Raw genomic sequence first — 51706 nt, forward strand, 5'->3', positions numbered from 1 at the left:
GTCTACGTTTCGCGATCCGTGAAGGTGGCCGTACAGTAGGTGCTGGTGTTGTTGCTAAGATCTTCGACTAATTCATAACGAATTAAACGAAATCTTGCACTGTTCTTCTTTTTGAAGAAAGCGCATCGAAAAGGGAAGCTTAGGCTTCCCTTTTTCATTTCTAGATTACATTTAGTTATAAGTGTTGAAATAAAAGACGTCACTTTTTCGATTTAAAAACAGAGTTTTACCGGCTTTGTTTCTTAACGCTTTTACTCACCCCTCTTAACCCTTTGATCTTTTCCTGCAGCGGTAAAATCGTTATAACCAAATATTCTGAGCGGACACCATAATGCGACTGGTAACAAGAACTATTCTTGTTTATATTGTTTGTCACAGATTAGTTTTATAGGTTTTTTGAGTATGTACGTTTGTCTTTGCCATGGTGTCTCCGACAAAAAAATTAGGAAGTTGGCGATAGATGAAGGCGTAACAGATATTAAAGGAATCAAAAAGTGCACGGCATTGGGCAGCCAATGTGGTAAGTGCATCAGACAGGCCAAGGAAATTTTAGCGGAAACTAGTTACACGGAATTTAAACAAGCCAGCTAATTGCTGTAAGTATGCAGTAATTATTTGCCTTACATTTTGACACCTTCTCATTTGCTTCTACATTTAAATGAAGCCAAAGAGGAGGGTTTTGTCATGAAAGGCGATCCAATCATCATTCAACATCTCAATAAAGTGCTCGGTAACGAGCTCGTCGCTATTAATCAGTATTTTCTTCACGCCCGAATGTATAAAGACTGGGGCTTAAAGCACCTAGCAGACAAGGAATATCACGAATCTATCGATGAGATGAAGCATGCCGATCATCTAATTGAGCGTATTTTGTTCCTTGAAGGCCTACCGAACCTACAAGATTTAGGTAAGTTGATGATTGGTGAAGATACCAAGGAAATGCTCGAGTGTGACTTAAAGCTTGAAATGGCGGCTATTCCAGATTTAAAAGATGCGATTGCCTACGCTGAAGACATTCGAGATTATGTGTCTCGAGATCTCTTCCAAGATATTCTTGAAGATGAAGAAGAACATGTTGATTGGCTAGAGACGCAACTTGGCTTGATTGAAATGTCTGGTATTGAGAATTATCTCCAAGCGCAATACGTGGACGAAGAGTAACGATACTTTCTAAGTTTGCATACTCCAATAATAGTAAGAAGAAAGAGCACCTGACTCGAAAATCGGGTGCTTAACCCCGTTATCTGGTCTAATCTCTTTTATTATCGGCTTTTTAAGGATATTGCTCGCAATCTTGCCTATGAAGTTTGATTTCTATCCGATAGAATTTATGCCCCCTTACCTAAAAATAAAAAAGAGAAACGTCCATGTCTGAAGACAACCACCAAGCAGCCACTCCAGAAGAAGAACATCGCCAAAAAGCATTGGATTACCATGCTTATCCAACTCCAGGAAAGATTGCTGTCGAACTGACAAAGCCTGCGGAAACGGCGGGTGATCTTGCCCTTGCATATAGCCCTGGTGTTGCAGAGCCAGTGCGTGAAATCGCACAAAACCCGGATAACGTGTACAAGTACACTGCAAAAGGGAACATGGTTGCTGTTATTTCTAACGGTACCGCTATTCTAGGTCTAGGTAACCTAGGTCCACTTGCATCTAAGCCAGTGATGGAAGGTAAAGCGTTACTGTTTAAGCGTTTTGCAGGTCTTGACTCTATTGATATTGAAGTTAAGCACCGCACGATCGATGAATTTGTTGATACTGTTGCGAGCATTGCAGACACTTTTGGCGGTATCAACCTTGAAGATATTAAAGCACCAGACTGTTTTGAGATTGAAAAGCGTCTGATTGAACGTTGTGATGTACCAGTATTCCACGATGATCAACATGGTACTGCTATTGTAACGGCAGCGGGTATGCTGAATGCAATCGAACTTCAAGGTAAGAAACTTGAAGATTCAACAATTGTTTGTCTTGGCGCTGGCGCTGCCGCTGTAGCGTGTATGGAGCTTCTGATCAAATGCGGCGCAATGCGCGAAAAAATCTACATGCTAGATCGCAAAGGTGTGATTCACACTCGTCGTGATGATCTTAATGAATATAAGCAGCTATTTGCGAACAATACAGATAAGCGCACACTAGAAGACGTGATTGAAGGTGCAGATCTGTTCCTAGGTGTATCTGGTCCAAACCTATTGCCAGCGGAAGCGTTGAAGTTGATGGCAGATAAGCCAATCGTATTCGCATGTTCTAACCCGGATCCTGAAATCAAGCCGGAACTTGCTCACGCAGTTCGTGATGACTTGATCATGGGTACTGGCCGTAGTGATTATCCTAACCAAGTTAACAACGTATTGTGTTTCCCATTCATTTTCCGCGGTGCTCTTGATGTGCGTGCAAGTGAAATCAATGATGAAATGAAACTTGCAGCCGTTGAGGCGATTCGTGAGCTAGCAAAAGAGCCTGTACCTGAAGCCGTATTGAAGGCTGCAGGTGTTGATAAGCTAGAGTTTGGTGCGGACTATATTATTCCAAAACCAATGGATTCACGTTTGCTACCACGTGTTGCAAAAGCGGTTGCTCAGGCGGCGGTTAATTCAGGTGTAGCTCGTATCGAGATGCCTGAAAACTACATGGCAGAGTAATATATCTTTCAGATGTGATACACAAAAATGGGACGCTATTGCGTCCCATTTTTTATGTCATTCATTTGGCTCGAGGCAAGAGTTATTACCTGAAACCTCTTATCAGGCTTTTTTATTCTTCGTCGAATGACTCAAATTCGATGCCCATTTCCGTCATCAGCGCTTTTACTTCTGTTGGAATATCATCAGGACGGTCTTTACGAAGGTCTTCATCTGTCGGAAGTGGCTGACCTGTGTACGCGTGCAAAAATGCCTCGCATAGCAATTCACTATTGGTTGCATGGCGTAAGTTATTGATCTGACGGCGAGTACGCTCATCAGTTAGCACCTTTAAAACTTTTAGCGGGATAGAGACGGTAATTTTTTTTACTTGTTCGCTTTTTTTGCCGTGCTCTGCATATGGGCTAATGTATTCGCCATTCCAGTCAGCCATTGCACACCTTCATTTATGTAATCGGTTAAAAATAATTTAGGTGCTGATTTTAGCTGCATTTACCGCCATAAGCAAAGACATATAGACGTCTAGAAGTGTTGACGTCTCATTTTTTGACGAGTAAAGTGAACATAACAGCAAAGGAAGCGTGTTGATCACTTTATGTTACTCATTAGATATAGCGCATTCCTATTTAGAAGTCATTACCCGTGAAAGGATACACCCATGAGCACTCGCAAACCTGCGACCATTGCAGTACGCACTGGTATTGAATCAGACAGCCAATATCATGCTGTCGTTCCACCTATTTATCTTTCCACTAACTATGGTTTTCCTGCTTTTGGTGAAGTGCCCAAGTATGATTACACACGATCTGGTAATCCAAACCGCGGACTGTTGGAAAGTGCGCTATCTGAACTCGAGTCTGGAAAAGGAGCGGTTGTTACTAACTGCGGTACGTCGGCATTAAATTTATGGGTTTCCGCTTTTCTCGGCCCAGATGATCTCATTATTGCTCCTCACGATTGTTATGGTGGTACCTATCGTCTTTTTAATACCCGAGCTAACAAAGGCGATTTTAAGGTTCAGTTTGTCGATCAATCAGACGAACAGGCTTTAGATGCTGCATTGGCACAAAAACCAAAACTCATTTTGCTAGAAACTCCGTCAAACCCTCTGGTTCGCGTAGTGGATATTGCAGCTACTTGTGAAAAAGCGAAACAAATCGGCGCGTTAGTTGCGGTGGACAATACCTTTTTGACACCCGTGTACCAAAAACCTTTAGAGCTAGGTGCGGATTTTGTTATCCACTCCACAACAAAGTACATCAACGGTCATTCGGACGTAATTGGTGGGGTAATCATCACCAACACAGAAGCGCATGCAGAAGAGCTTGCATGGTGGGGTAATTGTATTGGTGCAACGGGCACACCTTTCGATAGTTACATGACACTGCGAGGTATTCGTACGCTTGCTGCTCGTATGAGAGTACATGAAGAGAGCTCACAGCAGGTACTAGCTTACCTACAGAAACAAGCGTTAGTTAAAACTATCTATCATCCAAGCCTGCCGGAACATCCAGGTCACGACATTGCTAAAAAGCAGCAAACGGGCTTTGGCTCTATGTTGAGTTTTGAGTTTGCTGGTTCGTTTGAGCAGTTAAAGGTGTTTGTGAAAGAGCTCCAACTGTTTTCATTAGCAGAGTCATTAGGTGGTGTAGAAAGTTTGATTTGCCACCCAGCATCCATGACGCACCGTGCAATGGGTGAGGAGGCGCTGGCGGAGGCTGGGGTCTCTCATCAACTATTGCGTTTGTCTGTCGGTTTGGAAGATGCACAAGACCTCATCACAGATTTAGAACAAGCGTTCGCTAAAGCTACCCAGTAATAGGAGACGATAACAATGACTGTACAACGTCAGCTGCATAAGTTTGGTGGCAGTAGCTTAGCAAACCCAGAATGCTACTTACGCGTTGTGGGTATTCTCAAGGAGTATTCGACAGAAAATGATCTGGTGGTCGTCTCTGCTGCAGGAAAAACCACTAACCGCTTGATTGAGTTTTTGGAAGGGTTAAATAAAGATGGCCGAATTGCGCATGAAGCGCTTCAAAGCTTAAGACAGTTTCAAACTGAGCTAATAGAAAGCTTGTTGGAGAGTGAAGCAAAAGAAGAGCTGTTAGCTTTATTACATGATGAGTTCAGTACTCTCTCGGAGCTGACTGCACCACTCACTAATGCGCAAAAAGCCGCGGTACTGGGGCACGGAGAAGTATGGTCTGCTCGCCTATTGGCCGCGTTATTATCTCAACGTTCTATCCCTGCGGTTGCACAAGATGCACGAGCGTTTTTACGTGCAGAAGCGGGAACTCAACCAGAGGTTGATCGCGCTCGTTCATACCCTTTAATTAAAGAGATCCTCGCGCAGCATAACCATAAACGTGTGGTAATTACTGGCTTTATGGCTCAGAACGAGGCAGGAGAAACCATTCTACTTGGTCGTAACGGCTCTGACTATTCTGCAACGGTCATAGGCGCGCTTGCTGAAGTCAGTACTGTCACTATTTGGAGTGATGTTGCTGGTGTCTATAGTGCCGATCCACGTTTGGTGTCTGACGCTTGTTTATTACCGTTACTTCGATTGGATGAAGCCAGTGAACTTGCTCGCTTAGCTGCCCCAGTGCTACACAGTCGTACGCTTCAGCCTGTGGCGCAAAGTACCATGGACCTTAATCTCAAGTGTAGCTATCTGCCAGAGTCGGGTTCTACTCGTATTGAGCGTGTATTGGCATCTGGTCGTGGCGCTAAAATTATTACTTCACTGGATGATGTTTTATTGGTGCAGTTGTCTTTCATGCATGGGCACGACTTCGAAAAAACACAGAGTGATGTATTACAAGCGTTGCAGCGCGCACAATTAGAGCCACTGGCATTTGAAGCTCAATCCGATCAGTACACGCTACGCTTGGCTTACACCGCAGAAATCGCCGGTGGTGCATTGAAATACTTGCAAGAGCTTGCGGTGGAGGCAGAAATTAAGCTAAAAGAAGGTTACTCGCTCTTAGCTGCGGTAGGTGCAGGCGTTACGAAAAACGCCAATCATTGCTTTGGCTTTTATCAGAAGCTAAAGCACTCTCCGGTAGAATTTATCTCTGAAACAGACTCAGGACTGAGCCTAGTCGCTGTTTTGCGCCGTACTGATACCGAGGCGTTGGTTCAAACGATTCATAGCCAGTTGTTCCAAGCGCAAAAACGCGTGGCAGTGGCTTTATGTGGCAAGGGTAATATTGGTTCTAGTTGGTTAAATTTATTTGCGACGCAAAAAAGTGAGCTCGAAAAACGTCATGGTATGAGCTTTGATCTTGTCGCGGTTGTGGATAGCCAAACCTATTGGTTCGATGAGCAAGGTATTGAGGCGGCGAGTGTAGCTGAACGATTTGATGATGAAAGCATAGCAAACAATGGGGATTGGCTGGCACGTTTGGGAGCGCTTAAAAGCTACGATGAAGCCGTCGTGCTTGATGTTACCGCGAGTAAAGAGTTGGCTCAGCGCTACGTAGAAATCGCACAGCAAGGCATTCATTTGATTTCCGCTAACAAAGTTGCCGGTTCCGCAGATAGCCAGTACTACCATCAGGTTCAAGATGCATTCGCTAAAATTGGTCGTCATTGGCTATACAACGCAACGGTGGGTGCTGGGTTACCGATAAACCATACCGTGCGAGATCTTCGTGAAAGTGGGGATGAAATCGTCGCTCTATCGGGTATTTTCTCGGGGACGCTATCATGGCTGTTCCAACAGTTTGATGGTTCTGTGCCATTTAATGATTTAGTCGATCTTGCTTGGCAGCAAGGTTTAACCGAACCTGATCCTCGTTCTGATTTAGATGGCTCCGATGTAATGCGCAAGTTAGTCATCTTGGCTCGAGAGTCGGGCCTAGATATAGAACCAGACAGCGTTAAAGTTGAGTCTTTGGTGCCAGAAGAATTAAGAGAACTGAGCTTAGATGATTTCTTCGATAATGGAGCGTTGTTGAGTGAAATACTTCAAGAGCGTCTGACAAAAGCACAGAGAAACGATCAAGTGCTTCGCTATGTGGCGCGTTTAGAAAAAAATGGTAAAGCAACGGTGGGAGTCGAAGCGTTATCTCGTGAGCACGCGCTCGCCAACTTATTGCCATGCGATAACATTTTTGCCATAGAGAGCAAGTGGTACAAAGATAACCCTCTGGTCATTCGAGGACCAGGCGCAGGCAGAGAAGTGACAGCCGGCGCTATTCAATCCGACCTCAACCGATTGGCTGGTTTATTTTAAAGTTGCGATTGACCTAAAAACCCCTGGAATTAATCCAGGGTTTTTTATTCCCCTATCAGTGCCATACTGAAGTCATAACCCGTGCAAAATGGTGAGATGATGCTCAAGTAGAAACTTGAACTATCTTCATTATTAACTTGAGAAAAATTCATAATTACAAGGTTGACATTAAATCGTATTCAATACATTCTGTAGACATATAGACGTCTAAACGTCGATTTTAAGGATTTGTTTTCGTGGCGGAGTGCCGCAGGGAGAGTAAGATGGGATATACGCACGCAGGCCATATCGACGCCTTGAACCAGAATATTGCTGAGTTATCAGATAACATCAATGTATCGTTTGAGTTTTTTCCGCCAAGCAGCGCTAAGATGGAAGAAACACTTTGGAATTCAGTGCACCGTCTTAAAACGCTTCAACCTAAATTTGTTTCTGTGACTTACGGTGCGAACTCCGGCGAGCGTGACAGAACACACTCCATCATTAAAGAAATTAAAGCAACAACCGGATTGGTTGCCGCTCCCCATCTCACTTGTATTGATGCGACTCGTGAAGAGCTGATTAATATTGCCGATGACTATTGGAACAATGGTATTGAAAATATCGTCGCTCTGCGTGGTGATATTCCTCCAGGTGGCGGTGCGCCTGATATGTATGCCTCGGATTTGGTTGAGCTGCTGAAATCACGCCACGATTTCGATATCTCCGTTGCTGCATTCCCTGAGGTTCACCCTGAAGCTAAAAGCGCACAGTCTGACTTATTGAACCTAAAACGTAAGGTAGATGCAGGTGCAAACCGTGCTATTACTCAGTTCTTTTTTGACGTTGAGTCTTACCTGCGATTCCGTGACCGTTGTGTCGCAGCAGGAATTGACGTAGAGATTGTGCCAGGAATTTTGCCTGTATCGAACTTTAAGCAAGCTTCTCGCTTTGCGGCACAGAACAATGTGAAAGTACCAGGATGGATGAGCAAACAATTCGATGGCTTGGATGATGATCCGGTGACTCGCCAGCTTGTAGGAGCTAGCCAAGCTATTGATATGGTGCGTGTACTGAGTCGTGAAGGGGTTAAGGATTTTCACTTCTACACACTAAACCGTGCAGAGATGACTTACGCGTTATGCCATACGTTGGGTGTTCGTCCTCGCGCAGTAGTCGGTGCGTAAACCTAGTTTCAAAAAGATAAAAGGCTTGCCAAGTGGCAAGCCTTTTTCGTTTTATCAAAGCAAAAGGAGTTTAACCAATCACTTCAAGTTCAGTTAGAACTTCTTCTGCCCAAGTGATCCAAGTTTCACGTAACAGTAGGTTACGGCGAAGCGTTAGACGTTCTAGGCGAGCTTGTTTATCTAAAGTTGACGGCGTTGCGTAGTAAGCCGCTTCAATTTCTTTGTAGTGAGAAACCAGTTTGCGAGACTCTTCAACTAGCTCGGCGAGTTGGTCACGGAATGGAGCCGCTGGTTGAACGGCACATGCCATCAATTTCGCTGAAAACTCATCACGAACTGTTGGGTGTGCAGTTGGTTGATCAAACCACTCTCCTAAAGCGCTGCGACCAGCGTCTGTAATGGAGTAAACCTTGCGGTCTGGTTTGCCTTCTTGGGGTTCTAATACGCAAGTAACCAGTTCTTTCTCAGCCATTTTGTTGAGTTCACGGTACACCTGTTGGTGGCTTGCTTTCCAGAAGTAACCGATGCTAGCAGAGAATTCTTTAGTGATATCGTAACCGGTTGCGTCGCGAGTGCTAAGAACAGTTAAGATTACGTGTGGTAATGACATGTCTTCAATCCAAATGGTCAATAAACTTGTAAACAAGCTACTTATACTTTCAGCTGCGCTCTTACTGGCACTTGAGTTTTTTAATGTATAAGTAGCACCAACAATGTTGGTCCTGTCACCTTAAAGCCGTTTATCACCTAGAGAGATGGGGAGTCCCATCAAGGCTGGAGCAGGTATGATTGGATTTATGAGCTCTCAGCAGGCAAGTAGTATATAAATAATAAGCATGAAGTGGAATAGTAGGACAAAATTACCCTAAAAAACTAACATAATAATCAATAGTGTTAACTTGTGGTTTTTTATTCTTTTGTTTTGGTATTTTTTGGGTCTCTAGTGGTATATTTAACTGCCTTTGTTTTGGTGCGATTATCCTGTGATAAAAAAAAGCTGAGCATTTGCCCAGCTTTCTATTAAAAATGAAACGATTAGCCTGTGTTGCGCATACCTGCAGCAATACCAGCAATCGTCACCATCAACGCTTCTTCCAAGTTTGCAGAAGCTTCTTCGGTTTGACGCGTGCGGTATAGCAGCTCTGCTTGTAGCATATTCAATGGCTCAACGTAGATATTGCGTAAGCGAATAGACTCGAGTCCCCAAGGGTCATGCTGCATCAAGTTTTCATTGTTCTCTACATTCAGTACCGCTTTGATGTCTTCTTGAAGCTGAGCACGAAGCTTTTCACCGAGTGGACGGAGCGACTCATCCACCAATCGCTCATCGTAGTAGCGAGAGATATCAATATTACACTTCGAGTACACCATTTCCAGCATGCCGAGACGAGTTGAGAAAAATGGCCATTCGCGGCACATCTCTTCGAGCAATGCTTGGTGGCCTTTATCGATCGAGTATTGAATCGCTTCACCTGCGCCTAGCCATGCAGGAAGTACCAAACGGTTTTGACTCCATGAGAAGATCCACGGGATTGCACGTAAGCTTTCTACTCCGCCCTTAGGGTTGCGTTTTGCAGGACGAGAACCAAGTGGCAACTTGCCGAGTTCGAGTTCTGGTGTTGCTTGGCGGAAGTAAGGCACGAAATCTGGCTCGCCACGAACCACATTTCGGTAAGACTCACAGCTTACTTCTGATAGCACTTCCATCAAGTCGCGCCATTCTTGTTTTGGCTCTGGTGGCGGTAACAAGTTGGCTTCCAGAATCGCACTTGCATATAGGTTAAAGCTGTTTACTGCGACATCTGGGAGTCCCAGTTTAAAGCGGATCATCTCGCCTTGCTCTGTTACACGTAAACCGCCTTTCAAGCTTTTTGGTGGTTGCGACAAAAGCGCAGCATGCGCAGGTGCGCCACCGCGACCGACTGTGCCCCCACGACCATGGAATAAAGTTAGCTCAACGCCTTCTTCTTCAGCCACTTTAACTAACGATTCCATCGCATGATACTGAGCCCAACCTGCAGACATAACACCTGCATCTTTCGCTGAGTCAGAGTAACCAATCATGACCATCTGGTGGTTTTGGATAAAACCACGGTAAAGGTCAATCCCCATAAGCTGCTTGATGACCGATTCTGCGTTGTTCAAATCGTCTAGCGTTTCGAACAGAGGACACACATCCATGCGGTAAGGGCAACCAGCTTCTTGTAGCAGTAGATGAACGGCTAGTACGTCAGAGGCGGTACGTGCCATTGAAATAACGTAAGCGCCAAACGCTTCACGCGGTTGTGCTGCAACAATCTTACAGGTATCCAAAACCTCTTTGACGGGTTCAGACGGTTCCCAATCACGAGGGAGAAGCGGACGTTTAGATGCCAGCTCGTTAGTTAGAAAAGCAATCTTATCTTGCTCGCTCCATTGTTCGTAATCACCAATACCTAAGTAGCGAGTTAGTTCAGACAAGACGTCTGAGTGACGCGTGCTCTCTTGGCGGATATCAAGACGTACAAGATGGATACCAAATGCTTTTACGCGGCGTAGTGTATCCAGTAATGAGCCGTTGGCTATTACACCCATGCCACATTCGTTTAGTGACTGGTAGCAGGCATACAGCGGTTCCCAAAGTTGCTCGACTTTTTGCAGTGGTGCTTTAACAGCCAGCTTTTGACCGTGGATCTTAGCATCGAGAATATCTTTGGTTTCATTGAGCAGAGTGCGTAATTGCTTCAGGATCGCACGGTATGGTTCGTGCTGATCTTCGCCAGCAAGCTCACGGACTTGATCGTTTGAAACTGTCATAGACAGCTCGCTGATCAATTCGTTGATGTCATTGAGATAAAGATCGGCGGCTTTCCAACGAGACAAAAGTAAGACTTCACGCGTAACGTTGTGAGTAACAAACGGGTTACCGTCACGGTCACCGCCCATCCAAGAGGAGAAGTGCACTGGGCGAGCATCAATGGGTAAACCTTCTCCAAGGTAAGATTTTAGACGGTCATTCATCTCACGTAGGAAATCCGGTACTGCTTCCCATAGCGAGTTTTCAACGACCGCAAAGCCCCACTTTGCTTCATCCAACGGAGTAGGGCGTTGTTGTCGAATCACGTCTGAATGCCAGCCTTGGGCAATCAGTTGCTCTAGGCGGCGTTCGGTTTTTCTGCGCTCTTTAGAAGAAAGATCGCTTAGCTCCAACTTTGATAAGCACTCATTTATCTTGACCAGTTTGTTGATCATCGTACGGCGCGTAATTTCTGTTGGGTGAGCCGTCAATACCAATTCAATATTTAGATCACGAACCGCTTGCGCAGTGTCCAGTTTGCTCACATCGTTTTGTACCAGTTTAGAAAACAGCGAGTTAATCGCGTCTGGTTCGCAAATGTGCTCTTCACAATGGCGTGAAATCGTGTGGTATTGCTCAGCGATATTGGTGAGGTTTAGAAATTGGTTAAACGCGCGAGTAACGGGCGTTAGCTGCTCATCAGGTAGATGTTTGATTTCTTCGATCAAGCTGTCCCTGTCTGCTTGATTCCCTGCTTGAGCTGATTTGGATAATTTACGAATGGTTTCCACTTTCTCGAAGATTTCTTCGCCATGGGCATCGCGAATGGTGTTACCCAATAAGTGGCCTAACATGCGCACATTACTTTTGAGTGCGGCGTATTTCTCGTTCATTGTCGTCCTGCCTCGTAAAAAAACTACATCCATTGTCCTTGTTAAGACTCCAATCTAGCGAAAAGCACCAGTTATAGTCAAATAAAGCAGACTAAGTTTGCAATTATTCCGCTGTCTCCTGATTTAGAGCAAATTTACGGCAGCCATAGAGTAAGAAGTGAAAATTAATTACAAAATAACAAGTTAAATAAGTGTTAAGACTAGCGCTAAATTGTGAAGATAAAAAGATGCAGCTCAATCGAGCTGCACAGACTTTCGAGCTTAAACGCGTATTAACAGCAGTACTTGACCATCGCCTTTGAAAGCACATCAATTGTGGGGTCGATAAAGTCGAAGGATAGAAACTCATCCGGTTGATGGGCTTGGTCGATTGACCCAGGGCCGAGCACCAAGGTTGGACACAACTGCTGTAGAAATGGTGCTTCAGTACAGTAGTTCACGGTTTCTGAACTGGTTTGGCAGATCTCTTCAACACCACCAATAAATGGGTGGTCATGTTCGCATTCGTAACCCGGAATAGGCTCATGCAATGGAATAATCTCCAGTCTCCCTGGCCATTTCGCTTCGACTTCTTTTAATGCTCCGCGCAACATGTTCTCTAAACCATCAAGGCTAATGCCGGGAAGAGGACGCACGTCGTAATGCAGCTCACAGCAACCACAAATACGGTTAGCGCTGTCACCACCATGAATGTGTCCAAGATTTAGGGTAGGGCTTGGAATGGCAAAACCCGGATGGTGATATTCTTTAATCAATTTGTCACGCAGTTGCATCATGGCGAACATGACTTCATGCATGATCTCAATAGCGTTAACGCCAAGCGCTGGGTCCGATGAGTGACCGGACTTGCCTGTTACGCGAATGGCATTTGCCACATGCCCTTTATGACCTCGAATTGGTACAAGGCTGGTGGGTTCACCAATGATACAGTAATCCGGCTTAAATGGGGCGTTTGCTGTGAAATGTCGCGCGCCCAACATGGTGGTCTCTTCGTCACAAGTGGCTAATACGTAGAGTGGTTTGCTCTGCTTGCTCCAATCGACTTTCTTCACTGCTTCATAAATAAAGGCGAAAAAGCCTTTCATGTCTGCTGTGCCTAAACCGTAGAAGCGGTTGTCTTTTTCCGTCAGTTTATGCGGATCGAAATTCCATCGCCCTTGATCGAATGGCACGGTATCACTATGGCCAGCAAGTAAAAGGCCACCTTCACCCTCACCCATACGTGCGATCATATTGTGCTTGCCTGGCTCGACTTCGATCACTTCAACGCTAAAACTCAGATCTTTAAACCAAGATGCGAGTTTTTCGATGACTTTTGCATTGCCCTGATCCCAGCTCGGATCCGTGGAGCTGATAGAAGAGGTGCTGATGAGTCCTTCATAGACCTCTAGAAAAGTTGGTAATTGCATGGATTCTTCAAATCTCCTGTTGACAGACAGACCATAAAAATGTAAAACACATATTAAATCATATTTAATGAATAAAAAATCAAAATAAAGCAAAAATTAAATATGAATAGTCATTTGAGCCTTTAAGTATATGGATGTCACACAATGCTAAAAACCACGATTATTGGAGCCAGCGGTTACACCGGCGCAGAGTTAGCGTTAATGGTTAATAAACACCCACAACTCACGCTATCAGGTTTATACGTTTCCGCCAACAGTGTTGATGCGGGAAAGAGCATCGCGCAGCTGCACGGTAAGCTAGCGGGCATCATTGATATGCCAGTTTTACCACTAACGGATCCACTGCAAATCGCTCAAGAATCGGACGTGGTGTTTTTGGCAACGGCTCACGAAGTCAGCCATGATTTAGCCCCAACTTTCTTGGAGACAGGCTGTCAGGTATTCGATTTATCGGGTGCATTCCGTGTGAAAAGTGAAGGCTTTTACGACACTTTTTATGGCTTCGAACATCAACATAACAACTGGCTAGATAAAGCAGCATACGGCTTAGCAGAGTGGAACCAAGAATCAATAAAAACCACTCCTTTGATTGCAGTAGCAGGTTGCTACCCAACCGCTTCACAGCTTGCAATCAAACCTTTATTAGAACATGCGTTGCTCGATACCAACCAATGGCCAGTGATCAACGCAACCAGTGGTGTATCTGGTGCCGGGCGTAAAGCCTCCATGGTTAACAGCTTCTGTGAAGTGAGCTTGCAACCTTATGGTGTATTTAACCATCGTCACCAGCCAGAGATTGCTCAGCACTTGGGTTGCGATGTGATTTTTACTCCGCACCTCGGCAACTTTAAACGCGGCATTCTTGCCACGATCACCATGAAGCTTGCGCAAGGTGTGACAGAAGCACAAGTGGCACAGGCGTTTGAACAAGCTTATCAAGGCAAGCCTGCGGTGCGTCTTAAAGGCGACGGTATTCCACGTATTCAGGATGTCGAAAATACCCCTTTCTGTGATATCGGCTGGAAGGTACAAGGCGAACACATCATTGTGATTTCAGCTATCGACAACCTACTTAAAGGTGCATCGAGTCAAGCGATGCAATGTCTCAATATTCATTACGGTTACCCAGAACTGACAGCGTTGCTGTAGTCGTTGAAAGAGGGAAATGCGATGACGCAAACCAATCAAGCTCCTTTAGTCATTAAGCTAGGTGGTGCAGCTCTATCATGCACTCAAACCTTAAGCCAACTTTTTGGTGCCATTGCGGCTTACCAAAAATCGGCACAGCGACAAATCGCCATCGTTCATGGCGGTGGCTACCTAGTTGATGAGTTGATGGCAAAGCTTCAGCTTGAAACCGTAAAGAAAAACGGTTTACGCGTAACACCTTACGATCAAATTCCTGTGATTGCAGGCGCGCTTGCAGGCACTGCGAATAAGTTACTTCAAGGTCAAGCGATTGCGGACGGTCTTAACGCTGTGGGCCTTAGCCTTGCGGATGGTGGTTTGTGTCTTGTTGAAGAACTTGACCCAGAACTCGGCGCGGTAGGCAAAGCATCACCGGGTGACTCAGCACTATTACAAGCGGTGCTAAACACAGGTGCACTGCCGATCATCAGTTCAATTGGTTTAACCAAAGATGGCCAGATGATGAATGTGAATGCTGATCAAGCAGCAGTCGCGGTTGCGGGCGCATTAGATGCGGAGTTAGTCCTGTTATCAGACGTGAGTGGTGTATTAGATGGAAAAGGCCATTTGATCAAAACCCTGTCAGAGCAGCAAGCTAACTCGTTGATCGATGGACATGTGATCACCGATGGCATGATCGTCAAAGTTAAAGCCGCTTTGGAGGCCGCCAATGATCTTGGCCGTCCAATTGAAGTCGCGACCTGGCGTTACCCAGAAAAATTAGCACAGTTATTCGCTGGTGAAAGTATTGGTACTCAATTCTTGCCTCAATAAGCATCAGCAAAAGAATTCAATATTAGGAAGTCGTAGTTGGCACTGACCGCCGAGCGCAGCGCCAGTTAAGTTTGGAGAAAAAACATGAGCAAAGTGAACGTAAATAAAGTGGTAGTCGCATACTCAGGCGGTCTAGATACTTCAGTAATCATCCCGTGGCTAAAAGAGAACTACGACTGTGAAGTAGTGGCTTTCGTTGCCGATGTTGGTCAAGGTGCCGAAGAGCTAGAAGGCATTGAAGCGAAAGCAAAAGCCTCTGGTGCTTCTGAGTGCTACATCGCTGACTTGAAAGAAGAAATGGTCGCAGACTACATTTACCCAACGCTAAAAACCGGCGCGTACTACGAAGGTAAGTACCTGCTAGGTACATCAATGGCGCGTCCAATCATTGCCAAAGCGCAGGTTGAAGTGGCACGTAAAGTGGGCGCGGACGCTCTGTGTCATGGCTGTACAGGTAAAGGTAACGACCAAGTACGTTTTGAAGGCGCATTCGCAGCACTAGCACCGGACTTACAAGTGATTGCACCTTGGCGTGAGTGGGACCTAGTGAGCCGTGAAGAGTGTTTGGATTACCTAGCTGAGCGTAATATTCCTTGCTCTGCGTCTCTTACTAAGATCTATTCACGTGATGCAAACGCATGGCACATTTCGACGGAAGGCGGCGTTTTAGAAGATACGTGGAACGCACCAAACGAAGACTGCTGGGTGTGGACTGTCGACCCAGAGCAAGCGCCAAATGAAGCGGAATACGTCACGCTGAAAGTAGAAAAAGGTGAAGTGGTCGAAGTTGATGGTGAAGTGATGACACCATACAACGCACTGGTTTACCTAAACGAGAAGGGCGCTAAGCACGGTGTTGGCCGTATCGATATCGTGGAAAACCGTCTTGTTGGGATGAAGTCTCGTGGTTGTTATGAAACACCGGGAGGCACCATCATGATGGAAGCGCTGCGTGCTGTAGAGCAGCTTGTGCTAGACAAATCATCATTCGAATTCCGTGAGGAGCTAGGTCTAAAAGCGTCTCACCTTGTATACGATGGCCGTTGGTTTACGCCACTATGTAAATCGATCCTTGCCGCTTCAGAAGAGCTAGCGCAAGACGTTAACGGTGAAGTGGTTGTTAAGCTCTACAAAGGTCAAGCGACAGTGACGCAAAAACGTTCTGACAACAGCTTGTATTCAGAAGAGTTCGCGACTTTTGGTGAAGATGAAGTTTACGACCAAAGCCATGCAGGTGGGTTCATCCGTCTTTACTCGCTATCAAGCCGTATTCGTGCATTGAACAGCCAGAAGAAATAATCCATTAACATCCATCTTGGATTGAATAAAGACCCGCCATTTATAGGCGGGTCTTTTGGTTTCTAAAAGCGAGTATCTAAAGTTTGTTTGAATATATATGTAAAAATATTGAATTTATACTTTATTTTTTATCGAAATTGCCGTAACGTTGACCCATAAGAAAAAGTGAGCAAATGACCATCAAATTGGTTACTACTCATTCGAGAACGTTAGAGTAAGCAATAGTCATCAGGAGAGACGCAATGGCATTATGGGGCGGAAGATTTACCCAAGCGGCAGACACCAGATTTAAAGAGTTCAATGATTCGTTGCGTTTTGACTACCGATTGGCTGAGCAAGACATCGTAGGTTCAATCGCATGGTCTAAAGCTCTGCTTTCTGTTGATGTGCTATCGGCAGAAGAACAGCAGAAACTGGAACTTGCTTTAAATGAGCTGAAGTTAGAAGTGATGGAAGACCCTCACCAAATTCTTCGCTCTGATGCAGAAGATATCCACTCTTGGGTTGAACAGCAGCTAATCAGTAAAGTGGGAGATTTAGGTAAAAAACTCCACACTGGGCGTTCTCGGAATGACCAAGTCGCCACAGACTTGAAACTTTGGTGTCGTCAGCAAGGTCAGCAATTATTGATTGCTTTAGATCGCCTACAAGCACAAATGGTCCATGTTGCTAAACAGCACCAAGGCACCGTATTGCCAGGCTATACTCATCTTCAGCGTGCTCAACCTGTAACCTTTGCTCACTGGTGCTTGGCTTATGTTGAAATGTTCGAGCGTGACTACTCTCGTCTGAATGATGCCTTACAGCGTCTCGACACTTGTCCACTTGGCTCGGGTGCGTTAGCGGGAACGGCTTATCCGATTGATCGCGAACAATTAGCACATAATCTCGGTTTCCACCGTGCTACGCGTAATTCACTCGATTCGGTTTCAGATCGTGATCATGTGATGGAACTGATGTCGGTGGCGTCGATTTCTATGCTTCACCTTTCTCGTCTTGCAGAAGATATGATCTTCTACAATTCAGGCGAGTCAAACTTCATTGAGTTAGCGGATACGGTGACATCTGGTTCGTCATTAATGCCACAGAAGAAAAACCCAGATGCACTTGAGTTGATCCGTGGTAAGACAGGGCGTGTCTATGGCGCATTATCGAGCATGATGATGACAGTTAAAGCCTTGCCATTGGCGTACAACAAAGACATGCAGGAAGATAAAGAAGGGTTGTTTGACGCTTTAGATACATGGAACGACTGCATGGAAATGGCAGCTCTGTGTTTTGACGGTATTAAAGTGAATGGCGAGCGCACACTAGAAGCGGCGAAACAAGGTTACGCAAACTCGACTGAGTTGGCTGATTACCTAGTGGCGAAAGGCATCCCATTCCGTGAAGCTCACCACATCGTCGGTGTCGCGGTCGTTGGTGCTATTGCTAAAGGCTGTGCGCTGGAAGAATTGTCTCTGCAAGAGCTAAAAGCCTTCTCTGAGGTGATTGAAGATGATGTGTATGACATTCTGACTATCGATTCGTGTTTGGAAAAGCGTTGTGCTTTGGGGGGTGTTTCGCCTCACCAGGTCGCTTACGCGGTAGAACAAGCGGATAAGCGCCTGAGCCAGCGTGACAGCTCGGCGGTGAAAGTGCGTCCTGCACGTTTGACGGACATTGAAACGCTGGAAGGTATGGTTGCTTACTGGGCGAACCTTGGTGAGAATCTTCCGCGCTCTCGTAATGAGCTCGTGAGAGATATTGGCTCTTTCGCGGTGGCTGAGCATCATGGTGAAGTGACGGGTTGCGCTTCTCTATATGTGTATGACTCAGGGTTGGCTGAAATACGCTCTCTTGGTATCGAAGCGGGCTGGCAAGGCCAAGGGCAGGGCAGTGCGATTGTGAACTATTTGGTTGAGAAAGCGCGCCAGATGGCGATCAAGAAAGTCTTTGTTCTAACGCGAACGCCTGAGTTCTTTATGAAGCAAAGCTTTTTACCGACATCGAAGTCATTACTGCCGGAGAAAGTTCTGAAAGATTGCGATCAGTGCCCACGTCAACATGCATGTGATGAGGTAGCGCTTGAGATCAATTTAATGGAGCAAGTGATCCAAAAAACGCATGTGGCATGAACTGAAGTTGTGGAGTGATTTTATTAGCATTCAATGACATAGTCATTTTCCTGTTTACTTACATCAGTATTCGCTAAAAAAATCGAAAAAATTTGGAACCTTTGAGAGGAAGCCCGGTCTATTAAAGTACCACTGCTTTTTCTTAGAAGAATCTAAGAGAGCCCCAGAACTGACATTGGTTTTGGGGCTTTTTTCTATCTGTCACTTTTCTCTTTTTTATTGGCCTTTTTTTGTCCCTTTCGACGTTGCCAAGGCAAGATGACAAAACGCATCCATAAGTGTAGAAACAACAAAACGTTGAAAGCGAAGCCGGCAAAGATCAAAGCGATCGACTCGATGCTTTGTGGATCATCTTTGAGCGTAAACCACCACACAATCCAACACAGTACAGAAAGTACCGTCAATTGATCCAAGCATCGTTGGCAACGTCCAAGTTTTTTCCAAAACCAATGTTCCTCGCAGCGGCGACAAGTCATAGTGTTTTCCAAACCATTAGTGTTGCTTCAGATTATATATCTAACTAAATGGTGGAAAGCGTTTCTTACACGGGCTTAGAGCGCCATGACACAACCAAAAATGGAAAGTTAGCTTTGTAAAAGCTTTGTGGCACGTAATTGATGTATGGTGTGCTGTCAGTCTTTAACAGGAAATATAATGATGTCGACAGAGTTGAAACTTGCGCTGAGTATCGCTGGTGGGTTCTTTATGATCGGTGTTGTCGCGATTTGTATGGTCAGCCGCTATGCAATGATGGCAGCGTAAGAGAGATTTCATTGCACCGAAGTAGTAAAGCAAAGCCTCGTTGATGACGAGGCTTTGCTTTATATTTAGATAGAAGCCTGAAAGCGTTAGCAGCCAGGGCCGCAGTCAAGACAATGTTTCACCATTTCTGGCCCTAAGTGTAGTTTTGCATTCAAATCACGTAGAGCGGTGCGGACGCCTTCTTCAATCACTGGGTGATAGAAGGGCATATCTAACATCTCAGAAATCGTCATCCTATTTTGGTGCGCCCATGCTAAAAGGTGAGCAAGATGCTCTGCATTCGGGCCCATCATTTCTGCACCTAAAAAACGTCCAGTGCCTTGCTCTCCGTAGACATGCAGAATGCCTTTATTACGAAGCATGACGCGCGAACGTCCTTGATTTTCAAACGAGACTTCACCGGTTGCGAAACATCCACATGTGCCTAGACGTGTTTCTAGTTGTTTATATGTTTCGCCAACCATAGCAATTTGAGGGTCGGAGAACACGGCTGAAATTGGTGAGCGACGCAGACCCGCACGAATATCTGGGAAACGGCCTGCGTTGTCTCCAGCAATACGGCCTTGGTCAGCGGCTTCGTGCAGCAGTGGAATTTGGTTACTTGCATCACCTGCGATGAAGATGCTCTCTACCGAAGTTTGCAATGTGTAGTGATCCGCCGTTGGTACGCCACGTTCATCGAGAGCCACATTGGTGTTCTCGATCGCCAGCTTATCGACGTTTGGACGACGACCCGTTGCGGCCAATACGTAATCGACAACGAAAGTTTCTAATTCACCATCATGGTTGATGAATTGGATTTCGACCTTGTCTTCGCCGTCATTGTCTGGCGAAGCAATGCGTTTCATGCTTTCGACTTTTACATCTGCATCTAGGTAGAACTCTTCCTTAAAGGCTTTATCTGCATACGCCATCACCTCTGGGTCTGTCAGTGGGCCCACTTGTCCTCCAAGGCCAAAGAGCTTCACGTTTACTCCTAGGCGGTGTAAAGCCTGACCCAATTCAAGGCCGATGACTCCTGGGCCAAATACTGCAACGGACTCTGGTAAGTCATCCCAGTCAAATACATCATCGTTAATCACTAGGCGATCACCCAGTTCATTCCAAGCTGCCGGATATGCTGGACGAGATCCTGTCGCAATAACAATGCGCTGTGCGGTGACCTGAGTATGATCATCTATGATGAGAGTGTGGTCATCGGCAAACTTCGCGTAGCCCGATGGTTTGTCTTCAGCGGGAATATCATCGACACTTTCAAGCACAAAGCCAACAAAACGATCGCGTTCGCGCTTTACACGATCCATAACTTCTCGTCCGTTAATTCGTACTTCACCTTGCGGGTGTATCCCAAATCCAGGTGCTTTTTCGATTTGATGAACACTTTCTGCTGCCGCAATTAACAGCTTAGACGGCATGCATCCGACACGAGCACAGGTTGTTCCGTAGGGACCGCCCTCAATCATTACCACGCTGTTGGTATGAGCTTTTGCTGCTCGATAAGCACCAAGACCAGCCGTCCCGCCACCAATAATCGCTACGTCGACATTAACTTGTTTCATCGTGAACTCTCGCTTTTGTTTTAAGCCAAGCTAGCTACATTGAGCTTGGAGAGTAAATTGGATAGTTGAATCTGGATAAGTAGTCACCTTATTGGCAGATGACTACTTATCTAGACTAGTAGAAGAAGTGGTTTAGGGTTGGCCTCCGAGCCAAAAGGCACCGGAGACCGAGGGTGTAGGCTATGGACAGCTTAGCCTAGATACGCTTCTAGCTCTTCGCTACCGCCGATGTGCTTGCCACCGATAAAGACTTGTGGAACAGTCGTGCGACCAGATATAGCTCGTAGACTAACTGTTGTTGCGTCTTTACCCAGAATCACTTCTTCATATTGAAGACCGTGGTCAATCAGATTTTGTTTCGCTTTCATACAGAAAGGGCAGCCTGGTTTAGTGAACACCGTGATGGATTCTTGCGTTTTGTAGTCAGGCGCTATGTAGTTCAGCATCGTATCTGCGTCTGACACCTTGAATGGGTCGCCTGGTTCGTTTGGCTCAATGAACATTTTTTCCACTACGCCATCTTTTACTAGCATGCTGTAACGCCATGAACGTTTGCCAAAGCCGATGTCGTTTTTATCCACTAACATACCCATGCCATCGGTGAATTCACCATTACCATCCGGGATGAAGGTAATGTTTTCTGCTTCTTGGTCTTGTTTCCATGCATTCATCACGAACGTATCATTGACCGAGACACAAATAATCTCATCCACTCCGTGCTCTTTAAATACAGGGAACAATTCGTTGTAACGAGGTAGATGGCTTGATGAACATGTTGGAGTAAATGCACCCGGTAAGCTAAATACGATAACGGTCTTACCTTTAAATAGCTCATCGGTCGTTACATTCACCCAAGAGTCACCTTGACGAACTGGAAAAGTAACTTGAGGGACTTGTTGACCTTCTTTAGATACAAACATAATGATTTCCTTTAACTATTTTAAATTATGCGTATAGAGCTTAGCGTTTTTCGTCGCTCTGTTTCGTTTTGTTGAGCCCATTATTGTAAAAATCCTTTGATAGCTCTAATCGTTTGGTGTTATGGTTTTGATAGGTATTAGCTATTGTTAAAGAAGCGAAGCGTGAATTATGAATATTCGAGATTTTGAGTACTTAGTTGCACTTGCGGAACATAAGCACTTTCGCAAAGCGGCAGAGGCATGTTTTGTTAGCCAGCCAACATTGAGTGGGCAAATTCGTAAACTAGAGGATGAACTCGGGACCACGCTTTTAGAGCGAAGCAGCCGACGTGTTTTGTTTACCGATTCAGGGTTACAGCTGGTGGAGCAGGCTAAACGCATCTTAAGTGAAGTGAAAACCTTCAGAGATATGGCAAGCGGTCAAAGCGGAGCCATGACTGGACCGATGCATATTGGTTTCATCCCGACGGTTGGGCCTTATCTACTACCCAAAATTCTGCCGCAGATAAAAGAAGCATTTCCTGAGCTGGAGCTATTTCTTCACGAAGCTCAAACACATCAATTAGTGCGTCAATTGGAAGAAGGCAAACTAGATTGCTTAGTTTTAGCTTCGGTTGATGAAACTGCGCCATTTAAAGAGATCGAAGTGTATCAAGAGCCATTAAGTGTCGCAGTGCCATGTGACCATGAGTGGGCCTCTCTCGACCATGTTGATATGTTGGAGCTGAATGGTAAAACCGTTTTAGCGTTGGGAGACGGCCACTGTCTGCGAGATCAAGCGTTAGGTTTTTGTTTTGCCGCTGGTGCAAAAGACGATGAGCGTTTTAAAGCCACCAGCTTGGAGACGTTACGCAACATGGTTGCTGCCGGTGCGGGGATTACGTTATTGCCTCAGCTTTCTATCCCTAATGAGAAGCAAAAAGATGGCGTATGCTACGTACCAGCTGTTAACCCAACCCCCTCGCGTAATATCGTTCTCGTATACCGTCCGGGCTCACCATTACGAGCTAGGTTTGAAGCTTTAGCAGCGAAGATTAAAGAGGTTTTGGCTTCTTATCCATCATTGAATGCTGCAGCATAAAAAGCAGAAATAAAAAAGGGAGAGCTTGATGCTCTCCCTTGTGCTTTTGTTATTTAGAACAGTTCTTCTGCGCCAGAGCCTGAAGAATAAATACTATCTTCTAAACGGTCGCCAGCGTATTCGGTAGGCTCCGTGCCTTTTTCAAAGTATTCGAACATTGATGTGCTATCTACTTTGTGCGTTAGCATACCGCTGTTGCGATCAATACGAACTCGAATAATATCCTCTGGAATATTTTTACCTTGCTCCGGCGTCCCTTCTAGCGCAACACGCATGAAGTCAATCCAAGCAGGCTCTGCGGTTTTCGCACCCGACTCGGCACCAGAAATTTGGCCTTGCCCTAGGTTGCTGTTAACGGTGGTGCGGCCAAGTGCACGTGAGTGATCATCAAAGCCAACCCAAGCTATGGCAACGACACCAGGTCCATAGCCATTGTACCAAGCATCCTTGGAATCATTCGTTGTACCCGTTTTACCCCCGATATCACGACGACCAAGTTTTTGCGCGCGCCAGCCTGTACCATTCCAACCTGTGCCTTCACGCCAGTTACCGCCACCCCAAATGTTGCTGTACATCATCTCACGCATTAAGAATGCATTCTGTTCAGAGATAACTTGTGGTGCATATTGAGGTTCATCATTTTCAAGGGCATTGTCTGTTGCAAGGCCATCAATTGCGACGTCTTGTTCGCCAAATTCATCAGCGTAGCGATTTTCTGGCTGCTCGCTCATTTGCGGACAATCCTTATGACAAACACTCTTTGGATTGGCTTTAAACAGTACTTCACCGAATGCATCTTCCACGCGTTCTACATAGAATGGTTCAACGTAATAACCACCGTTCGCAAACACAGAGTAACCTTGTGCCACTTTCATTGGTGTTAAGCTGCCAGCTCCGAGTGCGATGGTCTCTGAACGCGGTACTTGGTTAATATCAAAACCGAAACGAGTAAGGTACTGACGTGTCTCCTCGAGGCCAACTTCACGGAGTGTACGCACTGCCATGACGTTTTTTGATTGAGCTAAGCCGAGGCGAAGACGCGTTGGGCCACCATAAGTTGGTGGTGAGTTTTTTGGTCGCCAAGCTGAACCAGAACCTGCATCCCACTTGTTAATTGGCGCATCGTTAATCAAAGTCGCTAGAGTCAGCCCTTTGTCAATTGCTGCCGAGTAGATGAAAGGCTTGATACTTGAACCAACCTGACGCACTGACATGGTTGCACGGTTAAACTTGCTGTGAACAAAGTTGAAACCACCAACCAGCGACAATATCGCGCCATTTTCTGGGTTCATCGCAACAAACGCGGTGTTTGCTGTCGGCACTTGGCTCAGTTTCCAGCTCAGTGTTGTGTTGTCATCTTCATCGGTTTCACTTACTTCGCGAACCCAAACTTGTTGACCTGTCGCTAGCACATCATGCGCTGACTTTGGTGTTGAGCCTTGGCGGTTATCAGTAATGTACTTACGCGCCCAGTGCATTCCAGTCCAAGGGATGGTTTGCTCTTCATGGTTCTTAACCCATACTTGTGCCGTCTTCTCATCGACTTTCGTCACAACCGCAGGGTAAAGGTCACCATAAGTTGGCTGTTTCTTCAGGTGCTTTTCTATTTGCTCATTGTCCCAGGTCGCTTCCCCTTCTTTCCAAAGCACACTTTCTGCACCACGGTAGCCATGACGTTCATCGTATGACAAGAGGTTATTTACCGCAGACGTATTTGCAGCATCTTGCAGTTTAGAATCCACAGTCATGTAGATATTCAAGCCAGAGGTATAAGCTTCCTCTTCACCGTATTCTTTTACTGCCCATGCACGAGCCAACTCTGCTACGTAAGGTGCGGAAAGCTCAATCTCAGCGCTATGATAACGCGCCACAATAGGCTCATTGCGTGCTTCGTCATACTGCTCTTGTGTAATGTATTTCTCATCAAGCATTCGCATTAATACAACGTTACGGCGTTTTGTTGCGCGCTCAAGAGAGTAAATTGGGTTCATGGTTGATGGCGCTTTTGGCATACCAGCGAGTGTTGCAATCTCACTTAACGTCAATTCATCAAGGCTCTTGCCAAAATACACTTGAGCGGCAGCACCAAAGCCATATGAGCGGTAACCAAGGAAGATTTTATTGACATAAAGCTCCATGATTTCTTGCTTACTTAAAAGCTGCTCAATATGGATAGCAATAAAAATCTCTTTAATCTTACGCATGATCTTCTTCTCATTAGATAAGAAGAAGTTACGAGCTAGCTGTTGCGTAATCGTACTTGCACCCTGTTTAGCCGAGCCTGAAACCGCAACAACAACCGCTGCACGAGTGATGCCGATAGGGTCGATACCAGGATGCTCATAGAAACGACTATCTTCGGTTGCGATGAGCGCGTGAATTAAGTCTTGAGGAATTTCGTCATAAGTAACAGGAATACGACGCTTTTCACCGAACTGTGCGATCAGCTTCCCGTCTTGACTAAACACCTTCATAGGTGTTTGTAATTCAACGTCTTTTAGAGTTGCAACATCTGGCAATTCAGGCTTCACGTACTGATAGAAGCCAAATATTGTGGTGACTCCAAGAATTATGCAAATCAATGTTAAAAATAATAAACGCTTTATGAACTTCACCGGAGAATCCCTGATTGGTTGAGGCTGTGTAACGGCAAACCCTTGTACTCTTAGGTCAAAAATTTAGCACATAAGAGATATTAACTCTTATTTGGATGCTAATAACAACCTTTGCACGAAGAAATTTCGGAGCGAGAGTAAGAGATGGATAAGCTAATCGTTACCGGCATCGATATAGGCCATAACAGCCTCAAAGCCGTAGTACTTAAACCCACAGGCAACAATTACGCTCTGTTGGGTTACAAAGAAATATTACTAAAGGAAGGTATTGTCGCTGAAAATAACACCATAAATCATCAAGAAATTGTAAAGACCCTCAAGCAGATAAAAAAAGAACTGCCTTTTGGCGCTAAAAAAGTTGCGATTTCAGTTCCTGATAACTCGGTAATTAGCAAGAAACTGCAAATAGAACAAAATCTTGAAGAGAGTGAAGTTGAGTTTGCAGTGATACAAGCCTTTTCTCATCAATCGCCATTCCCTGTCGAAGAGCTGAGTTTAGACTTCGTTCGTCTTCTCGCGGAGGGCGGGCAGAGTGGCAGTGATAGCTATCAAGTGTTTGCGACAAGAAAAGATGTGGTAGAAGGCCGAGTCGATGCATTACAAAAGTCCGGACTAAAACCTGTTTTAGTGGACGTGCATTCGCAAAGCCTTGGTCATATCTGGAAGCTCACCGCCGATCGCTTTCCTGACAAAAACAAATACTGCTTACTCGATATTGGCACCTTATCGAGCTCCTTCACCATGTTTACCGAACAAGGTGAACTGTTTCACAAAGAGTTTGCTTACGGCACACGCGGAGCAAACAGCGCTTCTCCAGTCGATTTTCTGTCCGATGATGCTCAGGAGAAAACAGAGCTGTTTAACCGTCAAATCGTAGAGCGAGTAAAGCGCCAGATGCAGCTCTATACCTCAATCAATGGCTCACAAAACATCAAGGGTATCTGGTTATCAGGGGAAGGGGCCTCCACTCCCATGCTCGCAGAGGAGTTGTCTCAACAATTGTCGTTAGAGTGTGAATTGCTAAATCCGCTAGGGCTATTTGAGATGAAGGTGTCTAAGCGTAAGCGTCGCGCTGTGGATTGGCAGCATTTCTCAACAGCAGCCGGACTGGCCGTTCGTGGCATTCATTGGCTAGGAGGTGCCCGTGCTTTATCGCATTAATTTACTTCCTTGGCGAGAGAATCAAAGAGAAGAGCACCGACGTCGTTTCATCAGTTTGGTCGCATTAGGCATGTTGGTCGCTGTTGGCATCCAGTGGGGTATTGGAAAGTTTTTTGAGTACCAACAAGATCAACAACAGGAGCGGCTCGATTACCTCACTCACTACATTGCCGAACTCGACCAGCGTATTGAAGCAATGAAAATTGCAGAGCAAGAGCACAGCAAAATCCTCGAACGTCTAAAGGTCGTTGAAGGTTTACAAAACGGACGAAACAAAACGACCGAGTTCATGAACTTAATGCCTGCCGTTATCCCTGAAGGTGTATATGTCGACAAGATCAAAATGAATGATCTGGAAATTGAGATCTCTGGGATCTCAGATAGCACTCCAAAACTTGCCACGATGCTGGACAACATGGAGCGCTCGGCCAAGTTGAACGACGTAGAAATGCATTCCATCGTTCACGGCAAAGCCCGTTTTGGGAAAGAGTTTCAAACATTCAAAGTGTCTTTCATGTTCAAAGTAACGGAGAAGAAATTGGAGGCTCAACGTGGTTGATTGGCAGGATCTCGAAATAGATGAAATGGCCGAGTGGCCATTGTTGCCCCAGATTGTAGTAATCGCGCTTCTGATCATGGCGATTCAAGGCTTAGGTTATTGGTTTTACCTTAAACCGAAAGAAGAACAGTTGAATCACTTGATCCAGCAGGAGCAGACACTCAAGGTGGCATTGAAGATCAAAGCGAACAAAGTGGCAGCGTTGCCTCAGCTTCAATCTCAATTGGATGAACTTACCACTCGTTACGAGTTATTACTGCAACAACTGCCTGCGCAAAAAGAGCTGGCTACAATGCTCGCTTCAGTGAATGAGCTTGGCATCGACAATAAGCTGACTTTCACCCGAATCGACTGGGGCGAAAAACAATCAGAGCACTTCCTTTATCGTCTTCCTTTAAACATAGAGTTAACGGGCGACTTTCATGACATCGGCCATTTTTCTCAGGCGATAGCGACGCTACCTCGAATCATCACGTTTAAAGATGTGACTTGGCAACGTGTCAGCCAAGAGAGTGAAACCCTGCACTTTCGGGTGCGCGCTAACACCTATCAGTTTAAGCCGGAGGAGACGAAAAATGACAAGTAAGTCTTTGTTGCTGGTACTGATGGGTTCTCTATTGATGGGTTGCCAGGCGAATGATGAATCATTGACGGATTTTATTCGAGGAGTGGAAACACAGGCGCGTCGAGAGGTCGAGAAGCTTAAGCCCGCAGACAAATATGTTGCAGTCACGTACGCACCGGAAGTACAGCGTGCACCCTTTGAATTACCCAAAGAAGCCACTATCGCGACTCAGCCAGTTGCAAGAAAAGATTGTTGGCAACCGCCCTCAAGAAGGCGAACTGGTAAATTAGAAAAATTCCCATTAAGCCAATTACGTTTGAAAGGTGTCATGGGCATGGATAACACGGTTTCTGGCCTTGTTCAGGCTCCCAATGGCACCGTCTATAAAGTTAAGCCGGGTCAATACCTCGGACGCAATAATGGCAAAGTGACCCATGTCAGCCACTCCTACTTGTTGATTAATGAAACGTTGCCCGACGGCTTAGGATGTTGGCAAAAACGTAAAGTTAAGTTGGCTTTGAGATAGCCCCATTTATTTTTGATATTGAGTAATGAAAATGAGACAAGGATTAACACGTACACCAAGGATACTTACTGGGCTCTTCTCCTTATGGTTGTTTGTATTTTTAGCCCCTTTAGCGGCAGCTGAAGAAGTTTCGTCCAATGCCCTAAAAAGTATCGACTTTCGAACTAATAAAGATAAAGACGCCGTGATTGTCGTCGAATTGGCGTCACCGGCCGCGATTGTAGATATCAAGCGTGTACAGGAAGGGTTAAGTATCGATTTGCTTAACACTTCAGTAAAAGACGAGCAATTGTATCTCCTAGACGTGAAAGACTTTTCGACTGTGGTTGAGAGCGTAGAAGTGTTTCGCTATACCTCAACTACGCGCTTGGTTGCGCACATCAATGAAGAATACATGCATGATTACCGTTTAACGGGGCGTTTTTTGGAAATCAAAGTAGCGAAGATCAAACCCAATGAGAAAGCCCCAGATAAAAGCATTTTAGAAAGAGAAGGTAAGCTTATTTCGATTAACTTCCAAGATATTCCTGTGCGAAACGTCTTGCAGCTTATTGCTGATTACAACCAATTCAATTTGGTTGTCTCCGACTCTGTAGAAGGCAACCTCACGCTTCGTCTTGATGGTGTCCCTTGGCAGCAAGTGCTGGATATTATTTTGCAAGTTAAGGGGTTAGATAAGCGTGTTGATGGCAACGTGATTTTAGTTGCTCCGACTGATGAGTTGGACTTGCGTGAGAAGCAGCAGTTAGAAAAACAAAAATTGACGGAAGAAATGGGAGAGCTTTCATCTGAAATCATCAAAGTTAATTTTGCTAAAGCATCAGATATTGCGGAGATGATCAATGGAGAAGGAAATATCAGCATGCTGTCAGAGCGCGGCAGTATGACCATTGATGAGCGAACTAACTCGTTATTGATTAGAGAGTTACCTGAAAACATCGAGGTGATTCGAGAAATTATTGAGTCTTTGGATATTCCAGTTAAACAGGTTCAAATTGAGGCGCGTATTGTGACCATCAATGAAGGTAACATGGATGAGTTAGGGATTCGTTGGGGTTTTACGTCTATTAATGGCAGTAATACAGTGGGCGGTTCTATTGAGAACAACCTTGCCACGATCGGTCTCTATAATGGAGAAGGGGGCGACGACGGTGGTGACGGTGATGGAGTGGGGATCGATGACTTCCTTAATGTAAACTTAGCTGCAACCAGTCCGAATGCGACCAGCATTGCTTTTCAGGTCGCAAAGTTAGGTTCAGACACCTTGTTGGATCTTGAGCTTTCTGCTCTGCAACAAGAGTCTAAAGCTGAGATTATCTCGAGCCCACGTTTGATCACTACCAATAAGAAACCAGCCTATATCGAACAAGGTACAGAGATTCCTTACCTAGAGTCATCATCAAGTGGTGCAACGACGGTGACGTTCAAAAAGGCGGTATTAAGTTTGAAGGTAACCCCGCAAATCACACCGGATAACCGCTTAGTATTGGATTTAAGTGTCACGCAAGATAGACCTGGACAAGTCGTGAAGACAGGCACTGGTGAAGCTGTTGCGATTGATACTCAACGTATCGGGACGCAAGTGTTAGTGAATAACGGTGAAACGGTCGTTCTTGGTGGTATTTTTCAGCACAGCATTACTAACTCGGTGGACAAAGTGCCTTTGTTGGGCGATCTGCCGCTATTAGGTGCGCTTTTTCGTCGAAGCTATGAAAATGTTGGCAAAAGTGAGCTGTTAATTTTCGTCACGCCTAAGGTGGTGATTCAGTAGTTCTGCCTCGGGAAAAACTGATTAAATCAAAAATAAAGTTGCAATAGTGGCACCATGCTTGGATAATTTCGGGTCTTATCACGAATTATCTGTGAGGAACTGGTGCCACAAGCCTTGTAGAACAGCAGTTTAGCTGTGTTTTCTTGTGGCGATCTTATTGAATCAATGTTGTAAATTACTGCTAAACATGGCTGAGAAACGTAATATTTTCCTTGTTGGCCCAATGGGCGCCGGCAAAAGTACAATTGGTAGACATCTAGCACAGCAACTGCATATGGAGTTTGTTGACTCCGATACAGTGATCGAAGAACGCACTGGTGCAGACATCTCTTGGGTTTTTGATGTAGAAGGTGAAGAAGGCTTCCGCAAGCGTGAAGAAGCGGTACTTGAAGACCTAACACAAGAGCAAGGCATCGTGCTTGCGACTGGCGGTGGCTCTGTTAAGAGCAAAGAAAACCGCAATCGTCTTTCGGCACGTGGTGTTGTTGTTTACTTAGAAACGACGATTGAAAAGCAACTTGCGCGTACAAACCGCGACAAGAAGCGTCCTTTACTTCAAACGGATAACCCTCGCGAAGTATTGGAGCAATTAGCTGAAGAACGTAATCCTTTATATGAAGAAGTAGCGGATTACACTGTTCGCACTGACGATCAAAGTGCAAAAGTGGTAGCCAACCAGATCGTAAAAATGCTAGAAGAGAGATAAGTCTTTATCTTTTTTTTAATTGGAGCAAACCGATGGAACGGATTACGGTCAACCTAGCTGAGCGTAGCTACCCAATCTCTATTGGCGCCGGGTTATTTGAGGACCCGGCGTACCTCTCTCAAGTTCTCTCAAACAAAAATGCAAAACAAAAAGTTGCTGTGATCAGTAATGTCACAGTGGCGCCTTTGTATGCAGACAAAATTTTAAAGCAACTCGAGCAGCTCGGTTATAGTGCATCCTTGTTAGAATTGCCTGACGGTGAACAGTACAAAAACTTGGATGTATTTAATCAAGTAATGAACTTCTTACTGGAAGGGAGTTATGCTCGTGATGTTGTGATCATCGCGTTAGGTGGTGGTGTTATTGGCGACCTTGTGGGTTTTGCGTCTGCCTGTTACCAGCGTGGGGTCGACTTTATTCAAATACCGACCACATTACTATCCCAAGTGGACTCTTCGGTTGGTGGAAAAACCGCGGTTAACCATCCGTTGGGTAAGAACATGATAGGTGCGTTTTACCAACCTAAAGCCGTGATCATTGATACCAACTGCCTGTCGACGTTGCCTGAACGTGAGTTCGCTGCGGGTATCGCCGAAGTCATTAAGTACGGCATTATTTACGATGCAGATTTTTTTGTATGGTTAGAAGACAATCTTGAGCGCTTGTATGCGTTGGATGAAGAAGCACTAACTTATGCGATCGCACGTTGCTGTGAAATAAAAGCGGAAGTGGTGGCTCAGGATGAGAAAGAGTCGGGCATCCGTGCTTTGCTTAACTTAGGTCACACCTTTGGTCATGCGATTGAAGCGGAACTTGGTTATGGCAATTGGCTGCATGGTGAAGCGGTATCTTCCGGCACTGTTATGGCGGCCAAAACGTCGCATCTACGCGGTCTGATCTCGGAAGAGCAATTTGAGCGTATTGTTGCGATTTTGCGTCGTGCAAAACTGCCTGTGCATACTCCAGACAGTATGAATTTCGATGACTTCATCAAGCACATGATGCGAGATAAGAAAGTCCTCTCTGGTCAATTACGATTGGTTTTGCCTACAGGCATTGGCACTGCCGAGGTAATTGCTGATACGACGCAAGACGTACTCAAACAGGCGATAGACTTCGGTCGCGATATTTAACCTTGTAATGGCGCCTTTGGGCGTCATTCTTGTAGTGTATTAAGGTTATTAGATGAGTGTTGCTCACGTACTGGAATTAGATTCTCAAATCGAGTTACTTGATAGATTAGGTCTACTGACTAACTTTGGTTCCAATCTCATTGCGATTAATGGTCATGATGGGTACGGGAAATCTTGGCTAGCGCAGCGATACCTTGAAGTGGGTGCCAGTAACAAAAATCAATGTTTGTTACTTTGTCATTCTAATCAAGACGATGTGCAGCATCGCGTCCTTATTTTGAGTCAACTGGTTTCAGACGCATTGTTTAATCAGCAAGAGCCTTTACTTGATAGCCTTGAAAGGCTTTTAGGTGATGAGCCGTGTGACATTGCAATTGTTGTAGATGATGCGCATTTATTGAGTGAGACACTTATCTCTGAGCTTTGGATGCTGGTCTTAGAGACGCACCATAAGCCAAATTGGACCATCAATGTCTTACTGTTTACACAGTCTGGACGTTTAGAAGGTTTGCTAGCACGTCTCAGTTATGGACAAGAGATAAAGCCTGTTGAGCTTGATATTGATATGTTGTCCGAAGTGGAAGCTCGTCGTTTCTTTGAGTCACTTGTTGCGCGCTACGTCGATGATGAGTCTGAGAAACGGGTTAGAGATGCATTTAAAAAAGTCGACCCAGTACCGGGTGACATCATGGCGTTAGGAGAGATGAAAGTGGAAAAAAGGATCATTATCCGCTCGATTGTCGGTTCACCCCTGAATATTGCGTTGGTGGTATTAGTATTACTGTTGCTTGCTGCGGGTGGCTATTGGTGGATGCTTAGTCAACCAAGTCCTGATGATAAAGCGCAGCAAATTGCTGGCGGTTTAGAGCAAACGGCTATTCCAACTTTTGAAGAGTCAGTAATCAGTGCAGCGCAATCTTCACTGCAACCTGTAACCGATGGCTCTAGCAGTCTTGATAACTCTGGTGCGGTTGATGATTCTGATTCATTACCGCCAGCAGTGACAGAAGAAGTAGCGAGCGTAGGCAGTGATGACAATCAACAAAGAGTGGTGATTGAGTCGAATGTGGTCGATGCATTGCTTGAAGGTAAAACTGATTCAGCAGACACAAAAGCGATTGATGACGTCGTAGGTACTGAGAAAACAGAAACCGCCGATGAAACTAGCTCTCCTTTGATTAAAGTCGTAAAACCGAATCAAGATATGGCGCAAGCACCTGCTCAGTCAGAAGAGGGTGAGGCAAACCAACCTGTTGTGAAGTTTTCATTTGCTCGTGAAGAACTAAAAGCGCTATCGCCAAGAGCTTATACTTTACAACTCGCAGCTATGACCTCAATGGAAGATGTACAATCCTTTCTCAATGAGCATAAACTGAATAATCAAGTGCGAATTTATCCTACCGTTCGTAATGACACCGAGTGGTATATCATCACATATCAAGATTATCCGACAATTCAAATGGCTCGTGATGCCGTCGCAAGCTTGCCAGATTCGGTTAAGTCGGTGAGTCCTTGGGCAAAATCACTCCGTCAGGTTCACCGTGAAATTGAACGAGTGAAATAAACCTGAGCTTCCCTGAAAAATATGTTACATTCCGCAGCCTTAATTTTTGGTCGATAGATAGAGCAGTAGATGAAAAAGCAACGAGCCTTTCTTAAATGGGCAGGAGGAAAATACGGACTGGTTGAAGACATCCAACGTCATTTGCCGCCGGCTCGAAAGCTAGTTGAACCTTTTGTTGGTGCGGGCTCAGTGTTTCTGAATACCGATTATGACCATTATCTACTTGCAGATATCAATCCAGATTTGATCAATCTGTACAACCTGCTGAAAGAACGCCCTGAAGAGTATATCTCTGAAGCGAAGCGTTGGTTTGTCGCTGAGAACAACCGCAAAGAAGCCTACCTACACATTCGCGCTGAATTTAATAAAACCGATGACGTGATGTACCGCTCTTTAGCGTTTTTGTACATGAACCGCTTTGGTTTTAATGGCCTATGCCGTTACAACAAAAAAGGTGGCTTCAATGTACCGTTTGGCTCTTACAAAAAGCCGTATTTCCCTGAGGCGGAATTGGAGTTTTTTGCAGAAAAAGCCAAAAAAGCTACGTTCGTTTGTGAAGGTTATCCTGAAACATTTCGTCGTGCGCGCAAAGGGAGCGTCGTGTATTGCGATCCACCTTATGCGCCGCTTTCAAATACGGCAAATTTCACCTCATACGCAGGTAATGGTTTCACGTTGGACGACCAAGCTGCATTAGCCGACATTGCTGAAAGAACAGCGACTGAACGTGGCATTCCTGTGTTGATTTCTAACCACGACACTACCTTGACACGTCGGTTGTATCACGGTGCGGATCTTAATGTGGTAAAAGTAAAGCGTACCATTAGCCGTAATGGTAACGGTCGTAATAAAGTTGATGAGCTACTTGCGCTTTTTCATGCCCCAGACATGGATAAATCAAGCTCTTAATTCTCACACTATTATATCTAAATAGTGGATCTCCCCACTGGCTTCGGTAGAATTGCGCGCAGATTGTTTGCTCATTACTACTGAGGTCAGGTATGAAAGATTTTCTTATTGCTCCATCCATTTTATCGGCAGATTTTGCTCGTCTCGGTGAAGATGTAGAAAAAGTACTCGCAGCGGGTGCGGATGTGGTGCATTTCGACGTTATGGATAACCACTATGTACCAAACCTGACTTTTGGTGCGCCTGTGTGTAAAGCACTACGCGATTATGGCATCACAGCGCCAATCGATGTTCACCTAATGGTGAAACCCGTTGACCGTATTATTCCTGATTTCGCAAAAGCGGGTGCGTCGATGATTACGTTCCATGTAGAAGCTTCTGATCATGTAGACCGTACACTGCAGTTAATTAAAGAGCACGGCTGTCAGGCTGGTGTGGTACTAAACCCAGCAACGCCACTTGCAAGTCTTGAGTTTATTATGGATAAAGTCGACATGATTCTACTGATGTCGGTAAACCCTGGTTTTGGTGGTCAATCATTCATTCCTCATACACTAGATAAACTGCGTGCCGTTCGTAAGATGATTGACGAGTCTGGTCGTGATATCCGCTTAGAAATCGATGGCGGTGTGAAGGTTGACAACATTCGTGAAATTGCAGAAGCGGGCGCAGACATGTTTGTTGCAGGCTCGGCGATTTTCGGTGAGCCAGATTACAAACAAGTGATCGATCAAATGCGCGCTGAACTGGCTGAAGTTAAATAAGCACCGATAAGCCAGCGCAATAACACGCTGATTTTAAAGGCTGCCAGCTTGTTGGCAGCCTTTGTGTTTTCTAGTATTAGAAGAAATTAAATATCCACTGCGCTGAGCAAATAATCACTTGCCTATTTTACGCCCTTTCTGTACTATTCGTGCTCCTTAAACTCAGTCAATTATCTTTAGTTCCTTGCTTCCTCTGGACGACTGAGCCATTTGTGGAAGCTGAATAATCCGTAAGGAGCAACCAATGCGTCATTACGAAATCGTATTCATGGTGCACCCAGATCAAAGCGAGCAAGTTGCTGGCATGATCGAGCGTTACACTGGTTCAATCACTGAAGCTGGCGGTAAAATCCACCGTCTAGAAGACTGGGGCCGTCGTCAACTGGCTTACCCAATCAACAAGCTTCACAAAGCTCACTACGTTCTTATGAACGTTGAAGCTGACCAAGCTGTAATTGATGAGCTAGAAACTGCTTTCCGTTTCAACGATGCAGTTCTACGTAACATGATCATGCGTACTAAAGCAGCGATCACTGAGCAATCTATCATGCTTAAGCAAAAAGAAGAGCGTGCTCCACGTCGTGAAGAGCGTTCTGAAGCTAAGCCTGAAGCTAAGTCAGAAGCTGCTGAGTAAGTTTTCTTATGGCCAATCGAATGGAGCTGAGCGGCACCATTGCCAAACCGCCCATTCGTAGTAAAAGCCCTGGTGGCATTGAACACTGTCGGTTTTGGCTGGAGCATCGCTCTACTATTATCGAAGCTGACTTACCTCGACAAGTTTATTGTCGTATGCCGGTAGTCGTCAGCGGGCTTGGGTCACAAGCACTAACTCAGAATTTAGTTCAAGGCAGTAACATTAAGGTAAGTGGTTTTGTCACTTATCAAACCGGCCGAAATGGCGTGGGAAAATTAGTGTTACACGCCGACAACATTACTCAAATTTAAGATCAGGAGATAGCCCATGGCTCGTTTCTTCCGTCGTCGTAAATTCTGCCGTTTCACTGCAGAAGGCGTACAAGAGATTGATTACAAAGACGTAGCAACTCTTAAAAACTACATCACTGAAGCTGGTAAAATCGTACCTAGCCGTATCACTGGTACAAGCGCTAAGTACCAGCGTCAACTAGCACGTGCTATCAAGCGTTCACGCTACCTAGCTCTACTACCGTACACTGACAAGCATCAGTAATCGGTTCATTTTATTAAGAAAGAGGATTAAGCAATGCAAGTTATTCTACTTGATAAAATTGGTAACCTAGGTGGTCTTGGCGATACTGCAAACGTTAAATCTGGCTACGCTCGTAACTTCCTTATCCCACAAGGTAAAGCAGTTATGGCAACTAAAGCTAACGTTGAAATGTTTGAAGCTCGTCGTGCTGAACTAGAAGCTAAAGTTGCTGAGCAACTAGCTGCTGCAGAAGCTCGCGCAGAGAAAGTTAACGCTCTAGAAGCGGTAGTTATCGCTTCTAAAGCTGGTGACGAAGGCAAACTATTCGGTTCTATCGGTACTCGTGACATCGCTGACGCTATCACAGCTGCAGGCGTTGAAGTTGCTAAGAGCGAAGTTCGCCTTCCTGAAGGTGCTCTACGTAACACTGGTGAGTTCGAGATCAGCGTTCAACTTCACTCTGAAGTTTTCGCGACAGTTAACCTACAAGTTGTTGCTGCTGAGTAATTCAGTATCAAGACGAAATACTAAAAAGCACCTCCTCGGAGGTGCTTTTTTTATTTCTAAAACTGAGAGAAAAAGGGTTAAAAAGCGAAAAGTAAATTAACGGAAAATACGCTGTCTGCTTTGCTTAAGCCTTCAGGCACTTTATCGTGATACTGACGAGAGTGCGCTAGTTTCAGTGCGATATCTTCAGTAATATCATTGGTTACACTGAGTTCACTATCAGTACGTGTGTTACTTCTACCTGTTACCAACGTAATATCAGCTGCGAAACTTAAATTATCCAACGCATGCCAAGTTGTGTTGACATTTCCTCGAAAAATGCCTTCTCTAACGATATCGGGAAAGACAATATCGTCATCATCTATTTCGTCTAAGTTTGGCTCTTGATAGCGAAAACCAGGGCCTACTTCTACCTCTAAAATGAAGTTCTCAGTGTAGGAGAACTGGTAACCCAAACCACCTGACAACGTATAGTCTTTAAAATAAGCACTGTAGCGAGAATCCACTCCTTTAAAGCTGCCATACAAATACGTCTTAGGGCCTAACTTGTAGTCACTCTGCAGGGAATAGGTGGATGAGCGTTTGTCTTCTTCACCGTCTTTGTACAAGTTGTAGTACTTCCATTCACCATTAGAACGGTGTCGACCTGACGTATATTCAGCACTCAAACGAGCATTCAGGGAACGAGAGTCCGTGTTACCTGTGTGAGCTTGATAGCCGAACTCCACCTCGGTTTTTAGTGGGTCGGGTAAATCAATATTTTGCTCTGGCTGTACTGATTCGTCAGCATACGATGCACTAGCGCACAGTAGGCTAAAGCTAAGTAACCAGTATCGGGACACATCAACCTCGAACGTAATCAAAAAGGAGGGGCATGATACTGATACAGATATTTGGTTGGGTCAATGGTAGGTTAATTTTTATTAGAGCTAGGCGGAAGAACTAGGCTATTACCCGGATGGTTCACATGATGATTTCTTAACAAGTAATTGTCGCTTCGGGGAAGCATCTCAGCTAGGTTAAGGTTATAATCGTGGGTCAATAGTAGTTATCGAGCAAAGTCATGGCGGAAAACAGAAATCGCAAACCTTCAGACAGTCAGGTCGACGCAATCAAAGTGCCACCTCACTCACTAGAAGCCGAGCAATCAGTAATTGGTGGTCTTTTACTGGATAATGAACGTTGGGACACCGTTGCCGAACGTGTTGTGAGCAGTGATTTCTATAGTCGTCCACACCGCCTGATTTTTGAAGGTGTAAAAACCATTCTTGAAGCGGGTAAACCTCTCGATCTTATTACTTTATCGGAATATCTAGAGCGTCACGAGTTGTTAGAAGATGTAGGCGGTTTTGCTTACCTTGCTGACTTGGCGAAGAATACGCCAAGTGCAGCTAACATCAATGCGTATGCTGATATTGTCGCTGAGCGCGCGATTGTTCGTGGCCTTATTGGTGTCGCGAATGAAATTGCGGACGCGGGCTATGACCCTCAAGGTCGCAGTTCTGAAGATTTAATAGACATGGCGGAGAGTAAAGTTTTTGCTATCGCCGAGTCTCGAACTAGTGAAAACGAAGGACCACAAAACGTCGACAACATCCTCGAAAAGACGTTAGAACGTATCGAGTTGTTGTATAAAACGCCACAAGATGGTGTTACCGGGGTCGATACCGGTTTCACAGATCTCAATAAGAAAACCGCAGGTTTGCAAGGCTCTGATTTGGTGATTGTCGCTGCGCGTCCATCGATGGGTAAAACGACCTTTGCGATGAACTTGTGTGAAAATGCAGCCATGCAACAAGAAAAGCCCGTACTTATTTTCTCGTTAGAGATGCCAGCTGAACAGTTGATGATGCGTATGTTGGCCTCTTTGTCTCGTGTTGACCAAACCAAGATCCGTACGGGTCAGCTAGATGACGAAGATTGGGCGCGTATTTCTTCTACTATGGGTATCCTGATGCAGAAGAAAAATATGTACATTGATGATAGCTCTGGACTAACTCCGACCGAAGTGCGTTCGCGCGCTCGCCGTATCGCTCGTGAACATGGCGGTCTATCGATGATCATGGTCGACTACCTTCAGTTGATGCGCGTGCCTTCGTTAACCGATAACCGTACTCTTGAGATTGCTGAGATCTCTCGCTCTCTTAAGGCGCTGGCAAAAGAGCTAAATGTGCCTGTTGTGGCACTGTCGCAGCTAAACCGTTCCCTAGAGCAACGTGCGGATAAACGACCAGTAAACTCGGACTTGCGTGAATCCGGTTCCATCGAGCAGGATGCCGACTTGATCATGTTCATCTACCGTGATGAGGTTTATCACCCAGATAGTCCGTACAAAGGTACGGCCGAAATCATTATTGGTAAACAGCGTAATGGTCCTATCGGCTCTGTTCGCCTCACTTTCCAAGGTCAACATTCGCGTTTCGACAACTACGCGGGTCCTGCATTCGATATTGATGATGAGTAATCCCATGAGCTATATGAAAGCGGCCAAGGCGTGCATTGATTTGTCTGCGTTGCAGCACAACTTACAGCGCGTAAAAGCTCAAGCGCCACAAAGTAAAGTGATGGCTGTCGTCAAGGCCAATGGTTATGGTCACGGATTACGTCATGTCGCAAAACATGCTAACCATGCGGATGCGTTTGGTGTGGCTCGTATTGAAGAAGCATTGCAACTGCGCGCTTGTGGAGTAGTAAAGCCGATTCTATTGCTAGAAGGTTTTTACTCTCCTGGTGACTTACCTGTTCTTGTGACGAACAACATCCAAACTGTGGTGCACTGTGAAGAGCAGCTTATCGCCTTGGAGCAAGCAGACCTTGAAACTCCGGTTGTCGTGTGGCTGAAGATTGACAGTGGCATGCACCGCCTTGGGGTTCGTCCTGAACAATATGACGAGTTTGTAACGCGGCTGAAGGAGTGTCCAAATGTAGCGAAACCGTTGCGTTACATGAGCCACTTTGGCTGTGCAGATGAGCTGGATAGCTATATTACCCCACAACAGATTGAGCTGTTTAAATCGTTGACTTCTGGTTGCCAAGGGGAACGTTCACTGGCGGCATCTGCGGGGTTATTGGCATGGCCTCAAAGCCATTTAGATTGGGTTCGTCCGGGTATTATCATGTATGGTGTGTCGCCATTCGATGACAAAACGGCGCAAGATCTTGGGTATCAGCCTGTCATGACACTTAAATCCCACCTTATTGCGGTACGTGAAGTGAAGAAGGGTGAAAGTGTTGGCTACGGTGGTATTTGGACCAGTGAGCGAGATACAAAAGTTGGTGTCATTGCTGTAGGGTATGGCGACGGTTACCCAAGAAGTGCTCCAAACGGTACGCCGGTGTGGGTTAATGGCCGTAAAGTACCTATTGCAGGTCGAGTTTCCATGGATATGCTGACGGTCGATTTGGGACCAGACGCAACGGATAAAGTCAGCGACGAAGCGATTCTTTGGGGGAAAGAGCTCCCAGTAGAAGAAGTAGCGGGTCACATTGGTACGATTGCGTATGAACTCGTGACTAAGCTAACGCCTCGCGTCGAGATGGAATACTCCAAATAAACAACGAAAGGCTAACCCAAGGTTAGCCTTTGTTTTATCTACTCACCGTTAATCGTAGCAATAACGCGGCGGCAGCCACCAAAGTCTCGATGCTCACCCAAGTAAATACCTTGCCATGTTCCTAAAGCTAATCGACCATTTTGGATTGGTACCGTCACACTACTGCCAAGCAGTGATGCTTTAATATGTGCCGGCATGTCGTCGTCACCTTCATAGGTGTGCTGATAATAAGGAGCACGCTCTGGCACAAACTTATTGAAGTGCGCTTCCATGTCCATACGCACGGTTGGATCAGCATTCTCATTTAAGGTCAAACTGGCGGAGGTGTGCTGAATAAATAAGTGTAATAAACCTACTGAAAGTTCGTTTATTTGTGGTAATTGTTGTTCAATTTCATCAGTTATCAGGTGAAAACCGCGGCTTCTCGCTTTTAATTGCAGTGTTTTTTGTGCCCACATACGTGTTCCTTTGGAAATTTATAAATTGGCGTCTATCCTATTCCAATTAGAGCCTGTCATTAGTAAATGATATGATTCTTGTCATCGTAAATGAATGTTCAATTTCAGGGCAGGGAACGTGACCTAACTCAATGTGAGTGTAAAAGCTCTCGGTCATAATTGGCGCCTGAAAAAAAATTACAAAGACTTGTTTTGTGGCAATTTGCCCAAACATCTAATTTATATTCTATTTGCTAAATCGGGGATTCCACAGTTTTCGCTAGACTGTAAGGAATGGAACCTACTGTAACATCGGGATAAAGACCATGTTGAAAAATATCAATCCAACGCAAACACAAGCTTGGAAAGCGCTAACGGCGCATTTCGAATCTGCACAAGATATGGATCTTAAAGAGCTGTTTGCTCAAGACGCAGCGCGTTTCGACAAATACTCTGCACGTTTCGGCTCAGACATCCTAGTCGATTACTCAAAGAACCTCATCAATGAGGAAACTCTGAAGCACCTGTTTGCTCTTGCGAAAGAGACCGAGCTGAAATCTGCAATTGAAGCGATGTTCAGTGGTGAAGCGATCAACCAAACAGAAGGTCGCGCTGTTCTTCACACTGCACTACGTAACCGCGCTAATACTCCAGTTATGGTAGATGGCGAAGACGTAATGCCAGCAGTGAACGCGGTTCTAGAAAAAATGAAATCATTCACTGAGCGCGTTATCGGCGGTGAATGGAAAGGTTACACAGGCAAAGCAATTACCGATATTGTGAACATCGGTATCGGCGGTTCTGACCTTGGCCCTTACATGGTGACGGAAGCTCTAGCGCCATACAAAAATCATCTAAACCTTCACTTCGTATCTAACGTTGATGGTACACACATCGTTGAAACGTTGAAGAAAGTTAACCCAGAAACGACGTTATTCTTGATCGCGTCTAAGACGTTTACAACACAAGAAACCATGACTAACGCGCACACTGCTCGTGATTGGTTCCTAGAATCGGCGGGTGATCAGGCTCATGTGGCTAAGCACTTTGCTGCGCTTTCAACAAACGCGACAGCCGTGTCTGAATTTGGTATCGATACAGCGAACATGTTTGAATTCTGGGACTGGGTTGGTGGCCGTTACTCACTATGGTCTGCGATCGGTCTATCAATTGCACTAGCAGTAGGTTTCGACAACTTCGTTGAGCTGCTTGATGGCGCTCACGAGATGGACAAGCACTTTGTATCAACAGATCTAGAAAGCAACATCCCTGTGATCCTTGCGCTTATCGGTATTTGGTACAACAACTTCCACGGTGCGGAATCAGAAGCTATTCTGCCTTACGATCAGTACATGCACCGTTTCGCGGCGTACTTCCAGCAAGGTAACATGGAATCAAACGGTAAATACGTTGACCGTGACGGCAATGCTGTAACTTACCAAACTGGCCCAATCATTTGGGGTGAACCAGGTACCAACGGTCAGCACGCGTTCTACCAGCTAATTCACCAAGGTACTAAGCTTATCCCATGTGACTTCATTGCACCTGCAATTAGCCACAACCCAGCTAGCGATCATCACCAAAAACTGATGTCTAACTTCTTCGCGCAAACTGAAGCTCTAGCGTTTGGTAAAAATGAAGAAACCGTGAAAGAAGAGTTGGTGAAAGTAGGTAAGAATGCTGAAGAAGTGGCAGCGATTGCGCCATTCAAAGTGTTTGAAGGTAACCGTCCAACAAACTCTATTCTAGTGAAGCAAATCACGCCTCGTACGCTAGGTAACTTGATCGCAATGTACGAACACAAAATTTTCGTACAAGGTGTTATCTGGAATATCTTCAGCTTTGACCAGTGGGGCGTGGAGCTAGGTAAACAACTGGCTAACCAAATCCTACCTGAGCTTGCAGACGAGTCTCAAATCAGCTCGCATGACAGCTCAACAAACGGTCTAATCAACGCATTTAAAGCGTTCAAAGCTTAATGTTTGAATAGATAAAGAAAAGGTCAGCAAATGCTGACCTTTTTATTGCCTGAGGCAAAAACAAAATAGGTTGGCCAGTGCCAACCTATTTTTTCTCTTTTATTCGAAGCAAATTTCGATAAAGGCATTTCCCCATTGGGAAGAGAAAGGCATGATAATAATTGAGCCTTCACACTTGTGGCGAATCGTATGACCTCGGCCCGAAACCACAACCGGTGTTGCCATATCAAAGTCAAAACCACTTTCCGCCAGAATGCGTTTCGCACCACCAGTAACCATGTTGGTGATCTCACCCACCATATCGGTCACTTCTTCATTGAGCCCATTTGGACGTTCACCAAGCATGTTCTGCATGATTTCTAGGGCGAGTGCTTCATCAAAGGTGATCGACATTGAACCACGAGTTTGTGGGCCTACCATACCAATCAGACCAGAAACGTCACCTCGTGCGATCTCATCTTTTTTGATTCGCGGTTTTTGTGGCTTCAGCTCAAGAGAAGCCATAGTTTTTAGCACGTTCATTAAAGAAGCTAAAAACGGGTTTACAAATTCAGCGCGCATAACGTTCTTCTATACTTTTTCTTTCGTCTCGGAGGAACAGGCCTGGCATTCACCATGAGTTTCAATAACTTGGTTGGTCAGTTTGAATCCATGCTTCTCGGCGTTTTCGGCTAACAAGGATATCAGCGTCTCATCTTCGAGTTCAACGACATCACCACATTTATCGCAAATTAGTAATTGGAAAAAGTGCTGCTGAGTATTGAAAGAACAACAAGTAATAAAGCTATTTGTCGATTCCACTCGGTGGATGAAGCCTTGCTCTAGGAGAAAATCTAATGCTCGATAAACAGTGGGCGGCTTAGCCTGAGGCTCACTCTCTTTTAGTTGCTCCAATAGCTCATACGCACTTGAGGCGCGGCGATTAGAACAAATGAGTTCAAATACGCGTCGGCGTTGCGGAGTCAGTCGTACTCCACGCTCTGCGCAGATACTTTCAATTTGTTCAATGATTGTTGGGTTCAAACCTTTCACCATAACTATCGGACGTGCTCTATGATAAATCATTTCTATACGAAGTTCGTTTAGAAATGCTTCATTTTACCCACTATCAGAACGAAAATCATGAATTAAAGCAAGTCGGTGGTGGTGTGAAGGCGGAATAATCATCACAGAATGAATCAACGAATGACAGATTCGTATTACTTCTGCGTATTCCTAAGCACTTGGCTAGTCAGCCAACCAAATCATTCTCGCTGAAACTAGCACCCAGAGGTGCTTGGGTATACAATACCCGACTTATTTTTTGAGCGTACTGCTGCGCTCGACCTTGGCAACATAAAAACGGGTGTTTATATCATGACTCATTCTTGCAGGCTCTCCGTAGCACCAATGTTAGATTGGACTGATCGTCATTGTCGCTACTTCCATCGCTTAATGACCAAAGAAACCCTGTTGTACACTGAAATGGTGACGACAGGTGCGATCATTCATGGAAAAGGAGATTTCCTGGCTTATAACGAAGAAGAGCATCCGTTAGCCCTTCAACTTGGTGGTTCAAACCCAGCAGATTTGGCTACGTGTGCCAAGCTAGCGCAAGAGCGTGGCTACGATGAGATTAACCTAAATGTGGGGTGTCCATCTGACCGCGTACAAAACGGTCGATTTGGTGCTTGCCTAATGGCTGAACCGCAGTTAGTTGCGGATTGTGTCGCAGCAATGAAAGACGTGGTCGATATCCCTGTAACAGTCAAGACTCGCATTGGTATTGATGATCAAGACTCTTACGAATTCCTAACGGACTTCGTTTCTATTGTTTCAGAAAAGGGTGGCTGTGAGCAGTTCACTATCCATGCTCGTAAAGCTTGGTTAAGTGGTCTAAGCCCAAAAGAAAACCGTGAGATCCCACCATTGGATTACCCACGCGCTTACCAATTGAAGCAAGACTTCTCACACCTAACGATTGCGATTAACGGTGGCGTGAAATCATTAGAAGAAGCAAAAGCACATCTTCAGCATCTTGACGGTGTGATGATTGGTCGTGAAGCATACCAAAGCCCATATTTACTGGCATCGGTAGATCAAGAGTTGTTTGGCTCTAATGCTCCAGTGAAGAAACGCAGCGAAATTGTTGAAGAGATGTATCCATACATTGAAGCGCAATTAGCGAAAGGTGCGTACCTTGGTCATATTACCCGCCACATGTTAGGTTTGTTCCAAAGCATGCCCGGTGCTCGTCAATGGCGTCGTCATATCAGTGAAAATGCGCACAAACCAGGTTCTGGTCTAGAAGTATTGCAAGACGCGCTAGCTAAGATTCCAAAAGAATTGAATGTGTAAAATTCGCCAGTGAATGGCTAAAATTACCAACTAAAGAATGATAAAGCCAGAGTGCAGAAATGCCTCTGGCTTTGTTTTTTTTATTAAAAATCATAATCTTAACTTCGTTTCTGTAAGTTGGTATGGAAACTGCTCTGTTTATTGAAAACAAATGGAGAAGTGATTATGTTGGAGCTAATCTTTATTTTAGTCTTTGCGGCGACCTTGTTGGTTACGGGTATCACAATGATGACCGTATTCGCAGCAACTGGTATTGCGTTAGTTGTGATGTTTTTACTGGGAATGGTTGGAGCGGTACTTAAACTATTACCATGGTTAATCGTGATTGCATTGGGTATTTGGTTCTTCAAGAATTACGTCGCTCAGCCCCGCTATAAATAATGAGTAACATCATTTAGTTGATGGAGAGGCGTGAGAATATGGTATATTTCCTCTCACGTCCTCTACGTGAATATCAGCTATCTCGGAGTAAATACTACATGACAAATAAAGCGAACATCGCTTTAACGGCATTATCGTTGGCAGTATCTTTTCCTGTTTTTGCAGAGTACTCTGTATCGACAAAAGTCGGCGCAGAGGTATGGGCTGCCGACACTAAAGTTAATGAAGTGAGACGAGATAGCAGTACCGCAGGCACTTTTTACGCGGCGATTGAACATGATGTTAAATATGTCCCTAATGCGCGCCTTCGTTACTCAAGTGTTGATGCGGATTACATGGGGTTCGATAAGCTCGATTTAACCTTGTATTACCACGTTCTAGAGCATGATTTATTGCACTTTGATGCGGGTCTCACGTTCAGTAATTTAAGTGACACTAAATACATTGATGCTGGCTCAAGCAGGCGTGTAGAAGAATTTGATGAGCTGATTTGGGCTTGGTATGGTTACGCAGAAATTCAAGTTCCGGATACAAACTTTAATGTGATTGGTGAGATAAACTTTGGTGACAACAAAGGTATCAAAAGCACCGATTTCATGGCAGGTGTTCAATACAATGTACCGCTCGAAAAAGCTCGACTGGCTTTTCGTGGAGGTTACCGTGTGATTGATTTAGAGTCCGATAAATTCATGTCGGATCTAGGGAAAGAGTTTATTTTTGCTAACGGCTTCTTTGTGAGTGCGGAATACGCGTTCTAAATTCAGCCATGTTAGATATTCGATTTACTTAAAACGTCGCTTTATAAGCGGCGTTTTTTTATATCACTTCATTATATCTAATCGAAATTTCTCCCTATTTGGCTGACTTAGACCATGCTTACCTAGGAGCAATGTGAAAGTTAAAGCAGGGATAGCGATGACAATAAATGAACTAAGACATCTATTCCGTGAAAATCAGCTTATCGAAGCGATTATTGAGCCTGCAATCCAAGAGGGTGGTTGGGTTGTAGAGTTCAGACATGCGCGCGGTGGTTTTGTTTTTCTAACGGACAGTCACGGCGAAGAATGTCTTTATGAAGATTTGGATACTGCGTCAAAATCGGCAATGGCAGTAGGCTTTCAACAAGTCCGCATTGAAGATCGATGAGCAAAAAGTAAGCCGTTCTTACTTCCAAAAAGTTATAAAACATTCACTTCTATTCTTTCTTGTTATTAAGGAGAGTGGGTACTCTATCGTCACGCAATGAATAGGGATGTCGTGATAATGTCTTTTCAAAAGAATGAGTATTCTCACAAGAATGTGTCTGAAGATAATAATGGGCAAGGAGGAAATCCTCCAATCGCAAGCCCTCTGAATGACCAACAAATTAGCTCACTCCAACAAACTGTCTCTGAGTTGTCTTCACAGCAACTTGCTTGGGTCAGTGGGTATTTTTGGGGATTAGCTCAAAATCAACCAAATACAGCGGTAACGCCAATTGCACAAGCAACGGCAGCCGTATCAGCGAAGCCAGCAGGTAAGTTGAGTATTATTTTTGCTTCCCAAACGGGCAATGCTAAAGGTGTTGCTGAAGCTCTGGAACAGGAAGCAAAAGCAGAAGGAATTGCAGTCGAACTTTTTGATGCAAGCGATTACAAAGGTAAAAACTTAGCCAAAGAAACGCATGTCATTATTGTGGCATCGACTAACGGCGAAGGCGAAGCGCCAGACAATGCCATTGAGCTACATGAGTTTTTGCAATCGAAGAAGGCTCCTAAGCTGCCAAACCTGCAATATGGTGTTATTGCATTGGGAGATTCTAGCTACGAGTTCTTCTGTCAGACCGGTAAAGACTTCGACACTTACCTATCAAAGCTAGGCGCGACTCCATTTATCGAGCGTCTTGATTGCGATGTGGATTATGAAGCCCCTGCAACTGAATGGCGTAAGAATGCGTTAGACAAGGTAAAAGATACACTGTCTTCTGGCTCTGAAGCGGATGTGGTTCAACTTCCTGTGGGTCAAGCTGCGACTGCGCACTCTCCTTACAATAAACAAAATCCGTACACTGCGACGTTACTGACCAGTCAAAAAATCACGGGCCGTGACTCTGGAAAAGACGTTCGTCATATAGAAATCGACTTAGAAGGCTCGGGCTTAACGTATCAGCCAGGTGATGCACTAGGTGTGTGGTTTGAAAATAGCTCGGAACTTGCAAATGCCATTCTTGGTAAGGTCGGTTTGTCTGGGGTTGAGACTGTTGACGTTGATGGTGAAAGCTTGTCAATCCACAGTGCTCTCGTGAGTAAATATGAAATCACAACATCTAACCCGCAGCTCATCACAAAGTTTGCCGAGTTATCCGGTAGCAAGAAGCTACAAAAGTTAGTTGAAGATAAAGATAAGCTTCGCGAGTACTCTGCAAATACTCAAATCGTTGATGTACTGGCAGAAAAGAAAACCAAGTTAACCGCAGATGAATTGATTGGTTTGCTTCGTCGCCTTACTCCACGCCTTTACTCTATTGCATCAAGCCAAGAAGAGGTCGATGAAGAAGTACACCTAACGGTTGCTTTGGTTGAGTACGAACAAAACGACGAAAAACGATATGGTGGTGCGTCTAGTTTCTTAGCACAGCGTCTCGAAGAGGGGGGTGAAGTTAAAGTATTTGTTGAGCATAACAACAACTTCAAACTGCCGGAAGATGATAGCACTCCAATTATCATGGTTGGTCCTGGCACAGGGATCGCACCATTCCGTAGCTTTATTCAGGAGCGTGAAAACCGCGATGCTGAAGGCAAAAACTGGTTGTTCTTTGGTGATCGCACGTTCACTCAAGACTTCTTGTACCAAGTGGAATGGCAAAAGTATCTCAAGTCAGGAGTACTAAGCCGATTGGATGTTGCCTTTAGTCGTGACCAAGTAGAAAAGGTTTACGTACAACATCGCATCTTAGAAAACGCAGCTCAAGTGTGGCAGTGGATCCAAGAAGGCGCTTATATCTATGTCTGCGGTGATGCAACGCGTATGGCAAAAGATGTGCACGACGCATTGGTTATCGTTGCTGAACAAGAAGGCAAGATGCCGCGTGACGATGCAGAACAATTTATTAATGACCTACGTAAAGCGAAACGTTATCAGAGGGATGTGTACTAATGACTTTTTCTACGGACAATAATAAGCAGGTTGTATTAGGTGAAGAGTTAGGACCGCTATCTGATAACGAGCGCCTGAAGCGAGAAAGCAACTTATTACGTGGCACCATTGAGCAAGATTTACAGGACCGTATTACTGGTGGCTTTACTGCCGACAACTTCCAGTTAATTCGTTTCCACGGTATGTATCAACAAGACGATCGTGATATCCGTAATGAACGCACAAAGCAAAAACTGGAACCATTACATAATGTGATGCTTCGTGCTCGTATGCCTGGAGGCATCATCACGCCAACGCAATGGTTAGCGATCGACAAGTTCGCAACGGAGCACTCTTTATATGGAAGTATTCGTCTGACGACTCGCCAAACGTTCCAGTTTCATGGGGTATTAAAACCGAATATTAAGTTGATGCATCAAACGCTCAACAGTATTGGCATTGATTCGATTGCAACCGCGGGTGATGTAAACCGTAACGTGTTGTGTACCACTAACCCAGTGGAGTCAGAGTTACACCAAGAAGCTTACGAATGGGCGAAGAAGATCAGTGAGCATCTATTACCAAAGACGCGCGCTTATGCAGAGATTTGGCTAGACGGTGAAAAAGTAGAAAGCACAGAAGAAGACGAACCGATTCTAGGCAAGAACTACTTACCACGTAAGTTTAAAACCACAGTGGTTATCCCACCGCAAAATGACGTAGATGTACACGCTAACGATCTCAACTTCGTAGCGATTGCAGATAACGGCAAGCTGGTTGGTTTTAACGTCCTGGTCGGCGGCGGCTTAGCGATGACGCATGGCGATACATCAACTTATCCGCGCCGCGCTGACGACTTTGGCTTTATTCCGCTGGACAAGACACTTGATGTTGCCGCAGCTGTAGTAACAACTCAGCGCGACTGGGGTAACCGTTCAAACCGTAAGAACGCAAAAACCAAATACACATTGGATCGTGTAGGTAGCGATGTCTTTAAAGCGGAAGTCGAGAAACGTGCTGGTGTTAAGTTTGAGCAAAGCCGTCCATATGAATTCACAGAACGTGGTGACCGTATTGGCTGGGTAGAAGGAATTGATGGTAAATATCATTTAGCGCTTTTCATCGAAAATGGTCGCTTATTAGACTTTCCAGGTAAACCACTTAAGACGGGTGTTGCTGAAATTGCCAAAATCCACAAAGGCGATTTCCGCATGACAGCAAACCAAAACCTAATTGTTGCGGGTGTACCTAAAAACGAAAAAGCGAAGATTGAAAAGATCGCTCGTGAACATGGCTTAATGGACGACGGCGTAAGTGAACAGCGTAAGAACTCAATGGCTTGTGTTGCTTTTCCAACTTGTCCGCTAGCGATGGCAGAAGCTGAACGTTTCCTTCCTCAGTTTGTTACTGATGTTGAGGGGATTCTGGAGAAGCACAACCTACCAGAAAATGACAACATCATTTTGCGTGTAACTGGGTGTCCAAATGGTTGTGGTCGCGCAATGTTGGCTGAAATTGGTCTAGTTGGCAAAGCGCCGGGTCGTTACAACTTGCACCTAGGTGGTAACCGTGCCGGTACTCGAGTACCAAAAATGTATAAAGAGAACATCACGGATAAGCAAATCTTAGAAGAGATTGATCTGCTGGTGGCTCGATGGTCGAAAGAGCGTGAAGAAGGCGAAGCCTTTGGCGATTTCACTATTCGTGCTGGCATTATCCAAGAAGTGCTCGTATCAAAGAGGGACTTTCATGCTTGATTCTGTAGCATCCAAGCTGGAGCTCACAGAGTTACTGACATTAACAAAGACGGAGCAAATCCTCCGTCTTGCTCAAATTAATGTCGAGCTCGAAAAGCTTTCAGCACAAGAGAGAGTAGCGTGGGCTTTAGATAATCTAGAAGGCGAGTTCGCGGTTTCTTCTAGTTTTGGTATTCAAGCCGCGGTTATGCTTCATTTAGTTACTCGCGCCAAAGCGGACATCCCCGTCATTCTAACCGATACTGGTTACCTGTTTGCTGAGACGTACCGATTTATCGATGAGCTGACAGATGCTCTCAACCTAAATTTAAAAGTTTATCGAGCCAAGGAAAGTGCGAATTGGCAAGAAGCTCGATATGGAAAATTATGGGAGCAAGGCGTAGAGGGAATTGAAAAATACAACAAGCTCAATAAAGTTGAGCCGATGCGTCGAGCGTTAAAAGAGCTTAATGTTGGAACGTGGTTCTCTGGACTGCGTCGAGAGCAAAGTAAATCTCGTGCAGGTTTACCGATTCTATCAATTCAGAACGGTGTGTTTAAATTTCTACCAGTAATTGATTGGACTAATAAAGACGTTCATTACTACTTAGAACAACACGGCCTTAAATACCACCCATTGTGGGATGAAGGTTACCTTTCAGTTGGTGATACACATACCACTCGTAAATGGGAGCCGGGAATGTCAGAGGAAGAAACTCGATTCTTTGGCTTAAAGCGAGAATGTGGCCTACACGAAGATGATGGCTCTGAACAAGATGGGTCTGGCATATAGCCATAATACTCTTTAAATAGAGTTTAGGTTAAGTTTAATAAAGATAGCTGCAATAAAGCAGCTTTCTTTATTTATGGTACTTGAAAAATACGTCTCAAAGCACAACTCTGTGGATAAGTTGTGTGAGAGTTTGGGGTAAAGTTGAATAAATAAAGGTTTGATCGAAAACTCATCGTTTAACCATTGTTTTTGCAATTTTTGAAAAATAACACTTGCCAATGTGAGCGCGATCTCTATAATGCCTCCTCGTCGACAGGGCAAGGGCTCAGAAGGGTTTAAGCGAAGTTGATAAGGCTGAAAAGAAAAACGAAATAATTTGAAGAAAGTGTTTGACACGATAAATTATCTCGCTAGAATGGCCGCCTCTTCCGAAGTGATGTCAATCACAAAGAAGAGTTGCTCTTTAACAATATAGACCTATCAATCTGTGTGGGCACTCGTTGATGATAATCCAATTCGATACTTCGGTATCAAATTAGGTTTCAATGAAACGAAGTGACCATTGAATCTTCGGATTCAGCACAGTCAATTCAAACATTACTTTATGTAATGTTCAGTATTCATTGAGCCGAACAAAATCTTAAATTGAAGAGTT

At 45.0% G+C, this 51706-nt stretch carries 47 protein-coding genes and 1 pseudogene; 36 read left to right on the forward strand and 12 right to left on the reverse strand.

All coding sequences use genetic code 11. From position 1 onward, the window contains the following. The 4 genes and pseudogenes from R7044_RS21755 to R7044_RS21770 form a co-directional block, all read left to right on the forward strand. Positions 1-71: pseudogene (locus R7044_RS21755) on the forward strand (elongation factor Tu); the annotation flags it as partial. Between the two features lie 331 nt (positions 72-402). Beyond that, complete coding sequence (locus tag R7044_RS21760) at positions 403-591, forward strand: (2Fe-2S)-binding protein (protein ID WP_005381360.1); 189 nt, start codon at positions 403-405, stop codon at positions 589-591. A 93-nt stretch (positions 592-684) separates the two neighbouring features. Then, positions 685-1161 (forward strand): bacterioferritin, encoded by a 477-nt coding sequence (gene bfr / locus R7044_RS21765; protein ID WP_005381359.1) that lies wholly within the window; start codon positions 685-687, stop codon positions 1159-1161. Between the two features lie 206 nt (positions 1162-1367). After that, on the forward strand, positions 1368-2645 hold the full coding sequence (locus tag R7044_RS21770; RefSeq protein ID WP_005381358.1) for a malic enzyme-like NAD(P)-binding protein: 1278 nt from the start codon (positions 1368-1370) through the stop codon (positions 2643-2645). A 112-nt stretch (positions 2646-2757) separates the two neighbouring features. On the opposite strand, the gene metJ is transcribed toward R7044_RS21770, so the two are convergent. Continuing rightward, on the reverse strand, positions 2758-3078 hold the full coding sequence (gene metJ / locus R7044_RS21775; protein WP_005381353.1) for a met regulon transcriptional regulator MetJ: 321 nt from the start codon (positions 3076-3078) through the stop codon (positions 2758-2760). 225 nt (positions 3079-3303) lie between these two features. On the opposite strand from metJ, the gene R7044_RS21780 reads away from it, so the two are divergent. From R7044_RS21780 to metF, 3 genes are all read left to right on the forward strand, one after another. Then, the gene (locus R7044_RS21780) at positions 3304-4464 is read left to right on the forward strand and encodes an O-succinylhomoserine (thiol)-lyase (RefSeq protein WP_005382793.1); all 1161 of its coding nucleotides are present in this window, start codon (positions 3304-3306) and stop codon (positions 4462-4464) included. A gap of 15 nt (positions 4465-4479) precedes the next feature. Further along, entirely contained in the window at positions 4480-6888 is a 2409-nt protein-coding gene (locus tag R7044_RS21785; RefSeq protein WP_213962142.1) for a bifunctional aspartate kinase/homoserine dehydrogenase II, read from the forward strand. A gap of 263 nt (positions 6889-7151) precedes the next feature. Next, entirely contained in the window at positions 7152-8054 is a 903-nt protein-coding gene (gene metF, locus R7044_RS21790; RefSeq protein WP_005381345.1) for a methylenetetrahydrofolate reductase, read from the forward strand. Between the two features lie 70 nt (positions 8055-8124). Here the strand turns inward: metF and R7044_RS21795 are convergent, their stop codons facing one another. From R7044_RS21795 to argE, 3 genes are all read right to left on the reverse strand, one after another. Next, a complete protein-coding gene (locus tag R7044_RS21795) occupies positions 8125-8664 on the reverse strand; it encodes a PadR family transcriptional regulator (protein WP_005382791.1) in 540 nt (179 codons plus the stop codon). Positions 8665-9089: 425 nt separating this feature from the next. Beyond that, on the reverse strand, positions 9090-11723 hold the full coding sequence (ppc, locus tag R7044_RS21800) for a phosphoenolpyruvate carboxylase (protein WP_005381336.1): 2634 nt from the start codon (positions 11721-11723) through the stop codon (positions 9090-9092). Between the two features lie 272 nt (positions 11724-11995). Then, positions 11996-13132 carry an acetylornithine deacetylase gene (argE, locus tag R7044_RS21805; RefSeq protein ID WP_205391023.1) on the reverse strand — a complete coding sequence of 379 codons (1137 nt, stop codon included), beginning with the start codon at positions 13130-13132 and terminating at the stop codon, positions 11996-11998. Between the two features lie 144 nt (positions 13133-13276). Between argE and argC the strand changes: the two genes are divergently transcribed. The 4 genes from argC to argH all read left to right on the forward strand — a co-directional run bounded on the left by argC (position 13277) and on the right by argH (position 18510). Further along, positions 13277-14281: an N-acetyl-gamma-glutamyl-phosphate reductase gene (argC, locus tag R7044_RS21810; RefSeq protein ID WP_205391022.1), complete on the forward strand. Its 1005-nt coding sequence runs from the start codon at positions 13277-13279 to the stop codon at positions 14279-14281. A 21-nt stretch (positions 14282-14302) separates the two neighbouring features. Continuing rightward, a complete protein-coding gene (gene argB / locus R7044_RS21815) occupies positions 14303-15094 on the forward strand; it encodes an acetylglutamate kinase (RefSeq protein ID WP_005381333.1) in 792 nt (263 codons plus the stop codon). 84 nt (positions 15095-15178) lie between these two features. Then, complete coding sequence (locus R7044_RS21820; RefSeq protein WP_005381332.1) at positions 15179-16393, forward strand: argininosuccinate synthase; 1215 nt, start codon at positions 15179-15181, stop codon at positions 16391-16393. A gap of 242 nt (positions 16394-16635) precedes the next feature. Beyond that, a complete protein-coding gene (gene argH, locus R7044_RS21825; protein WP_017633526.1) occupies positions 16636-18510 on the forward strand; it encodes an argininosuccinate lyase in 1875 nt (624 codons plus the stop codon). Between the two features lie 194 nt (positions 18511-18704). Here the strand turns inward: argH and R7044_RS21830 are convergent, their stop codons facing one another. The 3 genes from R7044_RS21830 to R7044_RS21840 all read right to left on the reverse strand — a co-directional run bounded on the left by R7044_RS21830 (position 18705) and on the right by R7044_RS21840 (position 21751). Further along, positions 18705-18986 carry a DUF3624 domain-containing protein gene (locus tag R7044_RS21830; protein ID WP_025768083.1) on the reverse strand — a complete coding sequence of 94 codons (282 nt, stop codon included), beginning with the start codon at positions 18984-18986 and terminating at the stop codon, positions 18705-18707. Positions 18987-19358: 372 nt separating this feature from the next. After that, positions 19359-20831, reverse strand: coding sequence for a dihydrolipoyl dehydrogenase (locus R7044_RS21835; protein ID WP_225455804.1), 1473 nt, complete (start codon positions 20829-20831; stop codon positions 19359-19361). A 191-nt stretch (positions 20832-21022) separates the two neighbouring features. Next, on the reverse strand, positions 21023-21751 hold the full coding sequence (locus R7044_RS21840; RefSeq protein ID WP_005382781.1) for a redoxin family protein: 729 nt from the start codon (positions 21749-21751) through the stop codon (positions 21023-21025). A 169-nt stretch (positions 21752-21920) separates the two neighbouring features. Between R7044_RS21840 and oxyR the strand changes: the two genes are divergently transcribed. Beyond that, on the forward strand, positions 21921-22832 hold the full coding sequence (gene oxyR / locus R7044_RS21845; RefSeq protein ID WP_005381326.1) for a DNA-binding transcriptional regulator OxyR: 912 nt from the start codon (positions 21921-21923) through the stop codon (positions 22830-22832). 53 nt (positions 22833-22885) lie between these two features. Here oxyR and R7044_RS21850 read toward each other — a convergent pair whose 3' ends face one another. Then, positions 22886-25447 (reverse strand): penicillin-binding protein 1A, encoded by a 2562-nt coding sequence (locus R7044_RS21850; protein ID WP_225455805.1) that lies wholly within the window; start codon positions 25445-25447, stop codon positions 22886-22888. A 144-nt stretch (positions 25448-25591) separates the two neighbouring features. Between R7044_RS21850 and pilM the strand changes: the two genes are divergently transcribed. From pilM to rplI, 14 genes are all read left to right on the forward strand, one after another. Further along, positions 25592-26608, forward strand: coding sequence for a type IV pilus biogenesis protein PilM (gene pilM, locus R7044_RS21855; protein WP_033907304.1), 1017 nt, complete (start codon positions 25592-25594; stop codon positions 26606-26608). Further along, positions 26592-27167, forward strand: a complete 576-nt coding sequence (locus R7044_RS21860) for a PilN domain-containing protein (RefSeq protein WP_005381323.1) — start codon at positions 26592-26594, stop codon at positions 27165-27167. The genes pilM and R7044_RS21860 overlap by 17 nt, the downstream gene beginning before the upstream one ends. Next, a complete protein-coding gene (locus tag R7044_RS21865) occupies positions 27160-27753 on the forward strand; it encodes a type 4a pilus biogenesis protein PilO (protein WP_033907305.1) in 594 nt (197 codons plus the stop codon). The genes R7044_RS21860 and R7044_RS21865 overlap by 8 nt, the downstream gene beginning before the upstream one ends. Then, on the forward strand, positions 27743-28258 hold the full coding sequence (locus tag R7044_RS21870; RefSeq protein ID WP_005382766.1) for a pilus assembly protein PilP: 516 nt from the start codon (positions 27743-27745) through the stop codon (positions 28256-28258). Before R7044_RS21865 ends, R7044_RS21870 begins: the two co-directional genes overlap by 11 nt. A 25-nt stretch (positions 28259-28283) precedes the next feature. Beyond that, positions 28284-30029, forward strand: a complete 1746-nt coding sequence (locus R7044_RS21875; protein WP_171053517.1) for a type IV pilus secretin PilQ — start codon at positions 28284-28286, stop codon at positions 30027-30029. A gap of 187 nt (positions 30030-30216) precedes the next feature. Next, a complete protein-coding gene (aroK, locus tag R7044_RS21880; protein WP_005381319.1) occupies positions 30217-30735 on the forward strand; it encodes a shikimate kinase AroK in 519 nt (172 codons plus the stop codon). Between the two features lie 32 nt (positions 30736-30767). Continuing rightward, positions 30768-31868, forward strand: a complete 1101-nt coding sequence (gene aroB / locus R7044_RS21885) for a 3-dehydroquinate synthase (protein WP_225455806.1) — start codon at positions 30768-30770, stop codon at positions 31866-31868. 52 nt (positions 31869-31920) lie between these two features. Continuing rightward, positions 31921-33432: an SPOR domain-containing protein gene (locus tag R7044_RS21890; protein WP_138939164.1), complete on the forward strand. Its 1512-nt coding sequence runs from the start codon at positions 31921-31923 to the stop codon at positions 33430-33432. Between the two features lie 69 nt (positions 33433-33501). Then, positions 33502-34341 carry a Dam family site-specific DNA-(adenine-N6)-methyltransferase gene (locus tag R7044_RS21895; protein WP_005382762.1) on the forward strand — a complete coding sequence of 280 codons (840 nt, stop codon included), beginning with the start codon at positions 33502-33504 and terminating at the stop codon, positions 34339-34341. Between the two features lie 92 nt (positions 34342-34433). Beyond that, positions 34434-35105 carry a ribulose-phosphate 3-epimerase gene (gene rpe, locus R7044_RS21900; RefSeq protein ID WP_005381300.1) on the forward strand — a complete coding sequence of 224 codons (672 nt, stop codon included), beginning with the start codon at positions 34434-34436 and terminating at the stop codon, positions 35103-35105. A 244-nt stretch (positions 35106-35349) separates the two neighbouring features. Continuing rightward, positions 35350-35739, forward strand: a complete 390-nt coding sequence (gene rpsF, locus R7044_RS21905; protein WP_005381299.1) for a 30S ribosomal protein S6 — start codon at positions 35350-35352, stop codon at positions 35737-35739. Positions 35740-35747: 8 nt separating this feature from the next. Next, on the forward strand, positions 35748-36050 hold the full coding sequence (priB, locus tag R7044_RS21910) for a primosomal replication protein N (protein WP_005381298.1): 303 nt from the start codon (positions 35748-35750) through the stop codon (positions 36048-36050). A gap of 16 nt (positions 36051-36066) precedes the next feature. Continuing rightward, entirely contained in the window at positions 36067-36294 is a 228-nt protein-coding gene (rpsR, locus tag R7044_RS21915; RefSeq protein ID WP_000090472.1) for a 30S ribosomal protein S18, read from the forward strand. A gap of 33 nt (positions 36295-36327) precedes the next feature. Beyond that, positions 36328-36780 (forward strand): 50S ribosomal protein L9, encoded by a 453-nt coding sequence (gene rplI, locus R7044_RS21920; protein ID WP_005382760.1) that lies wholly within the window; start codon positions 36328-36330, stop codon positions 36778-36780. Between the two features lie 77 nt (positions 36781-36857). Here rplI and R7044_RS21925 read toward each other — a convergent pair whose 3' ends face one another. Next, positions 36858-37622 (reverse strand): DUF481 domain-containing protein, encoded by a 765-nt coding sequence (locus R7044_RS21925; protein WP_025768078.1) that lies wholly within the window; start codon positions 37620-37622, stop codon positions 36858-36860. 221 nt (positions 37623-37843) lie between these two features. On the opposite strand from R7044_RS21925, the gene R7044_RS21930 reads away from it, so the two are divergent. Continuing rightward, positions 37844-39244: a replicative DNA helicase gene (locus R7044_RS21930; protein WP_005382759.1), complete on the forward strand. Its 1401-nt coding sequence runs from the start codon at positions 37844-37846 to the stop codon at positions 39242-39244. Between the two features lie 13 nt (positions 39245-39257). Further along, on the forward strand, positions 39258-40334 hold the full coding sequence (alr, locus tag R7044_RS21935) for an alanine racemase (RefSeq protein ID WP_132937332.1): 1077 nt from the start codon (positions 39258-39260) through the stop codon (positions 40332-40334). A 38-nt stretch (positions 40335-40372) separates the two neighbouring features. Here alr and R7044_RS21940 read toward each other — a convergent pair whose 3' ends face one another. Further along, a complete protein-coding gene (locus tag R7044_RS21940; protein WP_225455807.1) occupies positions 40373-40792 on the reverse strand; it encodes a secondary thiamine-phosphate synthase enzyme YjbQ in 420 nt (139 codons plus the stop codon). 305 nt (positions 40793-41097) lie between these two features. Between R7044_RS21940 and pgi the strand changes: the two genes are divergently transcribed. Beyond that, entirely contained in the window at positions 41098-42750 is a 1653-nt protein-coding gene (pgi, locus tag R7044_RS21945) for a glucose-6-phosphate isomerase (RefSeq protein WP_005381270.1), read from the forward strand. A 99-nt stretch (positions 42751-42849) separates the two neighbouring features. Here the strand turns inward: pgi and R7044_RS21950 are convergent, their stop codons facing one another. Together R7044_RS21950 and zur are read right to left on the reverse strand one after the other, a co-directional pair. After that, entirely contained in the window at positions 42850-43311 is a 462-nt protein-coding gene (locus R7044_RS21950; RefSeq protein ID WP_005381269.1) for a chemotaxis protein CheX, read from the reverse strand. Between the two features lie 9 nt (positions 43312-43320). Then, positions 43321-43785, reverse strand: coding sequence for a zinc uptake transcriptional repressor Zur (zur, locus tag R7044_RS21955; protein ID WP_005381268.1), 465 nt, complete (start codon positions 43783-43785; stop codon positions 43321-43323). A gap of 321 nt (positions 43786-44106) precedes the next feature. Here zur and dusA point away from each other — a divergent pair, with 321 nt between their 5' ends. From dusA to R7044_RS21990, 7 genes are all read left to right on the forward strand, one after another. Then, on the forward strand, positions 44107-45087 hold the full coding sequence (dusA, locus tag R7044_RS21960) for a tRNA dihydrouridine(20/20a) synthase DusA (RefSeq protein WP_017821727.1): 981 nt from the start codon (positions 44107-44109) through the stop codon (positions 45085-45087). A gap of 165 nt (positions 45088-45252) precedes the next feature. Then, positions 45253-45468 (forward strand): envelope stress response protein PspG, encoded by a 216-nt coding sequence (pspG, locus tag R7044_RS21965; protein ID WP_005381266.1) that lies wholly within the window; start codon positions 45253-45255, stop codon positions 45466-45468. A 98-nt stretch (positions 45469-45566) separates the two neighbouring features. After that, the gene (locus R7044_RS21970) at positions 45567-46226 is read left to right on the forward strand and encodes a TIGR04219 family outer membrane beta-barrel protein (protein ID WP_132937328.1); all 660 of its coding nucleotides are present in this window, start codon (positions 45567-45569) and stop codon (positions 46224-46226) included. A 157-nt stretch (positions 46227-46383) separates the two neighbouring features. Further along, complete coding sequence (locus tag R7044_RS21975; protein ID WP_005381264.1) at positions 46384-46614, forward strand: hypothetical protein; 231 nt, start codon at positions 46384-46386, stop codon at positions 46612-46614. 117 nt (positions 46615-46731) lie between these two features. Then, the gene (locus R7044_RS21980; protein WP_017821725.1) at positions 46732-48603 is read left to right on the forward strand and encodes an assimilatory sulfite reductase (NADPH) flavoprotein subunit; all 1872 of its coding nucleotides are present in this window, start codon (positions 46732-46734) and stop codon (positions 48601-48603) included. Beyond that, positions 48603-50339: an assimilatory sulfite reductase (NADPH) hemoprotein subunit gene (gene cysI, locus R7044_RS21985; protein WP_005382750.1), complete on the forward strand. Its 1737-nt coding sequence runs from the start codon at positions 48603-48605 to the stop codon at positions 50337-50339. The genes R7044_RS21980 and cysI overlap by 1 nt, the downstream gene beginning before the upstream one ends. Further along, a complete protein-coding gene (locus R7044_RS21990) occupies positions 50332-51111 on the forward strand; it encodes a phosphoadenylyl-sulfate reductase (protein WP_005382748.1) in 780 nt (259 codons plus the stop codon). The genes cysI and R7044_RS21990 overlap by 8 nt, the downstream gene beginning before the upstream one ends. Positions 51112-51706: the final 595 nt, after the last annotated feature.

Source organism: Vibrio sp. 1402, assembly GCF_033340275.1.

Bases quoted from the DNA above. Each gene is read 5' to 3' on its own strand.
- R7044_RS21760 (WP_005381360.1), top strand. From the start codon at position 403: ATGTACGTTTGTCTTTGCCATGGTGTCTCCGACAAAAAAATTAGGAAG.
- bfr (WP_005381359.1), top strand. From the start codon at position 685: ATGAAAGGCGATCCAATCATCATTCAACATCTCAATAAAGTGCTCGGT.
- R7044_RS21770 (WP_005381358.1), top strand. From the start codon at position 1,368: ATGTCTGAAGACAACCACCAAGCAGCCACTCCAGAAGAAGAACATCGC.
- metJ (WP_005381353.1), bottom strand. From the start codon at position 3,078: ATGGCTGACTGGAATGGCGAATACATTAGCCCATATGCAGAGCACGGC.
- R7044_RS21780 (WP_005382793.1), top strand. From the start codon at position 3,304: ATGAGCACTCGCAAACCTGCGACCATTGCAGTACGCACTGGTATTGAA.
- R7044_RS21785 (WP_213962142.1), top strand. From the start codon at position 4,480: ATGACTGTACAACGTCAGCTGCATAAGTTTGGTGGCAGTAGCTTAGCA.
- metF (WP_005381345.1), top strand. From the start codon at position 7,152: ATGGGATATACGCACGCAGGCCATATCGACGCCTTGAACCAGAATATT.
- R7044_RS21795 (WP_005382791.1), bottom strand. From the start codon at position 8,664: ATGTCATTACCACACGTAATCTTAACTGTTCTTAGCACTCGCGACGCA.
- ppc (WP_005381336.1), bottom strand. From the start codon at position 11,723: ATGAACGAGAAATACGCCGCACTCAAAAGTAATGTGCGCATGTTAGGC.
- argE (WP_205391023.1), bottom strand. From the start codon at position 13,132: ATGCAATTACCAACTTTTCTAGAGGTCTATGAAGGACTCATCAGCACC.
- argC (WP_205391022.1), top strand. From the start codon at position 13,277: ATGCTAAAAACCACGATTATTGGAGCCAGCGGTTACACCGGCGCAGAG.
- argB (WP_005381333.1), top strand. From the start codon at position 14,303: ATGACGCAAACCAATCAAGCTCCTTTAGTCATTAAGCTAGGTGGTGCA.
- R7044_RS21820 (WP_005381332.1), top strand. From the start codon at position 15,179: ATGAGCAAAGTGAACGTAAATAAAGTGGTAGTCGCATACTCAGGCGGT.
- argH (WP_017633526.1), top strand. From the start codon at position 16,636: ATGGCATTATGGGGCGGAAGATTTACCCAAGCGGCAGACACCAGATTT.
- R7044_RS21830 (WP_025768083.1), bottom strand. From the start codon at position 18,986: ATGACTTGTCGCCGCTGCGAGGAACATTGGTTTTGGAAAAAACTTGGA.
- R7044_RS21835 (WP_225455804.1), bottom strand. From the start codon at position 20,831: ATGAAACAAGTTAATGTCGACGTAGCGATTATTGGTGGCGGGACGGCT.
- R7044_RS21840 (WP_005382781.1), bottom strand. From the start codon at position 21,751: ATGTTTGTATCTAAAGAAGGTCAACAAGTCCCTCAAGTTACTTTTCCA.
- oxyR (WP_005381326.1), top strand. From the start codon at position 21,921: ATGAATATTCGAGATTTTGAGTACTTAGTTGCACTTGCGGAACATAAG.
- pilM (WP_033907304.1), top strand. From the start codon at position 25,592: ATGGATAAGCTAATCGTTACCGGCATCGATATAGGCCATAACAGCCTC.
- R7044_RS21870 (WP_005382766.1), top strand. From the start codon at position 27,743: ATGACAAGTAAGTCTTTGTTGCTGGTACTGATGGGTTCTCTATTGATG.
- R7044_RS21875 (WP_171053517.1), top strand. From the start codon at position 28,284: ATGAAAATGAGACAAGGATTAACACGTACACCAAGGATACTTACTGGG.
- aroK (WP_005381319.1), top strand. From the start codon at position 30,217: ATGGCTGAGAAACGTAATATTTTCCTTGTTGGCCCAATGGGCGCCGGC.
- aroB (WP_225455806.1), top strand. From the start codon at position 30,768: ATGGAACGGATTACGGTCAACCTAGCTGAGCGTAGCTACCCAATCTCT.
- R7044_RS21890 (WP_138939164.1), top strand. From the start codon at position 31,921: ATGAGTGTTGCTCACGTACTGGAATTAGATTCTCAAATCGAGTTACTT.
- R7044_RS21895 (WP_005382762.1), top strand. From the start codon at position 33,502: ATGAAAAAGCAACGAGCCTTTCTTAAATGGGCAGGAGGAAAATACGGA.
- rpe (WP_005381300.1), top strand. From the start codon at position 34,434: ATGAAAGATTTTCTTATTGCTCCATCCATTTTATCGGCAGATTTTGCT.
- rpsF (WP_005381299.1), top strand. From the start codon at position 35,350: ATGCGTCATTACGAAATCGTATTCATGGTGCACCCAGATCAAAGCGAG.
- priB (WP_005381298.1), top strand. From the start codon at position 35,748: ATGGCCAATCGAATGGAGCTGAGCGGCACCATTGCCAAACCGCCCATT.
- rpsR (WP_000090472.1), top strand. From the start codon at position 36,067: ATGGCTCGTTTCTTCCGTCGTCGTAAATTCTGCCGTTTCACTGCAGAA.
- rplI (WP_005382760.1), top strand. From the start codon at position 36,328: ATGCAAGTTATTCTACTTGATAAAATTGGTAACCTAGGTGGTCTTGGC.
- R7044_RS21930 (WP_005382759.1), top strand. From the start codon at position 37,844: ATGGCGGAAAACAGAAATCGCAAACCTTCAGACAGTCAGGTCGACGCA.
- alr (WP_132937332.1), top strand. From the start codon at position 39,258: ATGAAAGCGGCCAAGGCGTGCATTGATTTGTCTGCGTTGCAGCACAAC.
- R7044_RS21940 (WP_225455807.1), bottom strand. From the start codon at position 40,792: ATGTGGGCACAAAAAACACTGCAATTAAAAGCGAGAAGCCGCGGTTTT.
- pgi (WP_005381270.1), top strand. From the start codon at position 41,098: ATGTTGAAAAATATCAATCCAACGCAAACACAAGCTTGGAAAGCGCTA.
- R7044_RS21950 (WP_005381269.1), bottom strand. From the start codon at position 43,311: ATGCGCGCTGAATTTGTAAACCCGTTTTTAGCTTCTTTAATGAACGTG.
- zur (WP_005381268.1), bottom strand. From the start codon at position 43,785: ATGGTGAAAGGTTTGAACCCAACAATCATTGAACAAATTGAAAGTATC.
- dusA (WP_017821727.1), top strand. From the start codon at position 44,107: ATGACTCATTCTTGCAGGCTCTCCGTAGCACCAATGTTAGATTGGACT.
- pspG (WP_005381266.1), top strand. From the start codon at position 45,253: ATGTTGGAGCTAATCTTTATTTTAGTCTTTGCGGCGACCTTGTTGGTT.
- R7044_RS21970 (WP_132937328.1), top strand. From the start codon at position 45,567: ATGACAAATAAAGCGAACATCGCTTTAACGGCATTATCGTTGGCAGTA.
- R7044_RS21975 (WP_005381264.1), top strand. From the start codon at position 46,384: ATGACAATAAATGAACTAAGACATCTATTCCGTGAAAATCAGCTTATC.
- R7044_RS21980 (WP_017821725.1), top strand. From the start codon at position 46,732: ATGTCTTTTCAAAAGAATGAGTATTCTCACAAGAATGTGTCTGAAGAT.
- cysI (WP_005382750.1), top strand. From the start codon at position 48,603: ATGACTTTTTCTACGGACAATAATAAGCAGGTTGTATTAGGTGAAGAG.
- R7044_RS21990 (WP_005382748.1), top strand. From the start codon at position 50,332: ATGCTTGATTCTGTAGCATCCAAGCTGGAGCTCACAGAGTTACTGACA.